The 56,026-nt window shown below is 68.7% G+C and carries 53 protein-coding genes (2 of these 53 only partly in view); 25 read left to right on the top strand and 28 right to left on the bottom strand.

Going from position 1 to position 56,026, the window contains the following annotated elements; genetic code table 11:
* Positions 1-431, bottom strand: partial view of an AsmA family protein gene (locus MFF07_RS13415; protein WP_147815195.1) — the beginning only. 3,193 nt of this gene lie to the left of the window's left edge; 431 of the gene's 3,624 nt are visible here — the first part of the coding sequence; the start codon lies at positions 429-431; its stop codon lies beyond the left edge, outside the window.
* A gap of 120 nt (positions 432-551) precedes the next feature.
* Positions 552-809, bottom strand: a complete 258-nt coding sequence (locus tag MFF07_RS13410; RefSeq protein ID WP_147815197.1) for a hypothetical protein — start codon at positions 807-809, stop codon at positions 552-554.
* 120 nt (positions 810-929) lie between these two features.
* Here MFF07_RS13410 and MFF07_RS13405 point away from each other — a divergent pair, with 120 nt between their 5' ends.
* On the top strand, positions 930-3,287 hold the full coding sequence (locus MFF07_RS13405) for an ATP-dependent helicase (RefSeq protein WP_238232182.1): 2,358 nt from the start codon (positions 930-932) through the stop codon (positions 3,285-3,287).
* A 616-nt stretch (positions 3,288-3,903) separates the two neighbouring features.
* A complete protein-coding gene (locus tag MFF07_RS13400; protein ID WP_147815201.1) occupies positions 3,904-4,620 on the top strand; it encodes a PhoH family protein in 717 nt (238 codons plus the stop codon).
* 111 nt (positions 4,621-4,731) lie between these two features.
* Here the strand turns inward: MFF07_RS13400 and MFF07_RS13395 are convergent, their stop codons facing one another.
* Positions 4,732-4,968, bottom strand: coding sequence for a DUF6894 family protein (locus tag MFF07_RS13395; RefSeq protein WP_147815203.1), 237 nt, complete (start codon positions 4,966-4,968; stop codon positions 4,732-4,734).
* Between the two features lie 573 nt (positions 4,969-5,541).
* Here MFF07_RS13395 and MFF07_RS13390 point away from each other — a divergent pair.
* Together MFF07_RS13390 and MFF07_RS13385 are read left to right on the top strand one after the other, a co-directional pair.
* Positions 5,542-5,790 (top strand): hypothetical protein, encoded by a 249-nt coding sequence (locus MFF07_RS13390; protein ID WP_147815205.1) that lies wholly within the window; start codon positions 5,542-5,544, stop codon positions 5,788-5,790.
* A gap of 204 nt (positions 5,791-5,994) precedes the next feature.
* Complete coding sequence (locus MFF07_RS13385; RefSeq protein WP_147815207.1) at positions 5,995-6,279, top strand: DUF6894 family protein; 285 nt, start codon at positions 5,995-5,997, stop codon at positions 6,277-6,279.
* A 218-nt stretch (positions 6,280-6,497) separates the two neighbouring features.
* Here the strand turns inward: MFF07_RS13385 and grpE are convergent, their stop codons facing one another.
* Positions 6,498-7,091 carry a nucleotide exchange factor GrpE gene (gene grpE / locus MFF07_RS13380; RefSeq protein ID WP_147815209.1) on the bottom strand — a complete coding sequence of 198 codons (594 nt, stop codon included), beginning with the start codon at positions 7,089-7,091 and terminating at the stop codon, positions 6,498-6,500.
* A gap of 669 nt (positions 7,092-7,760) precedes the next feature.
* Between grpE and MFF07_RS13375 the strand changes: the two genes are divergently transcribed.
* Entirely contained in the window at positions 7,761-8,816 is a 1,056-nt protein-coding gene (locus MFF07_RS13375; RefSeq protein WP_238232193.1) for a methyl-accepting chemotaxis protein, read from the top strand.
* A 36-nt stretch (positions 8,817-8,852) separates the two neighbouring features.
* Here MFF07_RS13375 and MFF07_RS13370 read toward each other — a convergent pair whose 3' ends face one another.
* A complete protein-coding gene (locus MFF07_RS13370) occupies positions 8,853-11,639 on the bottom strand; it encodes a [protein-PII] uridylyltransferase (RefSeq protein WP_147815213.1) in 2,787 nt (928 codons plus the stop codon).
* A gap of 195 nt (positions 11,640-11,834) precedes the next feature.
* On the opposite strand from MFF07_RS13370, the gene MFF07_RS13365 reads away from it, so the two are divergent.
* The 4 genes from MFF07_RS13365 to MFF07_RS13350 are packed head-to-tail and all read left to right on the top strand — an operon-like array spanning position 11,835 to position 14,378.
* Complete coding sequence (locus MFF07_RS13365; RefSeq protein WP_147815215.1) at positions 11,835-12,821, top strand: aliphatic sulfonate ABC transporter substrate-binding protein; 987 nt, start codon at positions 11,835-11,837, stop codon at positions 12,819-12,821.
* A gap of 29 nt (positions 12,822-12,850) precedes the next feature.
* Entirely contained in the window at positions 12,851-13,696 is an 846-nt protein-coding gene (locus tag MFF07_RS13360) for an ABC transporter permease (RefSeq protein WP_147815217.1), read from the top strand.
* Between the two features lie 35 nt (positions 13,697-13,731).
* Entirely contained in the window at positions 13,732-13,968 is a 237-nt protein-coding gene (locus tag MFF07_RS13355) for a type II toxin-antitoxin system Phd/YefM family antitoxin (RefSeq protein WP_147815219.1), read from the top strand.
* Positions 13,968-14,378, top strand: a complete 411-nt coding sequence (locus MFF07_RS13350) for a type II toxin-antitoxin system VapC family toxin (RefSeq protein WP_147815221.1) — start codon at positions 13,968-13,970, stop codon at positions 14,376-14,378. The genes MFF07_RS13355 and MFF07_RS13350 overlap by 1 nt, the downstream gene beginning before the upstream one ends.
* A 14-nt stretch (positions 14,379-14,392) precedes the next feature.
* Here MFF07_RS13350 and MFF07_RS13345 read toward each other — a convergent pair whose 3' ends face one another.
* The gene (locus tag MFF07_RS13345) at positions 14,393-14,677 is read right to left on the bottom strand and encodes a hypothetical protein (RefSeq protein ID WP_147815223.1); all 285 of its coding nucleotides are present in this window, start codon (positions 14,675-14,677) and stop codon (positions 14,393-14,395) included.
* 146 nt (positions 14,678-14,823) lie between these two features.
* Here MFF07_RS13345 and MFF07_RS13340 point away from each other — a divergent pair, with 146 nt between their 5' ends.
* A complete protein-coding gene (locus MFF07_RS13340) occupies positions 14,824-15,609 on the top strand; it encodes an ABC transporter ATP-binding protein (protein ID WP_147815225.1) in 786 nt (261 codons plus the stop codon).
* 63 nt (positions 15,610-15,672) lie between these two features.
* Positions 15,673-16,182 carry an OsmC family protein gene (locus MFF07_RS13335; RefSeq protein WP_147815227.1) on the top strand — a complete coding sequence of 170 codons (510 nt, stop codon included), beginning with the start codon at positions 15,673-15,675 and terminating at the stop codon, positions 16,180-16,182.
* 4 nt (positions 16,183-16,186) lie between these two features.
* On the opposite strand, the gene MFF07_RS13330 is transcribed toward MFF07_RS13335, so the two are convergent.
* From MFF07_RS13330 to ispG, 7 genes are all read right to left on the bottom strand, one after another.
* Positions 16,187-17,218, bottom strand: coding sequence for a hypothetical protein (locus MFF07_RS13330; RefSeq protein ID WP_147815229.1), 1,032 nt, complete (start codon positions 17,216-17,218; stop codon positions 16,187-16,189).
* 93 nt (positions 17,219-17,311) lie between these two features.
* Positions 17,312-17,977, bottom strand: coding sequence for an alpha-ketoglutarate-dependent dioxygenase AlkB (locus tag MFF07_RS13325; protein ID WP_373322341.1), 666 nt, complete (start codon positions 17,975-17,977; stop codon positions 17,312-17,314).
* A gap of 13 nt (positions 17,978-17,990) precedes the next feature.
* Positions 17,991-18,629 carry a 2,3-bisphosphoglycerate-dependent phosphoglycerate mutase gene (locus MFF07_RS13320; protein ID WP_147815233.1) on the bottom strand — a complete coding sequence of 213 codons (639 nt, stop codon included), beginning with the start codon at positions 18,627-18,629 and terminating at the stop codon, positions 17,991-17,993.
* A 285-nt stretch (positions 18,630-18,914) separates the two neighbouring features.
* A complete protein-coding gene (locus MFF07_RS13315) occupies positions 18,915-19,496 on the bottom strand; it encodes a DUF3658 domain-containing protein (protein ID WP_147815235.1) in 582 nt (193 codons plus the stop codon).
* Between the two features lie 242 nt (positions 19,497-19,738).
* On the bottom strand, positions 19,739-20,536 hold the full coding sequence (dapB, locus tag MFF07_RS13310) for a 4-hydroxy-tetrahydrodipicolinate reductase (RefSeq protein WP_147815237.1): 798 nt from the start codon (positions 20,534-20,536) through the stop codon (positions 19,739-19,741).
* A 10-nt stretch (positions 20,537-20,546) separates the two neighbouring features.
* Complete coding sequence (locus MFF07_RS13305; protein WP_147815239.1) at positions 20,547-22,514, bottom strand: potassium transporter Kup; 1,968 nt, start codon at positions 22,512-22,514, stop codon at positions 20,547-20,549.
* Positions 22,515-22,625: 111 nt separating this feature from the next.
* A complete protein-coding gene (gene ispG, locus MFF07_RS13300; protein WP_147815241.1) occupies positions 22,626-23,969 on the bottom strand; it encodes a flavodoxin-dependent (E)-4-hydroxy-3-methylbut-2-enyl-diphosphate synthase in 1,344 nt (447 codons plus the stop codon).
* Positions 23,970-24,339: 370 nt separating this feature from the next.
* Here ispG and MFF07_RS13295 point away from each other — a divergent pair, with 370 nt between their 5' ends.
* The 5 genes from MFF07_RS13295 (at position 24,340) to MFF07_RS13275 (ending at position 31,290) form a co-directional block, all read left to right on the top strand.
* The gene (locus MFF07_RS13295; protein WP_238232179.1) at positions 24,340-25,479 is read left to right on the top strand and encodes a patatin-like phospholipase family protein; all 1,140 of its coding nucleotides are present in this window, start codon (positions 24,340-24,342) and stop codon (positions 25,477-25,479) included.
* Between the two features lie 103 nt (positions 25,480-25,582).
* A complete protein-coding gene (locus MFF07_RS13290; RefSeq protein WP_147815245.1) occupies positions 25,583-26,248 on the top strand; it encodes a sigma-70 family RNA polymerase sigma factor in 666 nt (221 codons plus the stop codon).
* 61 nt (positions 26,249-26,309) lie between these two features.
* A complete protein-coding gene (locus MFF07_RS13285) occupies positions 26,310-27,068 on the top strand; it encodes an anti-sigma factor family protein (RefSeq protein ID WP_147815247.1) in 759 nt (252 codons plus the stop codon).
* A gap of 309 nt (positions 27,069-27,377) precedes the next feature.
* The gene (locus tag MFF07_RS13280; protein ID WP_238232178.1) at positions 27,378-29,696 is read left to right on the top strand and encodes a TonB-dependent siderophore receptor; all 2,319 of its coding nucleotides are present in this window, start codon (positions 27,378-27,380) and stop codon (positions 29,694-29,696) included.
* A 157-nt stretch (positions 29,697-29,853) separates the two neighbouring features.
* The gene (locus tag MFF07_RS13275; protein WP_147815249.1) at positions 29,854-31,290 is read left to right on the top strand and encodes a phospholipase D-like domain-containing protein; all 1,437 of its coding nucleotides are present in this window, start codon (positions 29,854-29,856) and stop codon (positions 31,288-31,290) included.
* On the opposite strand, the gene MFF07_RS13270 is transcribed toward MFF07_RS13275, so the two are convergent.
* Both MFF07_RS13270 and MFF07_RS13265 read right to left on the bottom strand, forming a co-directional pair.
* Positions 31,181-31,981: an endonuclease/exonuclease/phosphatase family protein gene (locus MFF07_RS13270; RefSeq protein WP_147815251.1), complete on the bottom strand. Its 801-nt coding sequence runs from the start codon at positions 31,979-31,981 to the stop codon at positions 31,181-31,183. The two genes, MFF07_RS13275 and MFF07_RS13270, sit on opposite strands and share 110 nt — an antisense overlap.
* Before the next feature lie 72 nt (positions 31,982-32,053).
* Positions 32,054-32,539: an SRPBCC family protein gene (locus MFF07_RS13265; protein ID WP_147815253.1), complete on the bottom strand. Its 486-nt coding sequence runs from the start codon at positions 32,537-32,539 to the stop codon at positions 32,054-32,056.
* A 258-nt stretch (positions 32,540-32,797) separates the two neighbouring features.
* On the opposite strand from MFF07_RS13265, the gene MFF07_RS13260 reads away from it, so the two are divergent.
* Positions 32,798-33,397, top strand: coding sequence for a nitroreductase family protein (locus MFF07_RS13260; RefSeq protein WP_147815255.1), 600 nt, complete (start codon positions 32,798-32,800; stop codon positions 33,395-33,397).
* 13 nt (positions 33,398-33,410) lie between these two features.
* Complete coding sequence (locus tag MFF07_RS13255; protein WP_238232175.1) at positions 33,411-35,033, top strand: acetate--CoA ligase; 1,623 nt, start codon at positions 33,411-33,413, stop codon at positions 35,031-35,033.
* A gap of 333 nt (positions 35,034-35,366) precedes the next feature.
* Here MFF07_RS13255 and cckA read toward each other — a convergent pair whose 3' ends face one another.
* The 7 genes from cckA to flgB form a co-directional block, all read right to left on the bottom strand.
* The gene (gene cckA, locus MFF07_RS13250) at positions 35,367-38,069 is read right to left on the bottom strand and encodes a cell cycle histidine kinase CckA (RefSeq protein ID WP_238232174.1); all 2,703 of its coding nucleotides are present in this window, start codon (positions 38,067-38,069) and stop codon (positions 35,367-35,369) included.
* A 134-nt stretch (positions 38,070-38,203) separates the two neighbouring features.
* Positions 38,204-39,271 (bottom strand): flagellar biosynthesis protein FlhB, encoded by a 1,068-nt coding sequence (flhB, locus tag MFF07_RS13245; RefSeq protein ID WP_238232172.1) that lies wholly within the window; start codon positions 39,269-39,271, stop codon positions 38,204-38,206.
* Between the two features lie 47 nt (positions 39,272-39,318).
* Positions 39,319-40,083, bottom strand: coding sequence for a flagellar biosynthetic protein FliR (gene fliR / locus MFF07_RS13240; protein ID WP_147815263.1), 765 nt, complete (start codon positions 40,081-40,083; stop codon positions 39,319-39,321).
* 24 nt (positions 40,084-40,107) lie between these two features.
* Positions 40,108-40,374 (bottom strand): flagellar biosynthesis protein FliQ, encoded by a 267-nt coding sequence (gene fliQ, locus MFF07_RS13235; protein ID WP_147080603.1) that lies wholly within the window; start codon positions 40,372-40,374, stop codon positions 40,108-40,110.
* A 242-nt stretch (positions 40,375-40,616) separates the two neighbouring features.
* A complete protein-coding gene (fliE, locus tag MFF07_RS13230) occupies positions 40,617-40,931 on the bottom strand; it encodes a flagellar hook-basal body complex protein FliE (protein WP_147815265.1) in 315 nt (104 codons plus the stop codon).
* Between the two features lie 5 nt (positions 40,932-40,936).
* Positions 40,937-41,347 (bottom strand): flagellar basal body rod protein FlgC, encoded by a 411-nt coding sequence (gene flgC, locus MFF07_RS13225; protein WP_147815267.1) that lies wholly within the window; start codon positions 41,345-41,347, stop codon positions 40,937-40,939.
* A 21-nt stretch (positions 41,348-41,368) separates the two neighbouring features.
* The gene (gene flgB / locus MFF07_RS13220; protein WP_147815269.1) at positions 41,369-41,791 is read right to left on the bottom strand and encodes a flagellar basal body rod protein FlgB; all 423 of its coding nucleotides are present in this window, start codon (positions 41,789-41,791) and stop codon (positions 41,369-41,371) included.
* 279 nt (positions 41,792-42,070) lie between these two features.
* On the opposite strand from flgB, the gene MFF07_RS13215 reads away from it, so the two are divergent.
* Complete coding sequence (locus tag MFF07_RS13215; RefSeq protein ID WP_238232170.1) at positions 42,071-43,267, top strand: hypothetical protein; 1,197 nt, start codon at positions 42,071-42,073, stop codon at positions 43,265-43,267.
* A 70-nt stretch (positions 43,268-43,337) separates the two neighbouring features.
* Positions 43,338-44,081: a flagellar type III secretion system pore protein FliP gene (fliP, locus tag MFF07_RS13210; protein WP_147820361.1), complete on the top strand. Its 744-nt coding sequence runs from the start codon at positions 43,338-43,340 to the stop codon at positions 44,079-44,081.
* Here fliP and MFF07_RS13205 read toward each other — a convergent pair.
* Entirely contained in the window at positions 44,069-45,157 is a 1,089-nt protein-coding gene (locus MFF07_RS13205; protein WP_147820359.1) for an NAD(P)H-dependent flavin oxidoreductase, read from the bottom strand. The two genes, fliP and MFF07_RS13205, sit on opposite strands and share 13 nt — an antisense overlap.
* A 119-nt stretch (positions 45,158-45,276) precedes the next feature.
* On the opposite strand from MFF07_RS13205, the gene MFF07_RS13200 reads away from it, so the two are divergent.
* Entirely contained in the window at positions 45,277-45,684 is a 408-nt protein-coding gene (locus tag MFF07_RS13200) for a DoxX family protein (protein ID WP_147820357.1), read from the top strand.
* A gap of 3 nt (positions 45,685-45,687) precedes the next feature.
* Here the strand turns inward: MFF07_RS13200 and MFF07_RS13195 are convergent, their stop codons facing one another.
* The 3 genes from MFF07_RS13195 to MFF07_RS13185 all read right to left on the bottom strand — a co-directional run bounded on the left by MFF07_RS13195 (position 45,688) and on the right by MFF07_RS13185 (position 47,993).
* Positions 45,688-46,119 carry an anthrone oxygenase family protein gene (locus MFF07_RS13195; protein WP_147820356.1) on the bottom strand — a complete coding sequence of 144 codons (432 nt, stop codon included), beginning with the start codon at positions 46,117-46,119 and terminating at the stop codon, positions 45,688-45,690.
* On the bottom strand, positions 46,116-46,583 hold the full coding sequence (locus tag MFF07_RS13190; RefSeq protein ID WP_238232168.1) for a MarR family winged helix-turn-helix transcriptional regulator: 468 nt from the start codon (positions 46,581-46,583) through the stop codon (positions 46,116-46,118). Before MFF07_RS13190 ends, MFF07_RS13195 begins: the two co-directional genes overlap by 4 nt.
* A gap of 123 nt (positions 46,584-46,706) precedes the next feature.
* Positions 46,707-47,993: an OmpP1/FadL family transporter gene (locus MFF07_RS13185; protein ID WP_147820352.1), complete on the bottom strand. Its 1,287-nt coding sequence runs from the start codon at positions 47,991-47,993 to the stop codon at positions 46,707-46,709.
* Between the two features lie 396 nt (positions 47,994-48,389).
* Here MFF07_RS13185 and MFF07_RS13180 point away from each other — a divergent pair, with 396 nt between their 5' ends.
* Complete coding sequence (locus tag MFF07_RS13180; RefSeq protein WP_147820350.1) at positions 48,390-49,274, top strand: fumarylacetoacetate hydrolase family protein; 885 nt, start codon at positions 48,390-48,392, stop codon at positions 49,272-49,274.
* A 6-nt stretch (positions 49,275-49,280) separates the two neighbouring features.
* Here the strand turns inward: MFF07_RS13180 and MFF07_RS13175 are convergent, their stop codons facing one another.
* The gene (locus tag MFF07_RS13175; protein ID WP_147820348.1) at positions 49,281-50,066 is read right to left on the bottom strand and encodes a 3-hydroxybutyrate dehydrogenase; all 786 of its coding nucleotides are present in this window, start codon (positions 50,064-50,066) and stop codon (positions 49,281-49,283) included.
* Positions 50,067-50,226: 160 nt separating this feature from the next.
* Between MFF07_RS13175 and MFF07_RS13170 the strand changes: the two genes are divergently transcribed.
* Both MFF07_RS13170 and MFF07_RS13165 read left to right on the top strand, forming a co-directional pair.
* Positions 50,227-51,186, top strand: coding sequence for an acetyl-CoA carboxylase carboxyltransferase subunit alpha (locus MFF07_RS13170; protein WP_147820346.1), 960 nt, complete (start codon positions 50,227-50,229; stop codon positions 51,184-51,186).
* 266 nt (positions 51,187-51,452) lie between these two features.
* Entirely contained in the window at positions 51,453-52,928 is a 1,476-nt protein-coding gene (locus MFF07_RS13165) for a L,D-transpeptidase family protein (protein ID WP_238232166.1), read from the top strand.
* Between the two features lie 154 nt (positions 52,929-53,082).
* On the opposite strand, the gene glyS is transcribed toward MFF07_RS13165, so the two are convergent.
* Positions 53,083-55,293, bottom strand: a complete 2,211-nt coding sequence (gene glyS / locus MFF07_RS13160) for a glycine--tRNA ligase subunit beta (protein WP_373322345.1) — start codon at positions 55,291-55,293, stop codon at positions 53,083-53,085.
* 241 nt (positions 55,294-55,534) lie between these two features.
* Here glyS and MFF07_RS13155 point away from each other — a divergent pair, with 241 nt between their 5' ends.
* Positions 55,535-56,026 carry the 5' portion of a DUF1007 family protein gene (locus MFF07_RS13155; protein ID WP_147821740.1) on the top strand. 168 nt of this gene lie beyond the right edge of the window, so the window shows 492 of its 660 coding nt (coding positions 1-492); it begins with the start codon at positions 55,535-55,537; its stop codon lies beyond the right edge, outside the window.

Here is a 56,026-nt window from a genome sequence, read left to right as displayed (position 1 = left end):
TGCTGGATGCGCAGGTCGTCGATGACGAGGTCGCGGGCGCCGATCGCCTCGCGGAGGCTGCCGGGCAGCATGACCGCGTCGCCGTCGGTCACCGGCAGCCTGAGCTCGGCTCGGCCGATCCGCGTCTCGGTGAAGCGCAGCTCGCCCTTGAGCAGCGGGGCCAGCGCCAGCTCCGCCTTAACGAACCTGAGGTCGAGCGAGGGCTTCTCGGAGCCGTCGCCGAGTTGCAGCCGTTCGAGGCGCAGGCGTGGATAGGGAAGGAAGCGGACCTCGATGCGGCCGTCGCTATGCGCGGGCAGGTCCAGCGACGAACCGATCGCCCGGTCGATGAACGCGCGATGCCCCGTCCAGTCGACGAAGGGCGGTGCGGCGAGCGCCGCGACGAGGATCAGGATGACGGCGGCCGCGAGCGCGGTCAGGGTGTCACGCACGGTTCGTGTGTCCGCTCCCGCCGCCTCCGTGTGCGGACGGCTTCAGGACGTGCGGTGCAGCCGCACGGCCCTGTCGCGCCTTAACACGGCGCGGCGGTGGCTGCCTGTGTCTTCGCGGCGTCAGCGGCGGCGGCGGCGCGGGATGTAGCCCTGAGAACCGACGCTGGAGTTGTTATAGAGCTGGTTGCTCCGGTTCTGGGCGTTCGCCTCGTTGCGGTTGAAGGTCTGCTGCTGCTGCAGGCCGCGGAAGGAATTCTGCTGCTGGAACGACTGGTTCGCGGCATTCGAGGAGCCGACGTCGCCCGAGAGCTGCGCGCTGGCGTGGATAGTCGTGGCATGCACCAGGATCGATGACAGGACGAGCGACAGGGCGCGCATGGCGGCGGCTCCGATGGTGGCCGGGGATGATAGTGGGCTTTCCGAAAGGACGCATGGAGCCCTTTTCGAGTTCCCGTCCGGGCCTCGACGGCGTTCGCGTTTTGGTCCAGGGATGCCCGGATGAAGTACCAGCCTGACGAGTCGGGCGGCGACGCCCCCGAGCAGCCCGCGTCCCTCTCGATCGCCGCCCGCGCCATGGCCTCCCTGAGGCCGGAGGCGGCCGCCTACAGTTCCGGCCTGAACCCCGAGCAGCGCCGCGCCGTCGAGGCGACGGAGGGTCCGGTCCTCGTGCTCGCGGGCGCCGGCACCGGCAAGACCCGCGTCCTGACGACGCGGATCGCCCACCTCATCGCCACCGGCAAGGCGCGGCCCTACGACATTCTTTCGGTGACCTTCACCAACAAGGCCGCCCGCGAGATGAAGCACCGCATCGGTGCGCTGATCGGCCCGGCCGGCGAGGGCATGCCCTGGCTCGGCACCTTCCACGCCATCGGCACCAAGATCCTGCGCCGCCACGCCGAACTGGTCGGGCTGAAATCCGACTTCACCATCCTCGGCATGGACGACCAGCTTCGCCTGATGAAGCAGGTCATCCTCGACCAGAACATCGACGAGAAGCGCTGGCCGGCCCGCGCGCTCGGCAGCGTCATCGACGGCTGGAAGAACCGCGGGCTGCTCCCCGAGCAGGTGCCGCCGGGCGAGGCCCAGGCCTTCGCCTTCGGCAAGGGCGGCGCGCTCTACTCCGCCTACCAGGCCCGCCTCGCCACCCTCAACGCCGCCGATTTCGGCGACCTTTTGTTGCTTTGCCTCAAGCTCTGGCGGGAAAATCCGGACGTCCTGGAAAATTACCAGAACCGGTTCCGCTACATCCTGGTGGACGAGTACCAGGATACCAACGTCGCCCAGTACCTCTGGCTCAGGCTGCTCGCGCAGCTGCGAAAGAACGTCTGCTGCGTCGGCGACGACGACCAGTCGATCTACGGCTGGCGCGGCGCCGAGGTCGACAACATCCTGCGCTTCGAGCACGACTTTCCCGGTGCAGTCGTGGTGCGACTGGAGCGCAACTACCGCTCCACCGGCCACATCCTCGCCGCCGCCTCCGGCTTGATCGCCAAGAACGAGAGCCGGCTCGGCAAGACTCTTCGGACGGAAGCCGAGCCCGGCGAGCAGGTCACCGTCACCGGCGCCTGGGATTCGGAGGAGGAGGCGCGGGGCCTCGGCGAGGAAATCGAGCAGCTCCAACGCAAGCAGCACCCGCTCTCCGAGATCGCCGTGCTGGTGAGGATTTCGGCCCAGATGCGCGAGATCGAGGACCGTTTCGTCCAGCTCGGCCTGCCCTACCGCGTCATCGGCGGCCCGCGCTTCTACGAGCGCGCAGAGATCCGCGACGCGCTGGCCTATCTCCGCATCACTGCGAACCCGGCCGACGACCTCGCGTTCGAGCGCATCTTCAACACCCCGAAGCGCGGCCTCGGCGACGCGACCCTGCAGGTGCTCCACGCCTATTCCCGCGCCGAGCGCATCCCGATCCTCGCGGCATCGCGAAAAATCATCGAGACCGACGAGCTGAAGCCGCGTGCCCGCACGATGCTGCGCGGCCTCGTCGAGAGCTTTACCCGCTGGGCGCGCCTCGTCGGCGCGCAGCCGCATTCCGAGGTGGCGCAGACCATCCTAGAAGAATCGGGCTACACCGACATGTGGAAGAAGGACCGCTCGGCCGACGCAGCCGGGCGGCTCGAGAACCTCAAGGAATTCGTCCGCTCGATGGAGGAATTCCCGGATCTCGGCGCCTTCCTCGAACACGTCTCCCTCGTCATGGAGGCGAGTGAGACGGAAGGCGCGGACCGCGTCTCGCTGATGACGCTGCATGCCGCCAAGGGCCTGGAATTCGACACCGTGTTTCTGCCGGGCTGGGAGGACGGCTTGTTCCCCAACCAGCGAGCCCTGGACGAGAGCGGTCGTGCCGGCCTCGAAGAGGAGCGCCGGCTCGCTCATGTCGGCCTGACGCGCGCCCGCAAGCGCGCGAAGCTCAGCTTTGCCGTGAATCGGCGCATCCACGGGATGTGGAATTCCACCATCCCCTCGCGCTTCATCGACGAGCTACCGCCCGGCGCCGTCGAGGTGCTCGACGCGCCCGCCCATTTCCAGGCCGGTGCCTCGCGCTTCGACCGCAACCCGACGCCGTTCGGCTCGTCCTACGGCACGCCGGGTTGGCAGCGGGCGCAGGCCAATTCCGGCGGAGGCAATTTCGGTGCGTCGCGCGGTCCAAGCGGCCGTTCGGGCGGCCCGCGCCAGATCGAGGGCGAATTGGTGGCGAAATCGACGGGCTCGGCCTCGTCCTTCCAAGAGCAGATGCGGGTCTTCCACACCAAGTTCGGCCCCGGAACCGTCGCCGCCGTCGACGGCAACAAGCTCACCGTTGACTTCGACAAGGCCGGCCGCAAAATGGTGCTCGACAGCTTCGTCCAACCCGGATGAGGCGTCGCTCCGGGCTCCTTCGAGCCCGGACGGTGCCGCCCCTGCGTGGGCGAGCGAGGGCGATGGTGTTGGCGGTCTCTCCGTCAGTCCGGTCCACCTCAGGTGCCGCCCCGGCGCCTCCCTTCCTGCCCCTTCGAACGCTCCCATCGAATAGCGCGGGCCATCCCTCTCCCCGCACGCGGGGAGAGGGCCGAATGCACCGTGTCGTGCATTCGGCAAGCGGAGACGAAGCCGAAGCGAAGGTGAGGGGGCGGCTCAGAACGAGACTCCTCCGGCGGCGACGCCTCACCTTCGGCTGTCGCCTTGCTGCGCCGACGACAAGGTCGTCGCGGCCCTCTTCCCGCAAGTGGGGCGAGGGGGATGCTCTCGCCCCTCATCGCTCGTTCGCAATCGTCCCACGAGTCACACGCGCGTCGCGGGCGTCTGCGATGGCCGTTGCGCGGCGGACACGTTCCACAGGTCTCGTGCGGAGCGCGGGAACTGTCGGGAGGGGTTTGGCTTTGCTCTTGCAATATTTCGCGTACGATCGCAGCGGAAGGAGCTCGGCAGTGTAAGTTCTGACAGGTTGAAAGATTTCCAGTCTCGCGACATCAAGGTCCAGGTGGAGTGTTGATCGATGAAAAGACGACGCGCACGGCTTGAACTGGTTGACGATCGTACCGCACGCCTACACCGCACCCGTTTCGACGAAGAACGCCATCTCGCTCCGATCCAACCCCTGACCGATCGGCAGGGCGAATACCTCGACGCTCTCGCCGTATCCCAGCAGGTCATCGTTCTCGGCCCGGCCGGCACCGGCAAGACCTACATCGCCGGCACCCGCGCCGCAGATCTCCTCAGACAGCGGCGCATTGCAAAGGTCATCATCACCCGCCCCAACGTCGCCTCGGGCCGCAGCCTCGGCTTCTTCCCGGGAAGCCTGGAGGAAAAGATCGCCCCCTGGGTCGCGCCGCTCACCGAGACCATGAAGGAGCGCATGGGCGCCGCCGCCTTCGAGATCGCGCTGAAGACCGGCGACATCGAGATCGTGCCCTTCGAGGTGATGCGCGGGCGCACCTTCAAGAACTGCCTCGTGATCCTCGACGAGGCCCAGAACACGACCGTCGCCGAGATCAAGATGTTCCTGACCCGCATCGGCGACGAGTGTCAGGTCATCATCAACGGCGACGTCTCGCAGACCGACCTGCGCGAGACGTCCGGCCTGCGCACCGTGATCCACCTGGTGAAGAGCCGGCTGATGAACATCCCCATCGTCGAGTTCACCCTCGACGACATCGTTCGCTCGGGTGCTTGCGCCGAATGGGTGCGGGCTTTCGAGGAAGCGAAACTCTGACGGAAGGGTCGGGTCGACCGGATCGGACATCACGCCGGCACGGCCCCTCCCCCTCCGGCGGGAGGGGCCGGACGCGGCCGAGGATCGAACGCGGCGGTGCCGTCTTGCCAGCTACCGCATCCACACGCCCCGGAACGCCAGCGTGCCGTGAAAGATCAGCCGGCCGCTCTGGTCGCGCACGTCGACCTTGAAGTCGCGGCAATCTCCATTGGGGAGCTTGTCCTTCGCGAGATGCGTCAGGGCGCCGATGGCCTCGTTACCGGCTTCCCGGGCGTCGCGATGCTCGGAACCCTCCTCGTCGGTGAAGCCGAATTCTCCGTCGTCGAGTTCGAAATAATAGCGCGGCACGTCCGTCTCCCGTCTTGAGCCTGACGAATCAACTGAGGCTCCATCGCAGAGCTCACGATACGACGCCGGACCGACCGTCGCCGACCCCCGTGGCGAACGCGCCATTCACAAGCAGAACCCTCATACCACTTCCGGTTGGATCCGATCGATGCCACGGCCCTTTCCAGGACGCCTGGAACGCGGTGGACGGTGATCCGGCATCCAGCGCGACGAGGGCCTCGCCGACGACTCGATGTGAATGGCGCAGACGTTTCGACGCTGCGCGACGTCGTCATGCCGGAACCCGGATCGGGTTCCACCGACGCCCCACCCGTCCGGGGAAGGGGGGCGTGGCAAGCCGCAGCGATCGGCCGGAAACGGGATCACCGTCAGGTTGCCCACAGGCATGCATCCACGCGTTGTGTCGCGCAGGTCGTGCCCGGCTCGCGATAGAAACCGGGCCGATGCCGATCCCGTGATGCAACGACATCGGGGCTGAGGTGTTGAGCCTCCGAGTGCGATTCATCTCCGGTCGCGTAAGACCGGAGACCGAATTGGTCTCCCTACCCTGAAGACAGAGAATTGGAGTTCTTCGTGAGGAAACTGACTTTTGCCGTGGCCGTTCTGGCATCGCTCGGCGGCGCCGCTCTCGCGACCTCGGCTTCGGCTGCTCCCGGAGCTCCGATGGGCGTGACCGCTCCCGAGACCACCTCGGTGGTGCGGATGGACCGCATGGAGCGCCGCATGATGCACCGTCACATGGAGCGCAAGATGATGCGCCGTCACATGGAGCGCAAGATGATGCGCCGCGACATGAACCGCCGGATGATGAACCGCATGTAATCCACGGAATCGGGGTTCTTCGACCCCCTTTCCGTGTCGATCGACCATCGGCGTGTTCGAGAGCCGCCCGCCTGATCGCATCAGGCAGGCGGCTTTTTTCGTCGTCACCGTGCCGCGTTCGAGGATGGCAGCCTTCGCTAAGATTGGTCGGGTATCCGACGCTCGCGATATCGTCTTGCACCATCGGCCACGAGGTGGGCGCCGATGGCCAAGCGCCGCGCTTCCGCCCGGCCGCAGCGGATCAGCCCCATGCCGCGATTCCATTTCGACGTGCATGACAGCGCAGAACGCCGGGGGCGCGGAAGCCTGGACCTTCCCGACCTCGAAGCCGCCCGCGACAAGGCGCGCAGCCTCGCCGTGGTCTATGCCTCGGATCCCGACAACGTCACCGCGAGCGACGGCATCGTCGTCACGGTGTGGGACGCGACGCTGTCGACCCTCACGATCGTGCGCATGGCCTGCAAGGAAAGCCCCGGCGGCCCAGCTTAGGGAAGACTGAGCAGGACCGGATTTCCATCCCAACGCCCAGGTGGTCGGCACCGAGCAAAGCGGCCACCCGCCTCGCTATGCCGTTCGACCGGACCAGCCTGCTTCGCCAAGAAGGGGCCCCCCACCCGCGACCGACGATACCGGCAGCATGAGGGGCCGGCGAGACGCCTGCAATCACTTTTGGCAGGCCGGACGCGCCGATGAGCCGTTCAAGAACATCACGCCGCGTCGGCGGGCTTGTCCTTGGCGGCTTCGGGCTTGGGGCCGCCCTTGGAGACGCCGACGAGAGCCGGGCGCAGGGTGCGGTCGCCGAGGACGTAGCCGCTCTGGATCACCTGGACGACGGTGCCGTTGGGGACCTGGGCGTCGGGCACCTCGAACATCGCCTGATGGCGGTTGGGGTCGAAGCGCTGGCCCTTGGGCTCAACCACCTTCACGCCGTGGCGCTCCAGGGTCTTGGCGAAGTCGCGCTCGGTGAGCTCGATGCCCTCGATCAGCGCCTTGAAGGCGCCCTCGGCTCCATCGCGCGAATCGGCCGGGACGCTTTCGAGGGCGCGGCGGATGTTGTCGGCGGCGTTGAGGATGTCGCGGGCGAAGTTGGTGACGGCGTAGGTGCGGGCATCGACGACCTCGCGCTCGGTGCGACGGCGCAGGTTCTCCATCTCCGCGAGGGTGCGCAGCAGCCGGTCCTTCATCTCGTCGCGTTCGCGGAGAGCCGTCGCCAGTGTCTCGGCGTCGATCGCCGTCGCTTCGGCCTCCGGCGCCTCCGCTCCGTTGCGCCGATCCTCGTGCTCGTCGTGGTCTGCCATCATCGCCGTTCGTCAGTCGAAACAATCGTTCGGGAACGGCGCTGATATCAGGCGCAGGCGTCGCGAAATCAAGTTGGACGCGTAAGCCGGAGCGCGCAGGCTTGGAACCTCCGCCGCAATCCGACCCGCTGCCGGTCCGCCTGCCGATCCCGCCCGCCGGACGGTCCCAACGGGAATAGGGGCTTCGACGATCCGAAGGTCTCGAACGGAATCACGGCGCGAAACGCAGCAGTTATTCCCGTGGAGCACTCTCGCGCCACCCCATTCTGGGCGTCGACCGAGAACCGGTCTGTATCTGCCGATGACGTTGCATGCCGTGCGGTTCATCCGACCGGGCGAACACGACAGTGGCCGATGTTCGAAGCGTCTCAAATCGATGGATGTCGGACGGTGAGCCTCAAGCTATGTCGGCTGGCCAGGGGCCGATTTGTGAGATGAAACCTGCGGGCCAAACACAATCGATGATTGAATAATGTAAATCACAGCCGTTATCCTGGATTGATTGGATAAATTTCGTACGATGAGCCGCGATGCCCGGGCCGCATATTTGTCTGAGCCTGACAGGCATCGGACGAACAACGTCTCGTTAAGATTAAAATGCGAACAGACTTCTCTCAGGACGCCGCAACGGGATCCGTGGACGATATGCAGACGGCATCGAATCCGGCTCTCATGGGCGTCCGGGAGAACGGTCCCGTGACGATTGCGCAGGTCGCCGCGGAAACCACCGAGGTGAAGCGCATCGCCGCCGACAAGACACGGCGCATCCAGGCCATCACCGGGCAGGTCAAGATGCTCGCCCTCAACGCCTTGATCGAAGCGGCCAGAGCCGGCGAGCAGGGCCGTGGCTTTTCCGTCGTTGCTCAGGAGGTCCGTGCGATCGGCGCCGAAGTCGAAGCCATCGCGCGATCCCTCGATGCCGAACTCGCGGGCCGCATCAACAGCCTGCAGGACCTGGTGCAGCGGATCACCGAGACCGCTCAGGGCGAACGCCTCGTCGACCTCGCCCTGAACGCGGTCGAACTGATCGACCGCAATCTCTATGAGCGCACCTGCGACGTGCGCTGGTGGGCGACGGATCGCGCCGTGGTCGACTGCGCCACCGCGCCGGACCCGGAGCGCATCGCCCACGCGACGCAGCGGTTCGGCATCATTCTTTCCGCCTACACCGTCTACCTGGACCTCTGGCTGTGCGATCTCGACGGAACGGTGATCGCCCACGGCCGGCAGCACCGCTATCCGGGAATCCGCGGGCAGTCGGTGGCCCACGAACCCTGGTTCCGGCAGGCCCTCCGCCTGGCGAGCGGCGACGACTACGTCGCCGGTGAAGTCCACCGGCAGGGGCATCTCGACGGCGCCCAGGTCGCCACCTACTGCGCCAAGGTCAGCGCCGACGGCATGGCGAACGGCCGGCCTCTGGGCATTCTGGCGATCCACTTCGACTGGGAACCTCAGGCGCGCGCCATCGTCGAGGGCGTCCGGGTGGCGCCGGCCGACAAGGCCCGCACCCGCGTCCTGCTGGTGGATGCGAATCGCCGGATCCTGGCGGCTTCGGACCAGCGCGGCGTGCTCACCGAGACTCTGCAATTCGACACGGCCGGGATGGCGAGTGGCCATCGTCGCGATCCGCGTAGCGGCGCCACCACGGCCTTCTACCGCACGCCGGGCTACGAGACCTATGCGGGACTGGGTTGGTCGGGCGTCATCGTCCAGCAGGCCGGCACCTGAGAACGGCTCCTGGGGATCGGCCCGGTCGGAGGGCGCTCACGCCTCGCGCGGCGGCGGCGAATCCACCAGCGCGTCGAGGCCCTCGGCCCGGAGCGCGGCGACGTCTCCCGCGAACACCTCCATCACGGCGACGCGGATCGCGGCGAGGCGATCGGGCTGCATCACCCGGGTGCCGGTGAGGTCGACCACGTAGAACACGTCGACCGCGCGCTCGCCGAAGGTGGCGATGTGCGCCGAGACGATGTTCAGGCCGAGCCGGTTGATGCCGGTGGTCAACTCGTAGAGCAGGCCGGGCCGGTCGAGGCCGGTGATCTCGATCACGGTCTCGCGGCTCGACAGGGCGTTGTCGATCGAGAGGTCCGGCGGCACCAGGAAGGTCTTTGGCGGCTCCTTCGGGTGCTTGTCGGCGACGAGCTCGGCGATCTTGATCTCGCCTTTCAACGACTTCTCGATGGCGGTGGCGATGCGCTTGGCGCGGCGCATCTCGTCCTCGTCGCGCTCGAAGGCGCGGGAGATGAAGATCGTATCGAGGGCGAAGCCGTCGGTGGTGGTGAAGATCTGCGCGTCGACGATGTTGCCGCCGGCCGCGGCGCAGGCGCCGGTGATGATGGCCAAGAGCCGCGGATGGTCGGGCGAGTAGACCGTCAGCTCGGTGACGCCGCGAAACACGTCGGTCTCGTAGGCGGTCGCCGAGGTGCGGCCCTCGTCGCTCACGGCTTTCAGGAAGCCGGCATTCTTGAATTGCCGCGTGCCGTCGACCTTGAGCCAGTAGGCCTGGTTGTGCCGGGCCGCGTAGCCGTCGAACTCCTCCGCGCTCCAGTCCGACAGGCGCTCGCGCAAAGCCATCTGGATCAGCGTGACGCGATCGGTGCGGGCGAACTCGGAATGGCCGCCCGAGAGGTAGACCTCGGTCTCCTCGTAGAGGGTGCGCAGCAGCGTGCCCTTCCAGGCCGTCCAGGTGCCCGGCCCCACGGCCTTGATGTCGGCGACGGTGAGGATGGTGAGGAGCTTCAGCCGCTCCAGGCTCTGTACGACGGCGGCGAACTTCTCGATGGTCTTCGGGTCGGAGAGGTCGCGGCTCTGGGCGACCATCGACATCAGCAGGTGATGCTCGACGAGCCACGACACGGTGCCGGTCTCGGCCTGGGTCAGGCCGAAGCGCGGCGCGAGTTTCTTCGCGATGGCCGCGCCGGCGATGGAGTGGTCCTCGGGTCGGCCCTTGGCGATGTCGTGCAGCAGCACCGCGACGAAGAGCGCGCGGCGGTTCTGGATCGTACCGATCAGCCGCGAGGCGAGGGGATGCTCCTCCTCCAGCCGGCCGCTATCGATCGCCGCGAGCACGCCCAGCGTCCGCAGCAGGTGCTCGTCCACCGTGAAGTGGTGGTACATGTTGAACTGCATCATCGCGACGATGCGCCGGAAATCCGGGATGAAGCGGCCGAGCACGCCCGCCTCGTTCATCAACCGCAGGATGGTCTCGGGGGCGTTCTTCGAGGTCAGGATGTCGAGAAACAGCCGGTTGGCTTCCGGGTCGGTCCGCACGGCCTGGCTGACGAGCCGGAGGGAGCGGTTGGCGAGCCGGGCCGCATCCGGATGGATCGGCAGATTGTGGCGGTCGGCGAGCCAGAACAGCCGGATCAGGTTGACCGGGTCACTCTCGAAGGTCGCCTCGTTGCGGGTGTTGACCCGGCCGTTGTCGATCCGGAAATCCTCGGCCTCGATCGTCGTGGCGCGGAAGCGATCGCGAAAGCGGCCGATCCAGCGGTCGAGCACGGGCGTGCGCTTGGCGTGGCGCGCCTCGAGCTCCGAGCAGACGATGGCGGTGAGGTCGCCGACCTCCTTGGCGACCAGGAAATACGCCTTCATGAAGCGCTCGACGCCCGAGAGCCCGCCGCGGGCACCGAAGCCGAACCGCTCGGCAATCTTCGGCTGAAGCCCGAAGGACAGCCGCTCCTCGGCGCGGCCCGTGGCGAAGTGCATGTGGCAGCGCACCCGCCAGAGGAACTCGTCGCAGCGCTCGAACAGCCGGTATTCCTCTGCCGTGAACAGGCCTGCATTCACGAGTTCGGCCTGATCGCGGACCCGGTAGGTGTATTTCGCGATCCAGAACAGGGTGTTGAGGTCGCGCAGCCCCCCTTTGCCGTCCTTGACGTTGGGCTCGACGAGGTACCGCGACGAGCCGGCCTTGGCGACGCGGCCGTCGCGCTCGCGCAGCTTCGCGTCCACGAACTCTGCGGCCGTGCCCATGACGAGTTCGCCGTCGAAGCGCGTCACCAGCTGCTCGAACAACGTGCGCGAGCCGAACAGGAAGCGGGCTTCGAGAAGCGCCGTGCGGATCGTCATGTCCGCGCGGCCCTCGCGCAGGCATTCCTCGACGGAGCGGGTGGCGTGGCCGACCTTCAGCTTGAGGTCCCACAGCACGTAGAGCATCGCCTCGACGACGCTCTCCGACCACGCGGTCTGCTTGTAGGGCAGCAGGAACAGCAGATCGATGTCCGAGCCCGGCGCCATCGTTCCCCGGCCGTAGCCGCCGGTGGCGACGATGGCGAGCTGCTCGCCGGTGGAGGGGTTGTCGTTCGGGTAGAGCCGCCAGACCACGGCGTCGAAGATCGCCTTGACGACGTGATCGGTCAGGGTGCTGAGCCGCCGGGCGCAGGCGATGCCGTTGCGATCCTTGAGGAGCTGGCGCTCGGCATCCTTGTGCCCGGCCTCGATGACCTTGCGCAGCTCGGGCACCAGGAGGGCGCGAAGCCGGGTCGGCTCCCGCGCGTCCCGGTCGAGCGATTCCAGGACCTTTTCGAGAGCGGGTGCGGCATCGAACATGATGCCCCGTTAGCATGTTACGGGCCGCGCGACAGCGGGCGCAGCTGGTTGGGATATCTTGTCTGCCGCAACGTAAAGTCGAAGAGGATCGTTCTCTTTTGCGGATTCCGGTTTGACGGAGCAAGCGGGGGTGACTTAGCGCTTCGGCCTTCTCGCTTCGGCGACGCTTCACGACCGACTGCCCGGGACCTCTCCATGCTCGACCGCCGCATCCTGCTTTCCGCCCTTGCCGGCACCCTTGCCGGCATCCTCGCGCTTGTGGGCATGCCGGCCGTGCCCCGTGCGGCCGACGTCAAGGAGATCCGGCTCGACTGGGCGACCTACAACCCGGTCAGCCTCGTCCTGAAGGACAAGGGCTTTCTGGAGGAGGCGCTGAAGGCCCAGGGCATCAAGGTGCGCTGGGTGCAGTCGCTCGGCTCGAACAAGGCGCTGGAATTCCTCAACGGCGGCGCCATCGATTTCGGCTCGTCGGCCGGCGCGGCGGCGCTCCTCGCGCGCATCAACGGCAATCCGATCAAGGTGGTCTACGCCTTCTCGCAGCCGGAATGGACGGCGCTCGTCACGCGCAAGGATGTCGGGATCGGCGGCGTCGCCGACCTCAAGGGCAAGCGCATCGCCGTGACCCGCGGCACCGATCCGCACATCTTCCTGATCCGGGCGCTGCAGGGCGCGGGCCTGACCGAGAAGGACGCCAAGCTCGTCCTGCTGCAGCATGCCGACGGCCGCACGGCGTTGGACCGCGGCGACGTCGACGCCTGGGCCGGCCTCGACCCGATGATGGCCGCCGCCGAGATCGAGAACGACGACGTGCTGTTCTTTCGCGATGCCGCGGCGAACACGTGGGGCGTCCTCGATGTTCGCGAAGACTTCGCCAAGGAGCACCCGGACCTGGTGAGGACCGTGATCGCGGCCTATGAGCAGGCCCGCGCCTACTCGCTCGCCAACCCCGACGCGCTGAAGGCCGCCCTCGTCGCGGCGACGAAGCTGCCCGACCCGGTGATCGCCCGGCAGCTGGAGCGGACCAACCTGGCGAAGCCCGCAATCGGCCCTGCACAGGCCGAGACGATCCGCGCCGCCGGGATAGCCTTGCAGCAGGCCGGCGTGATACCGGCGGGCACCGACGTCGCCGCCGCCGTCGACGGGCTGATCGACACGCGCTTCAACCCGCCCCCGGCCCGCTAGTTTTTTCACGTTTTTCCGGGTCCGGGCCTTTGGCTGCCGAGGTCGATCTCTCCGCCGCTCCGCCCGGCCCTGCGGTCACCGCCGGAGCGAAGGCGCTCCGGGGCGCCGGCTCCGCCCTGCGCTGGGGGCTCGGCCTCGCGGTGCCGCTGATCCTGGCGCTCGGCTGGGAACTCGCCGTCGGCTCCGGGCTCGCGCAGGGGCGCCTGATCCCGCCGCCGAGCCGCATCGCGGCGACCCTCTGGCAACTCGCGGCCTCCGGCGATCTCTGGATGCATGTCGAGGCGACGCTGATCCGCGTCGGCCTCGGTTTCGCCTTCGGTGCGGGGGCGGGCATTCTCGCCGGCACCCTCACCGCGACGCTGCCCTGGCTGCGCTGGCTGATCGACCCGACGCTTCAGGCCCTGCGCGCGGTACCGTCGCTCGCTTGGGTGCCGTTGTTCATCCTGTGGTTCGGCATCCTGGAGACGCCAAAGGTCGCGCTCATCGCCGTCGGCGTGTTCTTCCCGGTCTATGTCGGCGTCTCCGCCGCCATTGCCTCGGTGGACCGCAAGCTCGTCGAGGTCGGCCGCATCTTCCGCCTGTCGAAGACCGCGCTGGCCCGCCGCATCCTGCTGCCGGCGGTGCTGCCGGCGACGCTGACGGCGCTCCGTACCGGCCTCGGCCTCGGCTTCCTGTTCGTGGTCGCGGCCGAGCTGATGGGTGCCTCGGAGGGCCTCGGCTACCTGCTGGTCGACGGCCAGCAATTCGGCAAGCCCGACCAGATCCTCGCGGCCATCATCTGCTTCGCCATCGTCGGCAAGCTGGCCGACACGCTGCTGGTGACGCTCACCAACCCGCTGGTGCGCTGGCAGGACACGGCGCGGGAGACGCTGTAGGATCGGGGCGGCGTCACCGCTCGCGAGATTCTGTCATGCGCGAAGTCCAGGCTACCGAGGCCGATTGGTCCGATCTGCTCGACGAGGTCGAGAAGGGTGAAACCGTCGTGATCACTCGCGAGGGGCGGCCGGTGGCGCGGATAGTGCCGGAGTCGCGGCCTGCTCGGAGCCGTGCCGAGGTCCTTCGTGACATCGAAGCATTTCGGAGGAGAATGCCCCGGGTGACGCAAGACGAGATTTCGGCTTGGCGTCACGAAGGCCACAAGCGCTGATGGCTTTCGTGGTCGATGCATCGGCCATCGCCGCCTGGGTTCTTCCCGACGAGAGCAACCCCGTCGCCGATCTCGTTGCGGCACGACTGACCTCGGAGTCGGCTTCCGCTCCGGGCATTTGGTGGTTCGAGATCCGCAACATCCTCGTTATGGCCGAGCGCCGAGGACGGATCGTCCCGAACGATACCGTCGAGGCGCTGGCGCTCCTGACCGAACTCGAGGTCGAGCAGCCATCCGATGTGGACGAAGCGCTTCTGCTCGGCCTCGCGCGAGCCCACCGTCTGTCGCTCTATGACGCGGCTTATCTCGAACTCGCCGTCCGAACCAAACTACCGCTGGCAACGACAGATCGCGCGTTGATCAAGGCGGCGCTGGCCGAGGGCGTACCACTAATCGGCCTCGACGGCTGAGGGGTCGACCGATCCTACCCCTTCGCCCGCAACTTCACCCGAACCCGCCCATCGCGCACCAACGACGGACACGACCCCGGCACGACGCTGAGGATCGCCGAACTCGGGCACACGGCCCTGCAATTCAGCGCCGCCTCGATCTGGTTGCGGCCGCAGGCGTCGGCGGAGCAGAATTGGCCGAGGTCTTCGCAGGTGGCGAGGAAGCGGCCCGCCCGGAGCGGGGCTCCCGACAGGTCTGCGGCGGAGGCCGGGCCGAGGAGGAGCGCGGCGAGGAGCAGGCCGCGAAGGATGGTGGTCAAGGCCCGATACCCCGGCAGAGTGGACGTCGCTGCCTTAGCACCGCACAGGTCCAGGCGGATATGTCCCGTGGGCGACAGGCCCGCCGCGAATCTGCCGTCCGCGCGCGATGCCCTCGGCCTCTGCCGCGTGCTATCGAAATGCCACCATGCTGAGCCTCGACGCCCTCTCCAAGACCTATGCCGACGGCACTCACGCCCTCGACCGTATCGACCTTCAGGTCGCGAAAGCCGAGATCGTCGCCCTGATCGGCGGTTCGGGTTGCGGCAAGACCACCTTGCTGCGCCTGATCGCCGGGCTCGATACGGCGAGCGCCGGGCGGATCACCCTCGACGGCGAGGGCATCGCCGGCCCGCATCCGGGCGTCGGGCTGGTGTTTCAGGAGCCGCGCCTGCTGCCCTGGCTCACGGTCACCGACAATGTCGGCTTCGGCCTCGCCGACAGGCCGCGGACGGAGCGGCAGGAGCGCGTCGCGCATGCCCTCGATCGCGTCGGGCTCGGGGAGCACGGCCACCGCTGGCCGCGCGAGCTCTCCGGCGGGCAGCAGCAGCGCGTTGCGATCGCCCGCGCCTTCGTGGCGAGCCCCCGCGTCCTGCTCCTCGACGAGCCGTTCTCGGCCCTCGACGCCTTCACCCGCAAGGACCTGCACCGGCATCTCCTCGCCCTGTGGGAGGAGGTCCGGCCGACGGTGCTCATCGTCACCCACGACGTCGCCGAGGCGGTGGCGCTCGCCGACCGCGCCGTGGTGATGCGCCCCAAGCCCGGCCGACTCGACGAGACCCTGGCGCTGCCCATGTCCCGCCCGCGCGATCCGACCGCGCCGGGAAGCGAGGCCGCGACCCGGGGCATCCTCGCGGCCCTCGACCGCTCGCTGCGCCCGGTCGCGGCGCGGGCGAAGGTGGCCGAGGCGTTCGCGGGCGGCGGGTCTTTCTGAGCGCGCGCACCTGCGCTACGTCGCACCCATCGAACGACAACGACCGAACCGAGGACACGCCCGATGGACGCCACTGCTCTGCGCGAGATGCAGGCCCCGCTCAAGAACCGATACCGCGAGACGCCGGATTCGGCCGTGGTCACGCTGAAGGCCAAGGGCACGCTGGACGACACCTCCATCGCCTGCAAGGTCGAGACCGGGCGCGCGCTGGCCGTCGCCGGCCTGCACCCGGCCACCGGCGGCTCGGGCCTGGAGCTGTGCTCGGGGGACATGCTGCTCGAGGCCCTCGTCGCCTGCGCCGGCGTGACCGTGAAGGCGGTGGCGACGGCGCTCGAGATCCCGCTGCGCGCCGGCACGGTCAGCGCCGAGGGCGACCTCGATTTTCGGGGTACGCTCGGCGTCGACAAGGAGGCCCCGGTGGGCTTTCGCGCCATCCGCCTGAGCTTCGCGCTGGACACCGACGCGCCGCAGGAGAAGCTCGACCAGCTTCTCAAGCTCACCGAGCGCTACTGCGTCGTCTTCCAGACGCTGAACCACAAGCCCGAGTTGGCGGTGACGCAGACGCGCGGCTGAACGCTCAGCGCAACTGCACGCTGTCCACGACCTGCCGGAACAGCGACAGCGTCTCGTCGCGCTGGTCGGCGCGGACGACGCCGAGCGAGCGCAGGTAGCCGTCGGGATTGAAGCGGATGGTCTGGGTGACGACCACCGCCGTGCTGGTGGGGATGTCGTTGGCGCGGGCCACGATCTCGTGCCAGTCGATGCCGTTCTGGCGGTAGCTCTGCGAGCGCTCGATGACGAAGTCCTTCATCGTCTGGTTCGAGTAGAGCGCGGCGCGGGCGAAGGCCTCGCGCTGCTCGGCGGCCGGCGGCTGCTGCACGGCCTGCGCCAGCACCAGGATCGGCTGTTCCAGGTTGACCAGCTGGTCCTTCGGCCCGCGGGTCAGCAGCACGGAATTGCCGGCGAGCACCCGCACCGGACGAAAGCCGGCGAGGTCGGAGATCCGGAAGGGCAGCGCGTCGATCTGCTGGTCGAGGCTGAGCGCCGGACGCAGGGTCACGCCGAGCAGCATGGCCTTGATGGTCTCGTCGGTCTCGGCGCCGGGCGTGATCTGCGCGACGACGATGCCGGTCACGTCGGGGCCGTTCACGAGGAGCAGCCACTTCTTGATCGTCGGGCCGCCGGGGGAGATGGCCGGCGCTTCCGCCGACGGCGCGCCGGATGCGTCGGGCGTCGGAGCCGCCGGCACCGATTGCCCGCCGGTGAACAGGAGGCCGTCGAGCCCGCCCGACACCTTCACCGCCTCGCGCGAATCGACGGCAAAGCCCTGGCTCTTGAGGTTGTCGTCGGTGAAGCTCTTTTCGATTTCGGCATAGGCGCCGGCCGGCAGCTCGACCACCGAGACCATGGCGCCGCCCTCCATCCGCTCGAAGCCCATGAAGCGCTTGGAGGGGGCCATGTCCGAGGGCGGCTGGAAACCGAAGCGCGAGCTCGGCGGAAACACCGTCGCGTCGGCGCGTGCGTCCTCGATCGCGAGAACGGGCACGACGAGGCCGGCAACCAGCAAGCCGAGGCTGGCGATACGGCGCAGGGCAGGACGCAACGGCATCGGGATCGTGTCTCCGGAAGGCCCGGTCCGCCGGGCCCATACCCCGCGATGCGTCAGCCCGTCTCCGCCCGCTGTCAAGCGCCCGGAAGGACTTCAGGGCGGCGTGACGCGGCGCAGCGTGAGGTTGCAGCGCCCGCCGGCCGGCAGGAGGCGGCGCAGGAGGAGCGCGAGCCGGCCGGCTTCAGGCCGCTCCACGTCGGCGAAAAGCCCCCGCGGCGCGTCGATCAGGCGGTCGACGCCGTGGTGGATCAGCCGCGAGGCGCCGCCGATCACCAGCGCGTCGCCGCCGGCGAGGCGGATCGAGCGGGTCGGATCGGAGCGCGTCAGGCCACCGTAGCGGAACAGCGCCGTCGCGCCGAGGGACAGCGAGACGACGGGCGCGGACAGGTCGTCCTCGTCGCGGTCCTGGTGGAGGCCCATGCGGGCGCCCGTGCCGTAGAGGTTCACGAGACAGGCCTGCGGGGCTGCCGGGTATCCGCCGAGGAGGTTCCAGGCGCGCAACGCCGTGTCCGGAATCGCCGGCCAGGGAGAGCCGGTCTCGGGATGGGTCGGCTGGTAGCGGTAGCCGGCCCGGTCCGAGACCCAGCCGAGCGGGCCGCAATTCGTCATCCGCACCGAGAACGGCTTGTCCGTGCGCGGCATCCGCGGCGTGTAGGGTGGCGCGGCCTCGAACACCGCCGCCAGCTCGGTCGCGAGGCGCAGCTGCGCCGCGTCGTCGAGCCAGCCGGGATGGTGGATCAGGCCGGGCGCCAGCTCCACGGGCTGCAGAGGCTCAGACGTCGTGGTCGATGTCCTTGTCGAGGGAGGACTTCGACTCGACCGTGGTGTCGCCCTTGAGGTGGTAGACCAGGGGAATTCCCGTGGCGATCTCCAGGCTTGCGATGGTCTTGGTGGTCATGCCGTCGAGCACCATCACCAGCGCGCGCAGCGAATTGCCGTGCGCGGCCACCAGGACCGATTCGCCGGCCATCACCCGCGGCAGGATGCACTGGATGTAGTAGGGCAGCACCCGCGCGGCGGTGTCCCTCAGGCTCTCGCCGCCCGGCGGGGGCACATCGTAGGAGCGGCGCCACTGGTGGACCTGCTCGTCGCCCCAGCGCTGGCGAGCGTCGTCCTTGTTGAGGCCCGAGAGATCGCCGTAATCGCGCTCGTTCAGGGCCTCGTTGCGGATCGTCTCGACATCGCTCTGGCCCATCGCCTCCAGCATCAGGGAGCAGGTGCGCTGCGCCCGCTTGAGGTTCGAGGTGAAGGCGACGTCGAAATGCTGCCCCTGCGCCTTGAGCCAGCGCCCGGCCGTGCGGGCTTCCTCGACGCCGAGGTCCGTGAGGTCGGGGTCGCGCCAGCCGGTGAACAGCTTCTTGAGGTTCCATTCGCTCTGACCGTGGCGAGCGAGGACGAGCAGGCGCTCCATGAGCGTGGACTCCGGACGATGATGATCTCGCGGCGGGGTAGAGCCGCGTGCGCCTGAACGCGCCCTGACCGCCGGCTCCTAGCAGAGGCGTGGCCCGCGCCCAAGCGCGGGGGGCGCATCGGCCGGACGCCGGGCCCCCGACTTTGGTCCAGGGGTGGGCCTCTGACGCTCGGTATCCGTGCCTGGGAGTTGCAACGGGTGGTTTTGCGGCGCTCCGCTTCGGGGCGCATGATTGCGAGAGCGGCCGTAGCGCGATCAGCATCGCGCCGTGTCCGATCCGCATCGTCAGGAATTCGCCAGACGAACCTCGCTATGGCGCATGTTCGACAGATCCCCTTGCGCTTCCAGCACGCCACGATCGACGAGAGCTCTCACACGCTCTGCGAGAGCCTCGTCGACGAAACCAGGTCGGATACCCATGATTCGACCGACGACCATCGCGACCTTCTGCCAGTGGGCTGTGGCGACCATTTCGATAAGATCGTCGATGCTCAGATGTTCGTCGTAGAGGCCTGCCGCCTCGTCCGACATTATTTGCTTGAAACACCTGTCGAGGATCAGGCGCTCGTGCTTGTTCTCGCTCCAGATCATCGCCTGCTCCAAGAGCGCTCGCTGCTGAGATTTGTCTGTCGTGCGCAGCCCCTTGCCGAACTCGGGCAGAAACACCCCGAGGCGGTGGTTCGAGCGTTCGTACAGGGAACGGAGGGCGGTCGAGGTTCGGTCTGCGGTTTCGACGTCCGCGTCGCTCAGGACCGGCAAACACGCTTGAATTGCTCTGTCGAAGTCTGCCGGTTCGATGGCGTTCGGTCTCTGCCAATTCCAAACTTCAAGCGCGTGCAACGCTTCCCAAGTGACCTTGTCGTCCATCTTTCACCTCCGATGTCCGATCTCGTCCTGCCCGCACACAAGATGGCAACAATTCTCGAGACGGGCACGAGGCAAGGCGCGTGACGCATCTCTTGGATGCGCCGGTGTCACCGACGCGTAAGGCTGTCGAAGCGTCCGCTCTCAGGCTGTCGGTGAGCCGGTGGGAACGTCGTGGTCGGGGCGCAAGCGACTCCAGGAAACGGCTTCCATCCGTCAGGTTTCGATCCCTCTCCCAAAAGGCCTCACAACCCCAGCACGTCGTCCATCCCATAAAGCCCGGGCTCCTTGTCGAAGGCCCATTGCGCGGCCTTCAGGGCGCCGCGGGCGAAGATGGCGCGGTCCTCGGCGTGGTGGCTCAGCGTGATGCGCTCGGCGGGGCCGGCGAAGATCACGCTGTGGTCGCCGACGACCGAGCCGCCGCGCAGGGTCGCGAAGCCGATGTCGCCGGGGCGGCGGGCGCCGGTATGGCCGTCGCGGGTCGAGACGCGGGTGTCGGCGAGCGCCACGGCGCGGCCCGCGGCGGCGGCCTCGCCGAGCAGCAGGGCGGTACCGGAGGGAGCGTCGACCTTCATGCGGTGGTGCATCTCCAGCACCTCGATGTCGAATTCTTCGCCGAGGGTGGCGGCGACCTTGCGCACCAGGCTTGCGACAAGGTTGACCCCGAGCGACATGTTGCCGGAGCGCACGATGCGGGCGTGGTAGGAGGCGGCCTTCAGGCGCTCCAGATCCGCATCCGACAGGCCGGTGGTGCCGATGACGTGGACGATGCGGGCCTGTGCGGCGAGGTCCGCGAAGGCCACGGTGGCCTTCGGCACGGTGAAGTCGAGTACCGCGTCGGCCTCGGCGAAGACCGGCAGCGGATCGTCGCTCACCGCGACGCCGAGCGGGCTCAGGCCCGCCAGCGTGCCGGCATCCTGGCCGACGACGGCCGAGCCCTCGCGCTCGATGGCGCCGGAGAGGGTACAGCCCTCGGCCTCGGCCACCGCGCGGATCAGCATCCGCCCCATGCGCCCCTCGGCGCCCGTCACGACGAGCTTCATGCCGTCACTCCTAAACCGTCACCTGCGTCCCGACCTCCACCACGCGGCCGGTCGGGATCTGGAAGAAGTCGGTGGCGTCGTTGGCGTTCTTGGCCAGCGTGATGAAGATACGGTCCTGCCAGAGCGGCATGCCGGAATGGGCGGCCGGGCGAATCGAGCGGCGCGACAGGAAGAACGAGGTCGACATGATGTCGAACTTGAAGCCCTCCTTGCGCAGCAGCGCCAGCGCCTTGGGGATGTTCGGCGTCTCCATGTAGCCGAACTTCATCACGGCGCGGTGGAAATGCGGCCCCACCGGCTCGATGCGCACGCGCTCGGCGTCGGGGAAGCGGGGCGTGTCGACCGTCTCGATGGTCAGCACCACGTTCTTCTCGTGGACGACCTTGTTGTGCTTCATGTTGTGCAGGAGGGCTGCCGGCGCGATCTCGGGATCGCTCGTCAGGAACACGGCCGTGCCTTTCACGTGCTGGTACGAAGAACTCTTCTCCAGCATGCCGACGAGTTCGGTCAGCGGCACGTCGGTCTTGCGGGTCTTCTTCGTGAGGATCGCGACGCCGCGGACCCAGGTCCACATCATGATCATCAGCCCCCCGGCAAGCAGCAGGGGCACGTAGCCGCCCTCGTGCAACTTCATCAGGTTCGAGAGCAGAAACAGCGACTCGATGACGATGAAAGGCATCATGATCGCGGCCGCGATCAGCGGCGACAGCTTCATCACCTTCCACAGCACGACGTAGCCCATGGCCGCCGTGAGCAGCATCGTCCCGGTCACGGCGATGCCGTAGGCCGAGGCCAGGGCGGAGGACGAGCGGAAGACGATCGCGAGAATGATGACGCCGACGCCGAGCAGCATGTTGATCTGCGGCAGGTAGATCTGGCCGGAATGCGATTCGGAGGTGTGGCGGATCTCCATGCGCGGCAGCATGCCGAGCTGGATGGCCTGCCGCGACAGCGAGAAGGCGCCGGTGAGCACGGCCTGGCTCGCGGTCACCGTCGCCATGGTGGCGAGCAGCACCATCGGGATCAGGGCCCAGTCCGGCACCAGCTGGTAGAACGGGTCGGTCGTGTCGGGCTTGGCCAGCACCAGGGCGGTCTGGCCGAGATAGTTCATGACGAGGCAGGGGGCGACGAGGCAGAGCCAGGCGACCTGAATCGGCTTGCGCCCGAAATGGCCGAGATCGGCAAACAGCGCCTCGGCGCCGGTGACGGCGAGGAAGACCGCGCCCAGCGCCACCAGAGCGCCGGTGCCGTGCCCGAGCAGGTAATGCACCGCGTACCAGGGATTGAAGGCCCAGAGCACGACGGGGTTCGCCACCACGTGCGGCAGCGCCGTCAGCGCCAGCGCCAGGAACCACACCACCATGATCGGCCCGAAGAAGGTCGCGACCCGCGCCGTGCCCCGGCTCTGGACCAGGAACAGCCCGAGGATGATCACCACGGTGATCGGCAGCACGAATTCCTCGAAGGCCGGGGTGACGAGCTTGAGGCCCTCCACCGCCGAGAGCACCGAGATCGCCGGCGTGATCACCGAATCGCCGTAGAACAGCGAGGCGCCGAGCAGCCCGAGCATGAACACGATGGTCGAGCCGCCGAGCGCGTGGCGGGCCTGCGCCATCAGCGAGAGGATGCCGCCCTCGCCCTTGTTGTCCATGCGCAGCAGGATGATGACGTACTTGACCGTGACGATCAGCAGCAGCGCCCAGATGATCAGCGACGTGGTGCCGAGCACCTCGTCCTCGAGCAGGATGCCGTCGGCTCTCGCAGGCGCGAGTGCCTCGCGAAACGCGTAGAGCGGGCTCGTGCCGATATCGCCGTAGACCACGCCGACGGATCCGACCGCGAGCGACCAGAAGCCGGTCTTGGCATGGCCGTAGGCGGCCTCGTCGGAGGCGTCCACCGAGCCGGCCGAGGCGGCGACGGGGCCGCCCTCCCCGGGAGCCGGGCCGGAGGACACGCTCGACGTGACGGGTTGGGTCATGGGATCCGGTCGGTGCTCAGGCGTCTGACCGCGGAATCTGCCGGATCGGCATGACGGATACGCGTCGGCGGGCGTCGGGGAAGAACCAGGGGGGCGGCCGAAGCCGACCCGTCACTCGGCCGCGTCGCGCGTGCTGGTGCCGCTCGCGCCTTGCCCGAAGCGGCGCTCGATATAGTCGACGACGATGCCCTCGAAGTCCTTGGCAAGCGTCGGGCCGCGCAGGGTCATCGCCTTCTTGCCGTCGATGAAGACGGGGGCGGTAGGGGTCTCGCCGGTGCCGGGGAGCGAGATGCCGATATCGGCATGCTTCGATTCGCCGGGGCCGTTCACGATGCAGCCCATCACCGCAACGTTGAGGCCCTCGACGCCCGGATATGTCTTCTTCCATTCCGGCATGGAGGTGACGAGCCAGTTCTGGATGTCGCGGGCGAGTTCCTGGAACGTGGTCGAGGTGGTGCGGCCGCAGCCGGGGCAGGCCGCGACCATCGGCACGAACGTCCGGAACCCCATGGTCTGCAGGAGTTCCTGCGCCGCCTTGACCTCGACGGTCCGGTCGCCGCCGGGCTCAGGGGTCAGCGAGTAGCGGATCGTGTCGCCGATGCCTTCCTGGAGCAGCACGCCGATGGCGGCGGAGGCCGCGACGAGGCCCTTCGAGCCCATGCCGGCCTCGGTCAGGCCGAGATGGATCGCGTAGTCCGAGCGGCGGGCGACCTCGCGGTAGACCGCGATCAGGTCCTGCACCGCCGAGACTTTTGCCGACAGGATGATCTTGTCCTGGGGCAGGCCGAGTGCCACCGCGCGGTCGGCCGAGCCGAGCGCCGACTGCACCATGGCCTCCCGCATCACGGCGCGGGCATCGATGGGGCGGGCCGACCGGGCGTTCTCGTCCATCAGGTGGGTCAGGAGCTCGCCGTCGAGGGAGCCCCAGTTCGCGCCGATGCGGACGGTCTTGTTGTAGCGGATCGCCTGCTCGACGATGGTCGAGAACTGGACGTCCTTCTTGGCCTTGAAGCCGACGTTGCCGGGGTTGATCCGGTACTTGGCCAGCGCCTCGGCGCAGGCCGGGTGGTCCGTCAGCAGCTTGTGGCCGATGTAATGGAAGTCGCCGACGAGCGGGACGAAGCAGCCGATCCGGTCGAGCCGTTCGCGGATCTTCGGCACGGCCGCCGCCGCCTCGTCGCGGTCGACGGTGATGCGGACGAGTTCGGAGCCGGCGCGCGAGAGTTGCGCGACCTGGGCCACGGTGCCGTCGATATCCGCCGTATCGGTATTCGTCATCGACTGAACGACGATGGGCGCGCCGCCGCCGACGGTGACTGCACCTTCGCCGTGCCCGACCGTGACGCCCACCGAGCGGTGGCGTGGCAATGGACCTGCCACCTCCGGACCCGTCATGTTGGGGCTTTCGGGAGCGATCGGATTCGAGAGGGCGTCAGGGGCTTCCATGGCTTCCATCTGGGACCTTGGCGTCGGGCGGCTGACCCGGGTGCCATCCTATCCGATGACGCGAGCACTCGCGACCTGAGTTAGCTGTGACCGGCCGAAGCCATCGTCAACCATGCAAGACGCATGGCTGACGGCGACACCGCCGGCACGCCGGCATTTGGGGCGCTTCATGTCGCATCCCAGGCGCGATGTCGAGCCGGGGAGGCAGCTGTTGCCGCAATGCAGCAGGATCGTGGAGGAAGGGTCCGGTGTCCGGCCTTTCAAGGAGGAACCACGACGGACAGCCATGCGCTCCACCATTTGAACCAGCGGGCCTCAAGACCATTTATTGCTGCGCAGCATTACGGTTTGCGTTGCAACATCCCGTCGCGAGGTTCGCATGGATTACGCCGGCACCACGTCCGACACGACGCCCCCCTACACCGTCGTCCCCGAGGGAGCGGTCCAGGGCACGGAGCAGCCGAAGCCCTTCGACGGCAAGGGGCGTATCCTGGCCGGCCCGCGGGCCGAGAAAACCGTGGCGCTGGCGCTTCAGGGCGGCGGCGCGCACGGCGCCTTCACCTGGGGCGTGCTCGACGCCCTGATCGAGGACGGGCGTCTCGCCTTCGACGCGGTCACCGGTGCGAGCGCCGGCGCCATGAACGCGGTGGTGCTGGTCGACGGCTGGCTCGCGGGCGGCCCGGACGGCGCGCGTGTGGCGCTCGAGACCTTCTGGCACAATGCCAGCCTGGACGGTGCGATGCTGCCCTCGCAGCGCCGCGTGGTCAGCGGCCTGTTCGGGATGTTCCAGGACAATCCCGTCTTCGACTTCTGGATGAAGGCGTTCGCGCCGAGCCCCTACGTCTCCAATCCGCTGAACTACAATCCGCTGCGCAAGGCCCTGGTGAAGACCGTCGATTTCGGGCGACTGCGCGCGGCCGACACCGCCCAGGTCTACGTCTCGGCGACGAACGTCTGGACCGGCAAGCTCACGCTGTTCGAGCGCGACGGGCTCACCCCCGACCACTTGATGGCGTCGGCCTGCTTGCCCACAGTGTTCCAGGCGGTGGAGATCGACGGCGTGCCCTATTGGGACGGCGGCTATCTCGGCAATCCGGCGCTCTATCCCCTGCACCAGGACGACGCCGATGGGGCACGCACCCGCGACATCCTGATCGTGCAGATCAACCCGGTCGAGCGCCGCGAGACCCCGCGCACGCGGGACGCGATCGAAAACCGGCTCAACGAGATCACCTTCAACGCCAACCTGATGCGGGAATTGCGTGCCATCGACGTGATGCACCGGCTGCTCGCCGAGCAGACGCCGGGCGGCGAGAAGGACAACCGCGTCTTCGTCCATCGCATCGACGGCACCGAGGCGCTGGACGACTACGACGCTTCGTCGCGCCTCGACGCGCGCTGGAAGGGTCTCAAGCGCCTGCGCGACCGGGGGCGCGAAGCGGCGAAGCTCTGGCTCGAGGAGCGCTTCGACAGCGTCGGACGCGAATGCTCTCTGGATCTGAAGAGCGCGTATCAGTAGACGCATCAGCCGCTTGCGCCGGTGTGCGTGCGGTGGCGCACATGCTATGGCGTGCCGATGCGGGCCTTGGGATTAAAGCCCGGCATCGGCACGTTTCCCTATTATGATTTTCGACAGATCGCGCTCCAAGCGACCCGACATCGTCGATCTGCTGCCGCCGCTGCGGCGGTATGCCCGGTCGCTCACCCGCGATTCGTTGAAGGCGGACGACCTCGTCCACGATACGCTGGTGCGGGCGCTCGAGGCGAAGGGGTCGCTGCGGGCCAACACCAATCTGCGCACTTGGATGATGACGGTGCTGCACAACGTCTTCATCGACGAGCAGCGCCGCAAGCGGGTCGAGGCCCGCCATGCAGACGTGCTGGTTCAGCTGAGCGAGGACGTCGCCTTGCCCGCCCAGGAGGGGCAGGTCCGCCTCTCGCAGATCCGCAAGGCCTTCGAGACCTTGCCCGAGGAGCAGCGTGCGGCCCTCCACCTCGTAACCCTCGAGGGCATGGCCTATGCCGAGGCGGCGGCCGTGCTCGGCATCCCGATCGGCACGCTGATGTCGCGGCTCGGACGCGGCCGCGCGGCCCTGCGGGCCTTCGAGGACAACGAGCCGACACGCGTGCAGGACACCGTCAACGACGCGAGGCGCCCCAACGGCCCTCCTGAGCGTGGGCGTCCGCAGCTCCGCCTGGTTGCGAGCGACGGACGCCCGGAGACGGCCGACGGCGAACCGGCATCGGCCGATGCGTCGTCTCGCAGACAGGCCGTCGGCGAGGCGTGATCGTCGAAATTGAAAAACAAGACATGACGGGGCGGAATAGTCCGGAAAGGCAGGTGGCGTGATGATCGACCCGATCACGGAAAACGATCTCGCGGCGTACGTCGATGGCGAGCTGAATTCGATCCGGCGTCTCGATGTCGAGGCCCATCTCGCGCGCCATCCCGAGGATGCGGCGCGGGTCATGGCCGACATGCGCGACCGCGACGCCCTGCGCGAGATCTTCGCGCATGCGCCGGGTGCGGGGCCGGAGCGCCTGCGCACGTCCGCCCGCCGCCTCGACCGCTCGATGGCCTGGCAGCGGGTCGGCGCACGGATGCGCCGGGCTGCAGCCATCGTGGTCCTGGTCGGGGCCGGGTGGCTCGCCCATACCGATATCGGCACCTTCGGCGTGCCCGACACCTACGCCTCCACCATCGATCCGTCGCTGCTCGAAGAAGCGCAGCGGGCCCGTCAGGCCGTGCTGATCCGCGCGAAGACGCATTCGCAGCGCCCGGTCTCCACCTACGATCGCGCCGACCTCGAAGCGGCCACCGGCCTGTCCCTGCCGGAGCTTCCCGACGGCTGGAGCGTGCGCGACGTCCAGGTCTTCCCGGCGCGGCAAGGGCTCGGCGTCGAGGTGGCGATCTCCGCGGGGACGCTCGGCGACCTGTCGCTCTTCGCCACGCGGAAGGCCGAGGGCAAGAACGGCTCCGACGCCCTGAGCCGCTCGACCGACGGCGCCACCGCCTATTGGCGTGCGGGCCAGACCGCCTACGCCCTCAGCGCCAACGGCGACGGTGCGGAGATCGGCACCGCAGCCGCGAGGCTCGCCGCCAAATAGTCCATCCCCGGACCATGTTCGAGGCCGGGTATCGGCCGGCCTCCCTGCGCCAAGTGCTGCGCTCAAGTGTTGCGCCGTCGACACGATCCACACGTGCCTCGCGGCCTTTGAAGCGCCTTTGGCCTTGTCCGGGCGCATGAGCGCGCAACCGAAGACACACGTCACGACAAGAGCTTGACCGTTGTTCGGACGATGTGTCCGGCTTAACGATGAAGGGCAGTTTTAGATTCTGTCCAAACTGCTGGAATTGCAGAGCATTCCTGTCCCGTTACTGAATCCGTTCAATCTGCGGTCGGATTGGTGTCCGTCATGCAGATCTGGAATGCAGACGGGGCTGGCATCATGCGCACGACACGGGACGGCGTCTGCGGACGTCGCGGCATTCATCACGGCCTGATGGCCGGTGTCGCCGCGGCGGCGCTGCTCGCCGGCCTCGCGTCGGCCCAGGCCCAGGCGTCGAAGCCGCCGGGGACCTCGAACACCCCAGGCCCCGTCGCGGGCAGCACGACGACCCTCGACGAGATCTCGGTCGAAGGCCAGCTCCCGACCTTCGGCACCAAGGGCTTCGTCGCCACGCGCTCGACGGCGGGCATGAAGGGCAACGACTCGATCCTCGAGACGCCGGCCACGGTGAGCGTCATCACCCGCGAGGAACTCGACGTCCGCGGTGTGCAGGACATCAACACGGCAGTGGCCTACACGCCGAACGTCCAGGCCGTGGATTATCCCGGCGGCCAGGGCGGCCCGACCTTCACGCTGCGCGGCTTCAACGCCAACAACTTCGACAACGTCTACGAGGACGGCCTGCGCTACGGCTTCAACTCGTTCGACCAGAACATCGAGCCCTACGCCTACGAGCGCATCGACGTGATCAAGGGCCCGATCTCGGTGCTCTACGGTGCCGGGCAGCCCGGCGGCATCATCAACCTCGTCTCGAAGCGCCCGAGCTTCACGCCGTTCAACGAGGTCTTCATCCAGGGCGGCAACCGCAATCGCATCCAGGCCGGCTTCGACCTGACCGGCCCCGTCGAGGGCGCGCCGGACTTCGCCTACCGCATCACCGGCCTCGTCCGGAACGCCGACAGCCAGGTCAAGTTCACGCCGGACGACCGCACCTTCATTGCCCCCTCCGTGACGTGGCGTCCCGATTCCGACACCTCGCTCACCGTGCTCGCGAAATATGCCGAATATCGCGGCGGCGGCTCCGAGCAGAGCCTGCCGATCGTCGGCTCGATTATCCCAAGCGCCCGCGGTTTCTACCAGCGCGACCTCTTCGTCGGACAGCCGAACTTCAACACCGGCCTCCTGGAGAACAAGGAGGCCGGCTACATCTTCGACCATACCTTCGCTCCGGGCTGGCTCTTCCATTCCGCGTTCAGGGCCTACGAGACCACCTCGAAATACGACGCCACCGGCGCCGCGCCGGCCATGACGCCCGCGAATTTCCTCTCGGTCTCCGTCTTCCCCTATCTCCGCGATCAATCGAGTCAGGGCCTACTCACCGACAACCACGTCGAGGGCAAGTTCGATACGTTCGGCGTCCAGCACAACGTCGTCTTCGGCGTCGACTTCCAGAACTACTACCGCCGCGACGCACGGACGTTTCCGAACGGCTACCCGACGGCTGCCGCCAACCGGCTGATCGACCTGTATAACCCGGTCTACGACCTCTCGATCGCCTTCCCGCTGCGCACGAATGTCGGCACGCGCGCCTCGCAGCAGCAGACCGGCGCCTACTTCCAGGACCAGATGAAGTGGAACGGCTTCATCCTGACGGGCAGCGTGCGCAACGACTGGGTCGACCAGGAAATCCGCACGACCTTCAACTTCCCGAACCTGCCGCTCCCGACCTTGAACCGGACGACGGTGAGCCAGCAGAGCTTCTCCGCCCTGAGCTATCGCGTGGCTTTGGGCTACGAGTTCGATTTCGGCGTGGTGCCCTACGCGTCGTACTCGACCTCGTTCAACCCGCAGATCGCCGGGCAGCGCGCCAGCGGCGCGGCGCTCGACCCCCGCGAGGCGAAGCAGGTCGAGGGCGGCGTGAAGTGGCAGCCGGTGGGCACCAACCAGCTCTACACGGCCTCCTATTTCGAGATCACCCAGACCAACATCCCGCTGGCCGACCCGCTCAATCCCGGCTTCTTCATCCAGACCGGCGAGGCGGTCTCGCGGGGCTTCGAGCTCGAGGGCAAGGCGAATCTCTTCGAGGGGTTCAACCTGGTATTCGGCTACGCGCATCTCGAGACGGCAGTCACCAAGAACCCGACGAATCCGGCACTCGTCGGCAATCGGCTGCCGAACGCCCCGAACAACAGCGTCTCTCTGTTTGCCGACTATGCCTTCCCGCTGGGTTCGCCCTTCGGCGGCTTCCGGGCTGGAGCCGGCGTACGCTACATCGGGCAGCGCACCGACGCCAACAACGTCGACGACATCCCGTCCTATGCCCTGGTCGACGCATCGCTGAGCTACGACCTCGCCCAGCTCGATCCGGCCTGGAAGGGCGCCGTGCTCTCCGTGAACGCCACCAACCTGTTCGACCAGCGCTACTTCAACGCCGGCTTCTACACGGGCTACATCTTCGAGGGCTTCCGCCGCAGCGTCTTCGGCACCCTGACCTACCGCTGGTAGGCACGCTTTCCGCCACCGCGAAAACTCCGCTTCACGGCGGGGTTCCTGCGTTCTGCGGTGCATCCGCCCCGCGCCCGGTCGATGGCGATCCGCGCTCTATTCCCCGGCACGCGTGCCTGCCGTATGGCACGGGATCAGGTAGAACCGAGCGAGCGCCTTGGAAGAAGCCCTCTATCGATGGCTCGAAGCGACGGCGTCCGTTCGCACGGACGTGCTCGCGCTGCTCGGCGTGGGCTTTTCGCTGGCCGTGAGCATGCACGTACTGCTGCGCAAGCGGGTGGTCGGCGCGGCGATCGGCTGGATCGGGCTCGCCTGGCTGGCGCCGGTCTTCGGCAGCGCCTTCTACCTCACCTTCGGCATCAACCGGGTCGAGCGCCGGGCGCGCAAGCTCAAGCGCAAGCCCTCCCAGCAGATCGACGAGACCCCCCAGGCCACCGCCGTCGTACCGGAGGCCTATGCGGCCCTCGACCGGGCCGTACGTGCGGTCACCGGGCTGCCGACCGTGGCCGGCACCGCCATCGCCGTGTTCCGCAACGGCGACGAGGCCTATCCGGCGATGCTGGCGGCGATCGGCAGCGCGCGCCAGAGCGTGGCCATGTCGAGCTACATCTTTCGCGACGACGCCATCGGCCGGGAGTTCATCGCGGCGCTGAGCGCGGCCAAGGCGCGCGGCGCCGAGGTGCGGGTGATCGTCGACGGCATCGGCAGCGGCTATTTCAGGCCCGCCGCGTGGCGGCACCTGACCCGCGCCGGGGTGACGGCGGGGCTGTTCATGCATTCGGCCCTGCCCTGGCGGATGCCGTTCCTGAACCTGCGCACCCACAAGAAGGTCCTCATCGTCGACGGGGGCGTCGCCTTCACCGGCGGCGTCAACGTCTCCGACGGCAACCGGCTGGCGACCAAGCCGAGCTTCCCGATCCGCGACACGCATTTCCGGATCGAGGGTCCGGTGGTCGAACAGCTCGCCCAGGCCTTCGCCACGGACTGGGCCTTCGTCTCGGGCGAGGAGCTCGAAGGCGAACGCTGGCTGCCGCCGCTGACGCCCGTCGGGGAGATCACCGCGCGGGTGGTGACCTCGGGGCCGGATGCCGACATCGAGAAGATCGCGACCGTGATCCTTCAGGGGATCACGTGTGCGCGCAGGTCGATCCGCCTGACGACGCCGTATTTCCTGCCCAACGAGCTGATCACCAGCGCGCTCGGCCTCGCCGCCGCGCGCGGGATCGCTGTGGACGTGGTCATCCCCCGGCGCAGCGATCACCGCTTCGTCGATTTCGCGACGCGGGCGCATGTCGGGCCGCTGCTCGAATCCGGCGTGCGGATCTGGCTCGACGAGCCGCCCTTCGATCATTCGAAGGCACTGGTGATCGACCGGGAATGGAGCTTCATCGGCAGCGCGAACTGGGATTCGCGCAGCTTCCGGCTGAATTTCGAGTTGAACGTCGAGGTCTACGACACGGCGCTCGCCGAACGCCTGGACGACTTCATCCAGGCGAAACGGGAGACACAGCTGACGCAGGCCGATCTCGACGCCCGCGGATTGCCCGTCCGCCTTCGCGATGCAGCCGTGCGACTGCTGCTGCCATATCTCTGATCCGCCGGCGCTGCGGAGCGTCCTCCGTGGCTGGCGCGAGGTGCACCACGATCGGGCGATGGTCCGAGAGCCCGCGCGGCAGCACAGCGCGTTCGTGGCAGACGAGGCCGCGCACGAGACAGCGGTCGAGGCGCAAAGGCGCGACCCCGATCATGGCATGCGTCGACCGCCGGGGACCGACGTCGCGAAAACCCGGCAGCAGGGCCGGCCCAACGATGTTGTAGTCGCCGAGCACCGCGGCGCGGGCCGGCAGGTGCTGCTCGATGCGGCGGAGCTGGCGCCGGTTCAGCATCTGACCGTGCGAGAGATGCACGTTGGCGACGCCGAAATCGCCGAGGTCGAGCACCTGGCAGACCCGGTCGACGATGATCCCGGAGGGCAGAGTCACCACCTCCGGCGGCGTCGCCCAGGGCTCGCGGCTCCAGATCGCCGGGCCGTGAATCCGGCCGGGCAAAGGTGCGCGCGCAAAGACGCCGCCGATGCGGTCGGTAATTGCCGCGATGCCCTCGGTCGCCTCCTGCATCAGCACGAGGTCGGGCTTTTCGCGCTCGACGAGGGCGACGATGCACTCCACCGCCGCGCCGGTCCGGCGCAGCAGGTTCCAGCTCACGATTTTCTTGGCGCCCGGAGGAAGGGCGGTGCCCGCCTCGCGGTGGCGCGCGGCGGAGAGGTCGCGGAGGCGTCGAATCATGCGCGCAGGTTTCGCTCGCCGGTGTCTTTAGGATGGCAGCGCGGCCGTGTGACCGTCACGAAGACGTGTGGATCACTTCGCGGCCTTGGCTTTTTCGGCGAGGGACGCGAGCCCGGCTTCGTAAATTCCCGCGATCGTCGCCGTCGCCTTGGCGTCGTCCGCGCCTTTGGCCTCGAACACCCCGAACCACGTCACCCGCGAGCCCTCGCCGCCGGGCGTGACGGCCAGGGTCGAGATGTAGCCGGCCACCGGCAGGGGGCCGTCGAGGATCGCGTAGCTGTAGCTCATCTTGTCGTCGCTGCGGGACAGCTCGGTCTCGACGATGGTGCCGCCGCCGCCCTTCAGGGTCAGCTTTCGGATCGGCTTGCCGTCCTGCATCGAGGCCTCGCAGTTCTCGATGGCCGGATGCCAGTCGCCGATACCGCAGAAATTGCCGATGGTGTCCCAAACCTTGTCGGGTGGCGCAGCGACGGTGATCGCCTTGACCACTTCGAGCGCAGGCGCGGCCGTGGCCGTCAGCGCCAGAAGCGTGGCGGCGCAGAATGCGGATCTGATCATGGGACGTCCTCCGGCGCGGGCGCTTCTGCAGCGAACGCCTCGCGCGACAGGCCGGAACTAGCGGGCGCGCGCGACTTCGCCAGGGACGACGACGGAGCGCAGCGCCGCAGGACCAAGAAACCCGCGGTGTGCCGCCGGCGCCAGTTGTCCGTGAAGAGCGGCCGAGAGCAGTGCGCCCCGCCAAAGGTGCCCCTGTCGAGCGGCTTTTCCCCGTGGCATAGGTGGCGTCGACCGCCACTGCCCAGGAGACGACGCCCCGTGACAGAACCGAACCCGCGCCAGCCCGACCACGCCATAGAGCCGTTCTTCATCGAGCGCTGGTCGCCGCGTGCCTTCACCGGCGAGGCCGTGCCGGAATCCGAGCTGTTGCGGATGTTCGAGGCGGCGCGCTGGTCGCCGTCTTCCTACAACTCGCAGCCCTGGCGCTTCGCCTATGCGCTGCGCGGCACGCCCGAGTGGCAGACGTTCTTCGACCTGATCCTGCCCGGAAACCAGAAATGGGTGAAGGATACCGGCGCGATCCTGTTCATCGCCTCGAGCGAGAAGATGAAGGTCGGCGACGAACTGAAGCCCTCCGCCAGCCACTCCTTCGACGCGGGCGCGGCCTGGCAGAGCCTCGCGCTGCAGGCGACCCGGCAGGGCTGGCACGCGCACGCCATGGGCGGCTTCGACAGGGAGCGCGCGCCGGAGGTGCTGCGGCTGCCGGCGGATCACCGCATCGAGGCGGCCATCGCCATCGGCCGCAAGACGCCGCATGACAGCCTCACCGAGGAGGAGCGCGAGCGCGGCAAGCCGAACGGCCGCCGCCCGATCGGCGACTTCGCCTTCAAGGGCGGTTTCCCGCCTCGCGCAGACTAGCGACCCGACGCACGTGCTGACCCCCGCCTCCGACCATGCGGCGCTCGTCGCCGGGTTCTCCTGGGACATCCCCGACCGCTACAACATCGCGGCCGACGTCTGCGACCGCTGGGCGGCGCCCGAACCAGACCGCACGGCGATCCTGGAGGTCTCGGAGGCTGGCGCCGCCGCGCCGGTGAGCTACGGGCGGTTGCGGGAGGATTCGAGCCGCCTCGCCAACGCCCTCGCAGCACGCGGCATCGGGCCGGGCGACCGGATCGCGGTTCTGCTGCCGCAATCGGCGGCGGTGGTGGTCGCGCACCTGGCCGCGTACCGCCTCGGCGCCATCGCCCTGCCGCTGGCCGGGCTGTTCGGTGCGGAGGCGCTACGCTACCGGCTGACGGATTCCGGCGCGCGCGCCGTCGTCACCAACGCGGCCGGCCTCGCCAAGCTGGAGCCGATCCGCAACGCGCTGCCGGACCTTTTCGTCGTTGTCTCGGTCGATGGACCGTCCGACGGGGCCGAGAGCTATTCGGAGCTGCTGGCGGAGGCCTCGCCCGACTTCGCGACACACGACACCGGCCCCGACGATCCGGCGCTGATGGTCTACACCTCCGGCACGACCGGCCTCGCCAAGGGCGCGCTGCACGGCCACCGCGTGCTCCTCGGCCACCTGCCGGGCTGGGCGATGATGCACGATTTTCCGGCCGAAGGCGGCGGCCTGATGTGGACGCCGTCCGACTGGGCCTGGGCCGGGGGGCTGCTCAACGTACTGATGCCGAGCCTGCGCCGGGGCATGCCGGTGGTGGCGCGGCCGCTCGGCCGCTTCGAGCCGGAGGCGGCGTTCCGGCTGATCGCGGACTTGCACGTCACCAACGCCTTCCTGCCGCCCACCGCCCTGCGGATGCTGCGGGGCGTCGCGCGGCCGCGCGAAACCTTCGACCTCTCCGCGCTGCGCAACATCGCCTCGGCCGGCGAGGCCCTGGGGCCGGAGACCTTCGCCTGGGCGCGGGATGCGCTGGGGCTCACCATCGGCGAAGCCTACGGGCAGACCGAGTGCAACCTCGTCCTCGCCTCCTGCGCCCGCGCCGGCGTGGCGCGCCCCGGCTCCACCGGCATGCCGGTCCCTGGCCACCGCGTCGCGATCCTGCGCGATGATGGGAGTGAGACGGCGGTCGACGAGGCCGGCGAGATCGCCGTGAAGGCGCCCGACCCGGTGCTCTTCCTCGGCTACTGGAACCAGCCCGAGGCGACCGCTAAAAAATTCAGGGACGGCTGGTGGATGACCGGCGACACCGCCCGGCGCGACGCCGACGGCTACGTCCACTTCGTCGGCCGCGACGACGACCTCATCACCTCGGCTGCGTACCGCATCGGCCCGACCGAGATCGAGGATTGCCTGCTGCGCCACCCTGCGGTGGCCCTCGCAGCGGCCGTCGGCAAGCCGGATGCGCTGCGCACCGAGATCGTGAAGGCGTTCGTAGTCTTGCGCGAAGGGTTCGTCGCTTCGGATGACCTCGCCGCCGAGATTCAGGCCTTCGCGCGTAAGAACCTGTCGGCGCACGAGTATCCGCGTGAGGTCGCCTTCCTCGACGCCCTGCCGATGACAACGACGGGCAAGATCATCCGGCGGCAGCTGCGGGACGGAACCGCGTAAGGCGGTTCGGGTCTCCGTCATCGCGCGCGCAGCGAAGCGATCCAGGGCCACATCCGCGACGACCTGCGTGTTGGCCCTGGATCGCTTCGCTGCGCTCGCGATGACGGGCGGGGTACCGGCCGCATTTATACCGTTTCCGGCTGAATCGTTCGGCATGGCTCGCGCGTCTCCTCCACCTTTGGGGGAGGTGGCCGCGAAGCGGACGGAGGGGGCGGCACTGTCGTTTCTCAGTACCGGGCGTGGTGCGGCCCACTCCACCGCGCTTCGCACGGTCCCCCTCGCCCAGCGGGCGAGGAGATGCACGAAGACCGCTTCGATCAATCGGAAACTGCCTCACACCGCCAGCGTCGTCTTCACCGTCTCGACCAGTTGCTTCAGGCTGAACGGCTTGGCGAGGTAGTCGAAGGACTCGCCCTCGTGTAGGTTCTTGCGGAAGACGTCCTCCGCGTAGCCCGAGACGAAGATCACCTTGAGGTCGGGCCGGTGCTTGCGCAGCTCGCGCAGCAGGGTCGGCCCGTCCATCTCCGGCATCACCACGTCCGAGACGACGAGGTCGACGGCGTAGTCGTGCTCCTCCATCAGGCGCAGGGCTTCGGGGCCGGAGGCTGCCGCGAGCACGGTGTAGCCGCGGGCCATCAACGCGCGGGAGTTCACGGCACGCACCGGATCCTCGTCCTCGACGAGGAGGATCGTCGCCTGCCCCGTGGTGTCGGCGGCGGGAGGTGCTGAGGGCGTGCCCATCGGGGCAGGCTTCTGCAGCGCCTCGCTCAGGCGCTCCTTCGCGATCTTGGCCGAGGTGGCGGGGCGCGGCGGCGGCTCGATCGCCGGCACGGCGGTCTCGTCGACGGCGGGCTCGGCCTCGGGGATGTGGCGCGGGAGGTAGATCCGGAAGGCGGTGCCCTCGCCGACCGTCGACTGGACGTCGAGGGTGCCGCCCGACTGCTTGACGATGCCGAACACCGTCGAGAGGCCGAGGCCGGTACCCTTGCCGATCTCCTTGGTGGTGAAGAACGGCTCGAAGATCTTCTCCATGATCTCGGGCGGGATGCCCTCGCCGGTGTCGAGCACCTCGATCAGCACGTGCTCGCCGGCCGGCACCTCGGCCGGGCGCGCTTCGCCCTCCGTGACGTTGGCGGTACGGATCAGCAGCTTGCCGCCGGTCGGCATGGCGTCGCGGGCGTTGACCGCGAGGTTCACGATCACCTGCTCGAACTGGTTCACGTCGGCCTTCACCGGCCAGATGTCGCGCCCATGCTTGAGGTCCAGCGCCACGCGCTCGCCGAGGAGGCGCTTCAGCAGCAGGGTCAGGTCGGCCAGCGCCTCGCCGACGCTCATGACCTCCGGCCGCAGGGTCTGGCGGCGCGAGAAAGCCAGCAGCTGGCGCACCAGGCTCGCGGCCCGGTTCGCGTTCTGCTTGATCTGCATGATGTCCTGGAAGGCGTGGTCGGTCGGCCTGTGGCTCGCGAGCAGCAGGTCCGAGTAGCCGATGATCGCCTGGAGGACGTTGTTGAAATCGTGCGCGATGCCGCCGGCGAGCTGGCCGACGGTGTCCATCTTCTGGGCCTGGGCGACCTGCTGTTCGAGCTGGCGCTGGGCGGTGGTGTCGAGGGCGTAGAGGATCACGCGCTCGCGGTCGGTCTGCGCGGGCGCGCTGTCCTTCGATCCGTCCTTGGCAGCCTCCTTGGCCGCCTGCGGCGCGTCGCCGTCGGCCGGGCTCATCCAGACGCGGACCGAGCGGTTGCCCGGGCCGGCCAGGGCCACCTCGATCGGCTCGATCTCGCCGGTGCCGCTGGCGGCCTTGATCAGCGCGGCCTCCAGCGTGCCGCGGTCGCGCTCCAACACCGCCTCGCGCATCATCGGCTCGGGCGCGTCGCTGGCCGCGCCCTCGCCGGGCTGGCGCGGCATGGCGGTGAAGAGCCGCACGAACGAGGCGTTGGCGCGGGCGACCCGGCCGTCGCGGTCGACGGTGGCGATGGCGATCGGGCTGTTGTTGAGGAAGCGCGCGAGCCGCACCTCCGCCGCGCGCTGCGGCTCGTCGCTTTCGGCGCCGGCCGAGCGGTTCAGCACGAAGGTCCGCGAGGGGCCGGGCTTGCCGTCCTGGCCGTAGGCGACGCGGTGGTAGAGGCGCGCGGGCAGCGGATGGCCGTTGCGGCGGCGCAGGTCGATGTCGAAGCGGTCGGTGCGGACCTCGCCCGGCATCCCGGCCGCGCCGGTGAACACGTCGGCCCCCGGCGCGATCTCGAGGAGCTTCAGGCCGCCCGAGCCGACCGTGGCGAGGTCGTAGCCGAGCCAGGAGGCCAGCGTCGCGTTCATGTAGACGACCGAGCCGGCGCCATCGATCGAAAGGAAGCCGGCCGGCGCGTGGTCGAGATAGTCGATCGCGTGCTGGAGTTCCTGGAAGACGTTCTCCTGGCGCTCGCGCTCGTGGGTGATGTCGCTGACCGTCCAGAGCGCGGCGTTGCGGCCGTGGCGGGCGACCGACCGCACGGAGATGCGATACCAGGCGGCGTCGCGTTCGGCCGCGCCCACGGGGGGCGGAGCCATGCGGATCTCTTCCGTGTGGCCACGGTCGTCGCGGGCGGCCTGGGCGAGGCGGTAGACTGCCTCGGACACCTCCGGCGCGCCGACGAAGATGCGCTCCACCGGGCGCAGCGTGTTGAAGCTGTCGCCGCCGGCGAGCCGCATATAGGCCTCGTTGGCGTAGATCAGGCGGCCGCCCTCCTCGACCACGACGGTGCCCTCCGGCGCCGCGTCGACGATGCCACGGGTGATGTCGTCGCGGCCCGAGCGGCCGGCGAGCTGCAGCGCGCCGATCGCCAGGGCGAACAGGAAGAAGACGCCGGCCATCGCGAGCAGGGCCAGCAGGCCGAGGATCAGCGGCTGCGCCTGGTCGCTGGCAACGAAGGACAGGCCCACCGCCGCGCCGACGAGTAGCCCCGCCAGCATCAGCAGCAGGCCGACGCGGCCGGGCCGCTCCGACCGGTCGATCGACGTCGCCCCGGGGGCTGCCGCCGCTGCTGCGCTCTCCTCAGCCATCAGGCCCCATCCATCCGTCGAGCCCTGTCCTGCCGCCCGCACGGGCCCGGCGGAAACGTCAGCGAAGCGACGGAAAAGTCTCGCGAAAAAAGGTGGATAAACCGTGGCGTTCCGCGCCGGTACGGCCCGTCGCGTCACGCCGCCCGTTTGCGCAGGCGAAGCACGAAACCGATCACCTCCGCAACCGCGCGATAATGCTCAGCCGGGATCTCGTCGTCGATCTCGACCGTGGCGTGCAGCGCGCGGGCCAGCGGCGGATTCTCCAGCACCGGCACGCCCGCCTCGGTGGCGACCGCGCGGATGCGGAAGGCGAGGGAATCGACGCCCTTGGCGACGCAGATCGGCGCGCCCATGCCCGGCTCGTAGCGGAGCGCCACGGCGTAGTGGGTCGGGTTGGTGATGATGACGGTGGCGGTGGGCACGGCGGCCATCATCCGCTTCTTCACCCGCTGATGCATGAGCTGCTTGCGCCGGCCCTTCACCTCGGGGCTGCCCTCGCTCTCCTTGTGCTCCTGCTTCAGCTCTTCCTTCGTCATCCGCAGGCGGCTCCGCCAACGGTGGCGCTGGTAGAGCGCATCGCCGAGCGCGATCGCGACATAGGCCGCGAGCACGCCGCCCATCATCTTGAGGGCGAGCGCCAGCACCGCCCGCAGGCCCGCGGCCGGATCGAGCTGCGCGAAGGCCTCGAGCCGGTCGTGCTGGCCCCACAGGATGGTGCCGCCGACCACGCCGACCACGCCGAGCTTCGCCAGTCCCTTGCCGAACTGGACGAAGGCCTCGATGCCGAGCAGGCGCTTCATGCCGGCCATCGGCGAGATCCGCTCGAATTTCGGGGCGAGGCTCTGCGCCGTGAAGACCGGCGGATGCTGGATCATGCCCGCCGCCAGCGCCGCGGTGGCGACCATCGCAGCCGGGATCGCGATAGCCTGCAGGAAGATGATCAGGACGCGGCCCGCGAGCCCGGCATAGGCCTGCGGATCCGACGGGATGGCGTGGGCATGCGCCAGGAAGCCGCGGATGTCGGTCATCAGCTTCGTCGCCACCGGACCGGCCGCGAGCATCAGTGCCAGGGTGAAGGCCCCCAGCATGAAGAAGGTGTTGATCTCGACCGAGTTCGCGACGTTGCCCTTCTCGATCGCCTGATCGATGCGCCGTTGGGACGGTTCTTCGGTCTTGTCTTCCTGGTCGGCGCCCTCTGACATGGCTCAGTAGGCTCCGGAGCGCTGCGCGCTCGGCATCGGCGCGCCCGCTACCGCCCGACGAGATCCCCGAGATACCGGCCGAGATCGTCCAGAAAGACCCCCATCACGACGCCGAGGGAGGCGAGCAGGATCAGCATGCCGAGCAGGATCGAGGCCGGCACCGCGACGAAAAAGACCTGAAGCTGCGGCATCAGCCGCGAGAGCACGCCGAGCCCCAGATTGAACAGGATCCCGAAGGCGACGAAGGGCGCCGAGATCTGGATGGCGAGGGTGAAGCCGCGCGCGACCGCCTTGATCGCGAGCTGCGCCGCATCGCCGAAGGCCGGCAGGTCGTTCGGTGGAAGAAGCACGTAGCTGCGGCCGATCGCCTCGAGCGCGAGATGGTGCAGGTCGGTCGCCAGGATCAGCGTGACCCCGAGCAGGGACAGGAAGTTGCCGAGCGTCACCTGCTGCGAGGCCGTCATCGGGTCGACGGTCATGGCGTAGGACAGGCCGAGGGATTGCGAGATCACCACGCCCGCCGTCTGCAGCGCGGCGAGCACCATGCGCACGGTCAACCCGAGCACCAGACCGATCAGGATCTCGCCGAACAGCACGCCCATCAGCGCCGGCCCCGCGATGGCGCCGCCCGTAGCCGGCAGGAGCGGGCGGACGGTGGGAAACAGCACCAGCGTCACCAGCAGGGCCAGCGACAGCCGCAGGCGCGCCGAGATGTTCTGCTCGCCGAGGCCCGGCATGAGCATCATCATCACGCCCACGCGCCCGAAGGTCAGCAGGAACGCCGCCGCGATGCCGGGCAGGAGGAGGTTCATGGCCCTTCATAGCAGAAGGCCGCCTCACCCGCCGGACGCGATGCGTTCGGCGATGCGGCCCATGTAGGAGGCGAGCGCGTCGCCCATGAACGGCAGCATGAACAGCAGCGCGGCGAACACGGCGACGATCTTCGGCACGTAGATCAGGGTCTGTTCCTGGATCTGCGTCAGCGCCTGGAACAGCGAGACCGCGAGACCGACGATGAGCGCCACGATCATCAGCGGCCCCGCCACTTTGAGGAAGGTGACGATCCCGTCGCGGGCGATGTCGAGGATGGCGAGGCCGGTCATTGATTTTTGGGACTTTGCGCTGCGGTTTCTTGTTCCCTCTCCCCTCTGCGGGAGAGGGTGGCCCGCGAAGCGGGTCGGGAGAGGGGAGCGACGGTTCCGGAGAGGGCGCTCCCCTCTCCCGACCCTCGCTGACGCGAGGGCCACCCTCCCCCAATCCCAAGTCGGGCCTGCCCGACTTGGGCACTTGAAGTGCAGATCTCGGGCAAGCCCGAGGTCTGTGGGGGAAGGGAAGAAACCGCGCGCTAGATCGGCATCCGCATGATCTCCTCGTAGGCCGAGATCACGCGGTCGCGCACGGCCACCAGGGTCTGGAGGGCGGTCTCGCTCTCGGCCACCGCGGTGACGACGTCGATGACGTTGGCCTTGCCGGTCGCGGCCGAGAGGGTCTGCGCGTCGGCCTTGGCGCCGGTCTGCGCCACCGTATCGAGGGCCTGGGTGAGCAGCGAGCCGAAGCCGCCGCCGGCCCCGCTCGCCTGCATCGGCTTCGGCGCTGAACCCGGGCGGGCGATGGACTGGGCGGCGGCGTAGGCGCCGGCGGCGAAGGCGGAGGTGGCCATGGCGGTCAGGCCTTCAGGATTTCGAGGGTCTTGGAGATCATCCGCCGGGTGGCGGTGACCATGTTCAGGTTGGCCTCGTAGGAGCGCTGGGCCTCGCGCATGTCCATGTTCTCGATCAGCCCGTTGACGTTGGGCATCGAGACCTCGCCCCTCGCGTTCGCCGCCGGGTTGCCGGGGTCGTACTTGGTGCGGAAAGCGGTCTGGTCGCGCCGGACCCGGCCGGTCTCGACGAGGGTGGCGCCGAGCTCGTTGTCGAAGCGGCTGGTGAAGGTCGGCACCTTGCGGCGATAGGGTTCGCCGCCAGGGGTCTTGGCCGAGGAATCCGCGTTGGCGATGTTCTCCGCGATGATCCGCATCCGGCCGGACTGGGCCTTGAGCCCCGAGGCGGCGATGCCGAGCGTCTTGAGGAAATCCATGGCGAGCTCCTGTTATCCGGCTCAGCGCTTGCCGACGGCGATCTTCAGGGCGTCGAGGCTCTTCTGGTAGAGCGAGGCGACCATCTGGTAGTCGCTCTGGTTCTCGCCGGCCTTCATCATCTCTTCCTCGAGATTGACGCCGTTGCCGCCGGGGCGGATCTCGAAACCCTTGAAGCGCTTGGGGGTCGCGTTCGGCCCGTCGGCCGTGGCGAGGCCGATATGCTTGACGTCGGTGCGGGCGAGCCCGTCGCCGCCGACGATCGCGGCCGACGGTGCGGTCATTCCGCCCGGCCCCGAGGAACTGCCGATCTCGGCGAGGTCGCGGGGCTTGAAGTTCGGCATGTCGGCGTTGGCGACGTTCTCGGCAAGCAGCGCCTGGCGCGCCTGGTGCCACTGCATCTTGTTGCGCAGCATGCCGAGGATGGGCAGGTCGGTGAAGGACATCGCGGCCGATCCTCGCCCCGCCGCGGCGGCTTACCCGGCACGGATTGCCGAGCGGCCCGCTCCGGGTCGGCAAAATCTGCCGCCTCCATGGTTAACGTCGCGTTAAAGCGTGGGCGGATGGACCGCCTTCGGACTTGCGGCCGCCCGGGATGCCGGATCCCTGCGCGAAGCTGTTAACGAAGTTTTTACCTTTGTTGCCCGCGGCGGGGCCGGACGCGATACTCTCGCGCGGCGTCGCATGCCCGGCCGGCTTGGCCCGGACAACGAGAGTGTCCCGTCTTGCCAGAGTTCTTCAGTTCGGACGGACCCTACTACTTGCAGTTCCTCGTGATCTTCCTCGTCATCCTCGTCCTGCTGATGGGCGTCGTGCTGCTGTTTCGCCGCGTCGCCGGGCGGGGATTGTCCCTGTCCGCGCGCGCCACCAACCGCGCGCGCCAGCCCCGGCTCGGCATCGTCGACATCTACGAGCTAGACCGGCAGCGCCAGCTCATCCTGCTGCGGCGGGATAACGTCGAGCACCTGCTGCTCGTCGGCGGCCCCAACGACGTCGTGGTGGAACGCAACGTGATCCGCGGCGCCGGCTCGCGGCTGCCCGGCGAGAACCTGATGCGGCCCGATCCCGCCTCCGGCACGTCGGAGGAAGAGGACGCGGAGACGGAACGCCCGGCCCTCGGCGCCTCGTCCTTCGAGATGCCGCTGGTGGTGCCGCCGCCGACTTCCAGCCGGAACGGGCATGACGGCCCGGCCGCCGGCCGGCCGCAGCCACTCGATCCCGCCCTGTTCTCGCCCGAGGCCGCCCCCGAGGACAGGACCGTCGCCGCGTCCCTGAAATCCCGTATCGGCATCTCGCAAGTCGGCCGCATCCTGCGCCGCACGCCGCCGCCGCTGGTCGAGCCGCGCCCGGACGCCGCCTTCGAGCACGGGCGGCCGGTGCCGCCGCCGGCCGACGCGGCGGCCGAGCCGCAATCGATCGTGCCGCCCTCGCTGATGTCCTCAGGCCAGCCTCGACCGATCGATCCGGCGGCCTTGTCGGACATGACCCGCCAGCTCGAGACCGCGCTGCGCCGGCAATCCACCGCAGTGACGCCGCCGCCCGGCCAGGCTGCCCCGCCGCCGCAGACGCCTGCCCCGCAACCGGCCGCGACGCCCCCGGTCTTCGTCGAGCCGGTGATCGCCACGGCCTCCCCGCGGCCGACCCCGTCCTTCCTGATCGGACGGGCCAACGCGGTTCCACCGCCTGCCGCGCCCGAGCCTGTCGCGCCGGAGCCTGCCGCGCCCGAGCCTGCGCCCCGGCCCGATCCGATCGCGGCGGCGATGGCCGAGCCCCCGGCCCCGCCCGCAGTTCCGGAACCTCCGCCTGCGCCTGCGCCCGAGGCAAAACCCGCGCAGCCGCCCGGCGGCACGCCGTTCACCGTCGAGGAGATCGAGACGGAGTTCGCCCGGCTGCTCGGCCGGCCCCTCGACCGCAAGACCTGAGAGAACGGCGGGCCGGCGTGGCCGCGCGCCGCTTGTGCCCAGGGCCGGCGCGACGCAGGTTGCCGGCGCGATGAAGCCCTCGAATCGAGCCCTGATCCCCGTCCTTCTCGGCCTCGCCCTCCTCGGCGCGAGCGCCGGTGCGGCGCATGCGCAGAGCCTGAACCTCGATCTCGGCACCGGCGGCACCACCGAGCGGGCGCTGCAGCTCGTCGCCCTCGTCACGGTGCTGGCGCTGGCGCCCTCCGTGCTGGTGATGGCGACCTCGTTCACGCGGATCGTGGTGGTGCTCTCGATCCTGCGCTCGGCGCTCGGCACCCAGACCGCACCGCCCAACGCCGTGATCACCAGCCTCGCCCTGTTCCTCACCGCCTTCGTGATGGCGCCTGTGGGCAAGGAGGCCTACCGCAACGGCATCGAGCCGCTGCTCGCCAACCAGATCACGCAGGCCGTCGCCTTCGAGCGGACCACCGCCCCGTTCAAGACCTTCATGCTCAAGAACGTCCGCGAAAAGGACCTCAAGCTCTTCCTCGACATGGCGAAGGTGCCGGTGCCCTCCGGCCCCGAGGCGGTGGGCCTCGAGATCGTCACCCCGGCCTTCATGATCTCGGAGCTGCGCCGCGCCTTCGAGATCGGCTTCCTCCTGTTCATCCCCTTCCTGATCATCGACCTCGTCGTCGCCTCGATCCTGATGGCGGTGGGCATGATGATGGTGCCGCCGGCCACCGTCGCCCTGCCGTTCAAGCTGATCTTTTTCGTATTGGTCGACGGCTGGACGCTGGTCGCGGGCTCGCTGGTGCAGAGCTACGGAGGGTAGCGGCCGCCGATCTTTGCCAGCCGCTGCGTCGCCTCCCCGGCGAGGAGGCGCGTCAGCGTGGCGGCGCCGAGATCACGGGCCAGCGCCGCCGCCTGCCCGGCCCAGAGCGGCGAGAAGTCGCCCTGCCCTCGTGCTTCCGCCGCCGCCCGCAGCGGCTGGAGCGCGACCGCCGCCTTCGGAAAGGCCGGTGCGTCTTCGCAAAGCGGCCCGAGCTCGCGCATCGCACGGTTGAACAGGCCGCGCGCCGGGCGCCCGGTGAAGACGTCGGTGATCGCGGTGTCCGTGTCGCGTGCCGCACGGAGCGCCGCGCGATGGACCTCGGAAATGCCGGCTTCCGGACAGCGCAGGTAGGCGGTTCCGATCTGCACGGCGGCGGCGCCCAACGCGAAGGCGGCGGCGATGCCGCGCCCGTCCGCGATCCCACCGGCGGCGATGACGGGCACGCCCACGGCGTCGGCCACCTGCGGCAGCAGGGCGAACAGGCCGGGCTGTGCGGCCAGCTCACCCGGCAGAAACATCCCGCGATGGCCGCCGGCTTCCGCGCCTTGCGCGATCACCGCGTCGACGCCGCGCGCGTCGAGCCAGCGTGCCTCGGCCACCGTCGTCGCCGAAGCGAAGACGCGGCAGCCCGCGGCCCGCACCCGGTCGAGCAGCGCCGCGTCCGGCAGGCCGAAATGGAAGCTCACCACCTTCGGCCGCAACGCCTCGACGACGGCGCACATCTCCGCGTCGAACGGCGCCCGCTTCGCCATGGGCGTCGCGGCGGCCGGATCGAGGCCGTACTCGCGGTAGTAGGGACCGAGCCGCGCGAGCCATCCGGCATCGCGGGGCGCATCGTCCGCCGGCAGCGCGTGGCAGAAGAAGTTGAGGTTGATCGGCCCGTCGGCGCTCTCGCGGATCGCGGCCACGGCCGCCCGGACCTGCTCGGCCGTCGATGCCGCGCAGGCCAGCGATCCGAGAGCGCCGGCACCCGTGACGCAAGCCGTGAGCGCCGCCTTGGCGCCGACCATCGGGGCCAGGACGATCGGATGTTCGATCCCGGCAAGGTCGAGGATGCGGCGGTCGGGCCAGTGCATGACTGAAGTTCCGCTCGATCTGGAGGGTCGCGGGCCAAGTCGCCGTGCGATTGCAGTTTCGCCGCACCTGACATAGGTCCGCTCGTGTGTTCAACCCACACGCCGGAAGCCGATTTAGAATGAATTTCAACAACATCACCCTATCGTGGGCGCCGCGGATGCTGAGCATCCTGCGGATCGTCGCCGCACTGCTCTTCATGGCGCACGGCACCCAGAAGATCCTCGGCTTCCCGGCCAGCAGCATGAACCCGGCGATGTTCTCGCTGCCCTGGATCGCCGGCATCCTCGAACTCGTCGGCGGCGCGCTGCTCGTGATCGGCCTGTTCAGCCGGCCCGTCGCCTTCATCCTCTCGGGCCAGATGGCCGTCGCCTATTTCCTGGCCCATGCCCCCAAGAGCTTCTTCCCGGCGCTGAACGGGGGCGATGCCGCGATCCTGTTCTGCTTCGTCTTCCTCTACATCGCCGCCGCCGGCCCCGGCCCGCTCAGCGTCGATGCCCAGATGCGCCGCGGCACCGACAGCTACTGACGCTCACGTCGTCACGGCGCTCAGGTAGGCGATCGACGCGAAAAACCCCAAGGCCGTACGGATCGCGTGGAGCGATCCCCAGCGCAGGATCAGCGCCCGGCTCTCCGGCCCCGCCCCGGCGGGGTCGGTCGCCATCAGGCGCTTGTTCACCGGCAGGATCAGCCGGAGGGTGACGGGAAGGTTCGCCAGCATCAGCAGCGCCCCGACGATCCAGCCCGCATGGTCGGTACGGATCCAGGCCGCGAAGCCGAGCACGAAGCTCGCGAGCACCAGCGAGACCTGCATCACCGTCGCCCGCGCATAGGACGGCTTCCATTGGCTCAGCAGGGCGCGGTCGTCGAGCCCAAGCCGGGCCGGCTGCTCGACCGCGTTGATGTAGAACGCCGCCCCCGTGAACAAAGCGGCGGCGAAGAACGCCAGGTGACCGAGGATCATGCCGGGTTCTCCTTCCGCAGCGTCGCCTGACCGCTTTCGAGCCGGCGGCGCAGAGCGCGCAGCACGCCCGTCGCCTCTTCGATGGCATCGTCCGGCAGCTCCCGCGCCAGGGCCGCCGCCCAGGGCGATTGCCGGGCCGCCGCCTTGGCGTACACGGCGCGGCCGCGCTCGCTCATGAGGACGAGCTTCGCCCGCTGGTGATGCGGATTGGCCGCGAACGTCACGAGGCCCGAGGCGTCGAGCTCGTTGGCGATGCGCTGCACGTTCTGCCGCGACAGCCCCATGGTCCGCGCCAGATGCGCGACCGGCGCCGGTGCGGGCGACAGCGCCACCGCGCCGAGCACCTGCCAGCGGGCGCTGGTGAGTCCGAGATCCTGCAGCAGCGCGTCGCCGGCGGCGAGCAGGCAGCCGTTCAGCCGGAAGCTCTCCAGGATCAGCTCCGTGATGGCGTCGCCGTGCGGCATGGCATCTTGTTGTCGATTCGACAGTATGTTGTCAATCGACGCGGGAGAAACGGTCCCGAGAGCGGATCTCGGGGCCGGAGGGAGTGTCGGTCGACGTCCTGTCCCTTGGAGGGCGATCCGCTCTCAGAACTTGCGGACGATCGGGGCCGGCAGCGGTGCGGCGGGGGCGCCGAAGACGTAGCGGAAGCCCACCGAAACGATGTCGGCGCTGGCGTCGACCACGCCGGCGAAGGCGATGTTGCCGACGTCGTAGTTCCGGCCGGCCCCAGCGAAGATGTTACTCTTGTCGAGGAAGACGTGGGAATAGGCCGCGTTCAGGGTCAGCTTCTCGCTCCAGCGATAGCCGGCGCCGATCGAGACGGTGTAGCGATCGTTGTCGGGCAGTCGCACCGAGCGGTTCTGGTCGTCGATCGGCACCTCCTCGTAGGAGAAGCCGCCGCGGACCGTGAGCGACGGCGACCAATCGTACTCGGCGCCGATCGAATAGGCGTAACCGTCCTTGAAGTTGAGCGGCAAGTTGCTCACCGGCAGACCCAAGGCCGTCGAGACGATGGCGACGTTGCCGATCCTCGACCAGTTGTCCCACTCGAAGCCGAGGTTGATCCGGGTGACCGGATTGATCGCCTGGGTCAGGCCGACACTGAGTTTTTCGGGGGTGTTGAGGTTGGCCTTGACCTGCCCGACACCGAAGGCCGACCCCTCGAGGTCGTGATGCATCGAGGAGCGATAGCCGATGCCGAGCACCGTACCGTCCCAGGGGGTGATCGTCGCTCCGGCGGTGTAGCCGACGCCCCAGGCGTCGCCCTTCAGGAAGCCGCTCGGGAAGGTCGTCGGGGAGAGGGTGATCGGCAGGGCCTGACGAAGCGTCAGCTTGAAGTATTGGATGTTCGGGCCGGCGGCGATCGAGAGCCAATCGTTGACCTTGTAGGCAACGACCGGATTGAAGGCGAGCGAGAAGATCCGCGACGAGCGGCCGTAGACTTCGCCCGCCCAGACCTTGTTCGGATTGGTGATCAGGCCGAACGGCGCACCCGTCTGCAGGCCGATCCAGATCTTGTCGCTGAGCTGATAGGAGGTCGCGCCGGCCGGCACGATCGCGCCCTGGCCGATGTCGCCGCTCCCGCCCAGCGGCAGGAAGCCGGGATTGGTGCCGGCCGTCGGCCGGATGTCGGCATGCAGGCCGATATAGGTGAGGTTCTGCTCGGTGACCCAGCCCGGGCGCATCGTGATCACGGCCGGGTTCCAGAACATCGAGGAGACGCCGCCGGAGCCGGAGGCGGCGCCCGCGTAGGAGAGGCCCTGGGCCTCGGCGCTCTGCTCGTGGAGCCCGAAGGCGCCGGCCTGCGCGCCGGTGGCGAAGGCCAAAGCCGAGACGCTCGCCAGGGCGAGCGCACCAATCCTGCCGATCATGACTACGTCCCCAAGCCGATCCGACGGTGCTCGTATCCCCGCCGTCCCCCGGCCGGGCTGGCACCTTGCCGGCAACGCTGCCGGCTTGTGCAAAGCTTATCAATCCCAAGGCCAGGATAGCCTCGACAAGTATTAATTCTCCGTTAACCAAACGAAATCATCGGATGTGCTTGGCCGGCCCGGCTCGATGCGCTCGCTCCAAACTTGGTTCACGTATAACGCGCATACGATATCATGCAGATTGCGGCCCGCCCCGCCGGGCTTTCGTCACTTTGATGCGGGTCCGTTGCCTACAGGCAACGCCGACGACGCCGCCGGGACGGGTTCGGCCACGCTTGCACCGCTCCGGCGGCCCGGCCATGGTCGCGGCGATTCTCGGGGGCAAGGGACGATACGATGAAGCTGATCCGTCACGGTGCGGCCGGCGACGAGAAGCCGGGGCTCGTGGACGCCAAGGGCGGCCTGCGCGACCTCTCGGGCTCGGTGCGCGACATTGCCGGAGCGGCCCTCTCGCGTCAGGGCCTCGACCGCCTGGCGATGATCGATCCGGAGACGCTGCCCCTGCTGCCGCCCGGCACCCGGCTCGGCCCCTGCGTCGGCGGCACCCGCAACGTCGTGGCGATCGGTCTGAACTACGCCGACCACGCCGCCGAGACCGGCGCGGCGATCCCCTCCGAACCGATCCTGTTCAACAAGGCCCCGTCCTGCCTCGGCGGCGCGAACGATCCGGTGATCCTGCCCAAGGGCTCGGCCAAGACCGACTGGGAGGTCGAACTCGCCGTGGTGATCGGCGCGCGCGCCTCCTACGTCCACGCCAACGAGGCGCTCGACTACGTCGCCGGCGCCTGCATCATGAACGACCTGTCCGAGCGCGAATTCCAGTACGAGCGCGGCGGCACCTGGACCAAGGGCAAGGGCTGCCCGACCTTCGGCCCCCTCGGCCCCTGGCTCGTCACCCTCGACGAGATCCCGGACCTGAAAAAGCTCTCGCTGAGCCTCGACCTCAACGGCAAGCGGCAGCAGACGGGCTCGACCGCGACGATGATCTTCGACGTCGCGCAGCTCGTCGCCTACGTCTCGCACTTCATGATGCTGGAGCCCGGCGACGTCATCACCACCGGCACGCCCCCCGGCGTCGGCCTCGGCATGAAGCCGCCGCGCTTCCTCAAGGCCGACGACCAGATGGTGCTGCGCATCGACGGCCTCGGCGAGCAGCGCCAGACCGTCATCGCCTTCGACGACTGGACGGCGAAGGTGGCGGCGGGCGAGCCGACGAACTGACCGGCGCTACTGCGCCGTCCAGCCCCCATCCACCGACAGGTTCGCGCCCGTCATCTGCTTCGCAGCGTCCGAGCACAGGAAGGTGACGATCGCGGCGACCTGCTCGACGGTGACGAACTCCTTGGTGGGCTGGGCCTTCAGGAGCACGTCCTCGATGACCTGCTCCTTGGTCAGGCCGCGGGCCTTCATGGTGTCGGGGATCTGGCTCTCGACCAGCGGCGTCCAGACGTAGCCCGGCGAGATACAGTTGGCGGTGATGCCCTGTCCCGCGACTTCCAGCGCCACGCTCTTCGTCATGCCGAGCAGCCCGTGCTTGGCCGCGACATAGGCCGACTTGTAGGGCGAGGCGACGATGGAGTGCGCGCTCGCGATGTTGACGATGCGGCCGTAGCCGCGCGCCTTCATGCCCGGCACCGCCGCGCGGATGGTGTGGAAGGCCGAGGACAGGTTGATGGCGAGGATCGCGTCCCACTTCTCGACGGGAAAATCCTCCACGGGCGCCACGAACTGGATGCCGGCATTGTTCACCAGCACGTCGATGCGCCCGAGCTCCTTCTCCGCCATCGCCATCATCTCCGCGATCTCGGCGGGCTTCGACATGTCGGCGCCGGAATAGATCGCGCGGACGCCGAATTCCGCCGCGATGCCGGCGCGGGCCTTCTCGATCTCCTCCGGCTTGCCGAAGCCGTTGAGGACGACGTCCGCGCCCTCTTTGGCGAGCCCCCGGGCGACGGCGAGGCCGATGCCGCCGGTCGAACCGGTCACGACGGCGGCCTTGGATGTGAGGATCATGGAAGCGCTGCCTGAAGAATGCTGGACTCGACGCGCCTTGTAGCGATCCGACGGCAGCGTTGACAGGGCAGGAGCGCTTCGTCAGGTTCCGCCGCCGCCGACGGTCCAGCCCGTCCGGCACCCTCTCATCCACACCACGGCGAAGTGAGCCCCCTGCACGATGGCGACGCGCTCCTACCTGGATTTCGAGAAGCCGGTCGCCGAGCTGGAGGCGAAGCTCGAGGAATTGCGGGCGCTCGGGGCACGCGACGGCGCGGTCTCGATCAGCGAGGATATCGGCCGGCTGGAGGCGAAGGCCGCCGCCGCGCTCTCCGACATCTACGCCAGCCTGACGCCCTGGCAGAAGACGCAGGTCGCCCGCCACCCGCAGCGCCCCCACTTCGTCGATTACTGCGCGGGCCTCATCGACGAGTTCACGCCGCTCGCCGGCGACCGCACCTTCGGCGAGGACGAGGCCATCGTCGGCGGGTTCGGGCGCTTCCGGGGCCGGCCGGTGCTGGTGCTCGGCCAGGAGAAGGGGGCGACCACCGAGGCGCGCCTGCGCCACAACTTCGGCATGGCCCGGCCCGAGGGCTACCGCAAGGCGGTGCGCCTGATGGAGACCGCCGACCGCTTCGGCCTCGCCGTCCTCGCCTTCGTGGACACGGCCGGGGCGTTTCCGGGCATCGAGGCGGAGGAGCGCGGCCAGGCCGAGGCCATCGCCCGCTCGACCCAGGCCTGCCTCGCCCTCGGCGTGCCGAACGTCGCCGTAGTGATCGGCGAGGGCGGCTCGGGCGGCGCCATCGCGCTCGCCACCGCCAACCGCGTGCTGATGCTGGAGCACGCGATCTACGGCGTGATCTCGCCGGAGGGCGCCGCCTCGATCCTGTGGCGCGACCAGGGCCGGGCGCACGACGCCGCCACCGCCATGAAGATCACCGCGCAGGACCTGCTGCGCCTCGGCATCATCGACGGGATCATCCCCGAGACGACCGGCGGCGCGCATCGCGACAAGGACGCGGCCATCGCCGACACCGGCGAGGCCATCGCCGGCGCGCTGGCCGCCTTCGACGGCCTTGGTCCCGACGAGATCCGCGACCGCCGCGCCCAGAAATTCATGGAGATCGGCCGGAAGCTCTGAGCCGCCATCCCGACCCAAGTTCTTCAGGAGTCTCACGACTCGCGATTTGTACACAGGCGGCGCGCGAACACTCCCGAACTCTGTAACGGCCCCGCTTTCGCCCGAATGCGGCATCAGTGGTGCGCTGTCACCACACCGGTGGACCTTTCGGCGTCCGGCCGCCTCGTCTCCTTGAGGTAAGATCCGGGTAAGTCTAACGGGGCTATTGGGTTGGGGAATGTCGTCGGCGCCGCGAGGCTTGCCGGCGCGGTCACACGGGGTCCCCCATGTCTGTGCGTCCCTTCGCGGCGGCCGGTCTCGTCGCCCTGGCGCTGTCCCTTGGAGCCTGCCAGGACAGCGGCATGCTCGGCGGAGTCTCGACCCGCAGCCTTACCCCGGTCCCGGCCCAGACCGTGGCGCTCATGCAGACCAAGGGCATGGGCCAGACCGACCCGATCCTGATCCGCGCCTACAAGAAGGAAGCGGAGATGGAGGTCTGGAAGCGGACGTCCAGCGGACAATACGCACTCCTCAAGACCTTCCCGATCTGCCGCTGGTCGGGCCAGCTCGGTCCCAAGACCAAGCAGGGCGACCGTCAGGCGCCGGAGGGTTTCTACACGATCACGCCGGGTCAGATGAACCCGAATTCCTCGTATTACCTCTCGTTCGACGTCGGCTATCCGAACGCGATCGACCGGGCCAAGGGCTCCACCGGCAACTACATCATGGTGCACGGCACCTGCTCGTCGGCCGGCTGCTTCGCCATGACCGACGCCTCGATGTCCGAGGTCTACGCCATCGCCCGCGACGCCTTCCAGGGCGGCCAGCGCGGCTTTCAATTCCAATCCTATCCGTTCCGGATGACGGCCACGAACATGGCCAAGTTCCGCAACGACCCGAACGCGCCGTTCTGGAAGAACCTCAAGGAGGGCTCGGACTATTTTGAGGCCCTGAAGGAGGAGCCGCGGGTGGCGGCCTGCGGCACGAAATACGCCTTCGGCGGCACCGACGTCGCCGCCGGTTCGTGCACGCCGCGGATCGACCCGCTGGTCGCCGAGAAGCGCGACCACGACAACCGGCAAATCGCCGAACTCGTCGCCAAGGGCGAGAAGGCCACACGCGTCGTCTACGAGGACGGCTACGGCAACCCGGTCTTCCGCCAGCCCCCGCAGCAGAGCGGCTTCGCCGCCCTCACGGAGGCCGAGAAGGAGAAGGAACTCGCCTATTCGCCGAAGGATTACGCGCGCCACAACCTCGGCGACGTGAGCCGGCCCGAAAGCCTCGCCAGCGGTCCGCAGGAGATCGAGGTCGACGCCAAGGGCCGGCCGGTCCTCGTCGCCGCGGCGACGCCCGACGCCCCCGGCCCGACCAAGGCCGCCGCCGCCGCGCTCGCGAAGAAGGGCAAGGGCAAGACCGAGCCCGCCAAGGGCCCGACGATGCTGGCGGCCCAGGAGCCGGCCGCGGAGCCGAAGGCCGCCCGGATCACGGTCGCCGACGCCGACGGCGACCCCGCCGCCTACCAGAAGGCGCTCGGCAACCTGTTCAACAAGCCGGCGGCGCCCCCCGCGGCACCGGCCGTCGAGCCGGCGCCGGTGGCGGGATCCGCATCCAAGCCCGTCCCCGCCAAACCCTCGGCCCGCGTCGCGGCCCGCCACGTGGCCCAGGCCAGGGACGTCACCGAGACCTCCGCGACGACGGCAAAGAAGAAGATCGAGCCGCTGAAGCACCACGCCGCGAGCGAGCCGAAAGACAGCAAGCACTGAGGCTGGACCAACCCTCCCCGTCATTGCGAGCGCAGCGAAGCAATGACGGGAGAGAATCGTTTTCCCCGGCAGGGGGCGCCCCATCCGATCCAGCAGCGCTGCCGCGTCCGGGGAAAGCTTGGACGCCCCCTTCCTCCGCTCGACCGAAACCCGGCTAACCTTCGATCCGCGAAAAATCCGCGACCTCGCGCGTGGCCGCGCGCAGGGCGTTCAGCAGGGCCAGCCGGTTGGCGCGAACCGCCGGATCGTCGGCGTTGACGGTGACCTTTTCGAAGAAGGCGTCCACCGGTGCCCGCAGGCGCGACAGCGCCCGCATCGCTCCCGAAAAATCCTCCGCCGCGACCGCGGCCGAGGCGTCGGCCCGGGCCGACGTCAGGGCCTCGGCCAGCGCCTGCTCCTCCGGCTGGCCGGCGGAGGCGATCAACGCGGCATCCGGCTCGGCCTCGTAGGTGCGGCCGTCCTTCTTCTCCTCGATGCGGAGGATGTTCGAGGCGCGCTTGACGCCCGCGAGCAGGTTTTTGCCGTCGTCCGTGCCGAGAAACTGGCCCAGCGCCTCGACCCCGCGGACGACCATCAGCAAGTCATCCTGTCCGGGCAGCGCGAAGACGGCGTCGATCAGGTCATGGCGGGCGCCTTGGTCGCGGAGGTAGACTTTGAGGCGGTCGGCGAAGAAGGCGAGCAATGCATTAGCTATCTCCCACGCCAACTGGCCGGTACTATCAGCAAAGCGTCTGGCACCTTCTGGCGTGACTTCCTTGCGAATTACATCGAGAAGCCGTTGAATTTCGATAGGATCGATTTGCGAATTCTGAAGTTCTTGCACGCGACCCGAAGCTTCAGAGAGTTGATTTAGCTGTATTCCAGCATAGCTTCTGGCAAAAGACAGAGCAAACAGATGAAGCAATCGGGCTCTGATACCATTCTCGGTTAAAAGACGGACGACTCCCAAAGCCGCCCGCCGCAGCGCATACGGGTCCTTGCTCCCCGTCGGCTTCTCGTCGATGGCCCAGAATCCCACCAGCGTGTCGAGCTTGTCGGCCAACGCCACGGCGATCGAGACCGGCTCGGTCGGCACGCGGTCGGAGGGGCCGACCGGCTTGTAGTGTTCCTCGATGGCGGCGGCGACGCTCTCGGGCTCGCCCTGGAGCGTGGCGTACTTCCGGCCCATCAGGCCCTGCAACTCGGGAAACTCGCCGACCATCTCGGTGACGAGGTCGGCCTTGGCGAGCCGGGCGGCGCGCTCGGTGAGGTCCGGGTCCGCGCCGACGAGCGGCGCGAGTTCGCGGGCGAGCGCCGCGATGCGGGCCACGCGCTCCCCCTGCGTCCCCAGTTGCTCATGGAAAATGATGGCATCGAGCTTCGGTAGCCGGCTCTCCAGGCCCGCGGCCTTGTCCGTCTCCCAGAAGAATTTCGCGTCCGAAAGCCGGGCGCGGACCACGCGCTCGTTGCCGGCGGTGATCGCGGCGCCGCCGTCCGAGGCGACGAGGTTCGAGACCAGGACGAAGGCCGGGGCGAGGGTCTCCGAGCCGCTTTTCCGCAGCACGAAGCACTTCTGGTTGGCGCGGATGGTGGCGCGGATCGCCTCGGCCGGGATGTCCAAAAAGGCCTCGTTAAACGAGCCCATCAGCACCACCGGCCATTCGACGAGGCCGGCGACCTCCTCGAGCAGCCCCTCGTCCTCGACGAGGTCGAGCCCACGGGCGAAGGCGAGGTCGCGGGCGTCGTGCAGGATGATGTCCTTGCGCCGGTCCGCGTCGAGCACGACTTTGGCGCGCTCGAGCGCCTGCACGTAGTCGTCGAAGCGGCGCACCGTGATCGGGCCCGGCGCCAAAAAGCGGTGGCCGCGCGTCGTGGTGCCGGCGACGATCCCGTCGACCGTGAACGGCACCACCTCGGGCGTCTCGGTCTCGGGGCCGAAGGTGGCGACGATGGATTGCAGCGGGCGCACCCAGCGCAACGCGCCGGGCTTCGCCGAGGCCGCGCCCCAGCGCATGGATTTCGGCCAGGGAAAGCTTTTGATGATCGCCGGCAGGATCTCGACCAGCACGTCCAGCGTCTCGCGGCCGGCCCGCTCGATCACCGCGAGGTAGAACTCGCCTTTTTTCGGATCGGTGATCGTGGTCGCCTGATCGAGGCTCGTGAGCCCCGCGCCCCGCAAAAATCCCTGCACGGCGGCCTCCGGCGCGCCGACCTTCGGCCCGCGCCGTTCTTCGCGAACCGCCTCGCCCCGCGGCGGCAGGCCCGCGACGTGCAGCGCCAGCCGGCGCGGCGTCGCGAAGGCCTTGGCGCCCTCGTAGAGGAAGCCGCGCTCCACCAGCGCGTCGGTGACGAGCTTCTTCAGATCCTCCGCCGCACGCCGCTGCATGCGGGCCGGGATTTCTTCCGAGAGCAGTTCGAGGAGGAGATCAGGCATGGGCGGTGCGGGCTTTTCGGACTCGGCGGGCCGCCCATTCGGAGCGGCCGAGGCCGTGCCCGTGTAGTGAGCCATCGGGGGGCTGTCGAGGATCGCCGCTCCGCCAACGCCTCGCTTTCGCCCAACCGGCCCGGCACCTTCGCGCTCACTCCGTATGGTGTCTTTCCACGAGCCGCGAGCGACCGTGACCCGCATGCCGACCGCTTCGCTCCTGCGCTGCGCCGTCCTCGCCGCCGGCCTCGCGCTCACCGGCCCGGCGCTGGCGCATCCGCATGTCTGGATCGTCGCGAAGGCCGAGATCGTCTACGACGGCGGCCGGGTCGTGGGGGTGCGCCACGACTGGACGTTCGATGCCGCCTACACCGCCACCCTGACGCTGGGGCTCGACACCGACGGCGACGGCCGGCTCTCGCCGGAGGAGCTTCAGGGCCTTGCCGACGAGAACGCCAGGGGCGTGGCGGAATTCGGCTATTTCACAAAGCTCAAGGTCGCGGGCAAGGAGCAGGCCTTCGTCGCGCCGCGCGAGCCGCGCATGGAGATGGCCGGCAACCAGGCCCGCTTGAGCTTCCTGCTGCCGCTCAAGGCGCCTCCGGCTCAAGGGCGCGGGGTCGTGGCACTCGAAATCTCCGACCCGACCAATTTCGTCTCCTTCGGGCTCGCCGAAGGACCGGATGCCGTCGGCCTG

This window comes from Methylobacterium thuringiense (assembly GCF_022179645.1).
Taxonomy (GTDB): domain Bacteria; phylum Pseudomonadota; class Alphaproteobacteria; order Rhizobiales; family Beijerinckiaceae; genus Methylobacterium; species Methylobacterium thuringiense.
Note: the sequence above shows the minus strand (reverse complement) of the source record. Positions and strands in the feature narration are given on the sequence as shown.

What these genes read in the sequence shown, in the direction of transcription:
- MFF07_RS13280 (WP_238232178.1), top strand. Translation starts at nt 27,378, where the DNA reads ATGCAGATCTGGAATGCAGACGGGGCTGGCATCATGCGCACGACACGG.
- MFF07_RS13320 (WP_147815233.1), bottom strand. Translation starts at nt 18,629, where the DNA reads ATGGAGCGCCTGCTCGTCCTCGCTCGCCACGGTCAGAGCGAATGGAAC.
- MFF07_RS13295 (WP_238232179.1), top strand. Translation starts at nt 24,340, where the DNA reads ATGGATTACGCCGGCACCACGTCCGACACGACGCCCCCCTACACCGTC.
- MFF07_RS13330 (WP_147815229.1), bottom strand. Translation starts at nt 17,218, where the DNA reads ATGCCGTTGCGTCCTGCCCTGCGCCGTATCGCCAGCCTCGGCTTGCTG.
- MFF07_RS13205 (WP_147820359.1), bottom strand. Translation starts at nt 45,157, where the DNA reads ATGCACTGGCCCGACCGCCGCATCCTCGACCTTGCCGGGATCGAACAT.
- dapB (WP_147815237.1), bottom strand. Translation starts at nt 20,536, where the DNA reads ATGAAGCTCGTCGTGACGGGCGCCGAGGGGCGCATGGGGCGGATGCTG.
- MFF07_RS13375 (WP_238232193.1), top strand. Translation starts at nt 7,761, where the DNA reads ATGGGCGTCCGGGAGAACGGTCCCGTGACGATTGCGCAGGTCGCCGCG.
- MFF07_RS13335 (WP_147815227.1), top strand. Translation starts at nt 15,673, where the DNA reads ATGGACGCCACTGCTCTGCGCGAGATGCAGGCCCCGCTCAAGAACCGA.
- MFF07_RS13370 (WP_147815213.1), bottom strand. Translation starts at nt 11,639, where the DNA reads ATGTTCGATGCCGCACCCGCTCTCGAAAAGGTCCTGGAATCGCTCGAC.
- MFF07_RS13195 (WP_147820356.1), bottom strand. Translation starts at nt 46,119, where the DNA reads ATGATCCTCGGTCACCTGGCGTTCTTCGCCGCCGCTTTGTTCACGGGG.
- fliE (WP_147815265.1), bottom strand. Translation starts at nt 40,931, where the DNA reads ATGGCCACCTCCGCCTTCGCCGCCGGCGCCTACGCCGCCGCCCAGTCC.
- MFF07_RS13400 (WP_147815201.1), top strand. Translation starts at nt 3,904, where the DNA reads ATGAAAAGACGACGCGCACGGCTTGAACTGGTTGACGATCGTACCGCA.
- MFF07_RS13180 (WP_147820350.1), top strand. Translation starts at nt 48,390, where the DNA reads ATGAAGCTGATCCGTCACGGTGCGGCCGGCGACGAGAAGCCGGGGCTC.
- MFF07_RS13270 (WP_147815251.1), bottom strand. Translation starts at nt 31,981, where the DNA reads ATGATTCGACGCCTCCGCGACCTCTCCGCCGCGCGCCACCGCGAGGCG.
- ispG (WP_147815241.1), bottom strand. Translation starts at nt 23,969, where the DNA reads ATGGAAGCCATGGAAGCCCCTGACGCCCTCTCGAATCCGATCGCTCCC.
- flgB (WP_147815269.1), bottom strand. Translation starts at nt 41,791, where the DNA reads ATGTCCTTCACCGACCTGCCCATCCTCGGCATGCTGCGCAACAAGATG.
- flhB (WP_238232172.1), bottom strand. Translation starts at nt 39,271, where the DNA reads ATGTCAGAGGGCGCCGACCAGGAAGACAAGACCGAAGAACCGTCCCAA.
- MFF07_RS13405 (WP_238232182.1), top strand. Translation starts at nt 930, where the DNA reads ATGAAGTACCAGCCTGACGAGTCGGGCGGCGACGCCCCCGAGCAGCCC.
- MFF07_RS13200 (WP_147820357.1), top strand. Translation starts at nt 45,277, where the DNA reads ATGAATTTCAACAACATCACCCTATCGTGGGCGCCGCGGATGCTGAGC.
- MFF07_RS13285 (WP_147815247.1), top strand. Translation starts at nt 26,310, where the DNA reads ATGATCGACCCGATCACGGAAAACGATCTCGCGGCGTACGTCGATGGC.
- fliP (WP_147820361.1), top strand. Translation starts at nt 43,338, where the DNA reads ATGAAGCCCTCGAATCGAGCCCTGATCCCCGTCCTTCTCGGCCTCGCC.
- MFF07_RS13350 (WP_147815221.1), top strand. Translation starts at nt 13,968, where the DNA reads ATGGCTTTCGTGGTCGATGCATCGGCCATCGCCGCCTGGGTTCTTCCC.
- MFF07_RS13175 (WP_147820348.1), bottom strand. Translation starts at nt 50,066, where the DNA reads ATGATCCTCACATCCAAGGCCGCCGTCGTGACCGGTTCGACCGGCGGC.
- grpE (WP_147815209.1), bottom strand. Translation starts at nt 7,091, where the DNA reads ATGATGGCAGACCACGACGAGCACGAGGATCGGCGCAACGGAGCGGAG.
- MFF07_RS13185 (WP_147820352.1), bottom strand. Translation starts at nt 47,993, where the DNA reads ATGATCGGCAGGATTGGTGCGCTCGCCCTGGCGAGCGTCTCGGCTTTG.
- MFF07_RS13355 (WP_147815219.1), top strand. Translation starts at nt 13,732, where the DNA reads ATGCGCGAAGTCCAGGCTACCGAGGCCGATTGGTCCGATCTGCTCGAC.
- cckA (WP_238232174.1), bottom strand. Translation starts at nt 38,069, where the DNA reads ATGGCTGAGGAGAGCGCAGCAGCGGCGGCAGCCCCCGGGGCGACGTCG.
- flgC (WP_147815267.1), bottom strand. Translation starts at nt 41,347, where the DNA reads ATGGATTTCCTCAAGACGCTCGGCATCGCCGCCTCGGGGCTCAAGGCC.
- MFF07_RS13170 (WP_147820346.1), top strand. Translation starts at nt 50,227, where the DNA reads ATGGCGACGCGCTCCTACCTGGATTTCGAGAAGCCGGTCGCCGAGCTG.
- MFF07_RS13365 (WP_147815215.1), top strand. Translation starts at nt 11,835, where the DNA reads ATGCTCGACCGCCGCATCCTGCTTTCCGCCCTTGCCGGCACCCTTGCC.
- fliQ (WP_147080603.1), bottom strand. Translation starts at nt 40,374, where the DNA reads ATGACCGGCCTCGCCATCCTCGACATCGCCCGCGACGGGATCGTCACC.
- MFF07_RS13385 (WP_147815207.1), top strand. Translation starts at nt 5,995, where the DNA reads ATGGCCAAGCGCCGCGCTTCCGCCCGGCCGCAGCGGATCAGCCCCATG.
- glyS (WP_373322345.1), bottom strand. Translation starts at nt 55,293, where the DNA reads ATGCAGCGGCGTGCGGCGGAGGATCTGAAGAAGCTCGTCACCGACGCG.
- fliR (WP_147815263.1), bottom strand. Translation starts at nt 40,083, where the DNA reads ATGAACCTCCTCCTGCCCGGCATCGCGGCGGCGTTCCTGCTGACCTTC.
- MFF07_RS13410 (WP_147815197.1), bottom strand. Translation starts at nt 809, where the DNA reads ATGCGCGCCCTGTCGCTCGTCCTGTCATCGATCCTGGTGCATGCCACG.
- MFF07_RS13290 (WP_147815245.1), top strand. Translation starts at nt 25,583, where the DNA reads ATGATTTTCGACAGATCGCGCTCCAAGCGACCCGACATCGTCGATCTG.
- MFF07_RS13190 (WP_238232168.1), bottom strand. Translation starts at nt 46,583, where the DNA reads ATGCCGCACGGCGACGCCATCACGGAGCTGATCCTGGAGAGCTTCCGG.
- MFF07_RS13315 (WP_147815235.1), bottom strand. Translation starts at nt 19,496, where the DNA reads ATGGACGACAAGGTCACTTGGGAAGCGTTGCACGCGCTTGAAGTTTGG.
- MFF07_RS13305 (WP_147815239.1), bottom strand. Translation starts at nt 22,514, where the DNA reads ATGACCCAACCCGTCACGTCGAGCGTGTCCTCCGGCCCGGCTCCCGGG.
- MFF07_RS13165 (WP_238232166.1), top strand. Translation starts at nt 51,453, where the DNA reads ATGTCTGTGCGTCCCTTCGCGGCGGCCGGTCTCGTCGCCCTGGCGCTG.
- MFF07_RS13265 (WP_147815253.1), bottom strand. Translation starts at nt 32,539, where the DNA reads ATGATCAGATCCGCATTCTGCGCCGCCACGCTTCTGGCGCTGACGGCC.
- MFF07_RS13340 (WP_147815225.1), top strand. Translation starts at nt 14,824, where the DNA reads ATGCTGAGCCTCGACGCCCTCTCCAAGACCTATGCCGACGGCACTCAC.